The sequence below is a fragment of the Pseudomonas crudilactis genome, from assembly GCF_013433315.1.
Lineage (GTDB): Bacteria > Pseudomonadota > Gammaproteobacteria > Pseudomonadales > Pseudomonadaceae > Aquipseudomonas > Aquipseudomonas crudilactis.
Genome location: NZ_WXVV01000014.1, coordinates 56,166 through 113,836, shown reverse-complemented (window position 1 = coordinate 113,836; position 57,671 = coordinate 56,166). Strand labels below are relative to the sequence as shown.

At 61.8% G+C, this 57,671-nt stretch carries 22 protein-coding genes (2 of these 22 cut by a window edge); 10 read left to right on the top strand and 12 right to left on the bottom strand.

Annotated elements, in window-relative coordinates; translation table 11 throughout:
* From GTU76_RS16935 to GTU76_RS16915, 5 genes are all read right to left on the bottom strand, one after another.
* Positions 1-1,110: the 5' portion of a MacB family efflux pump subunit gene (locus GTU76_RS16935; protein ID WP_175554031.1), read on the bottom strand. It extends 849 nt beyond the left edge of the window; 1,110 of the gene's 1,959 nt are visible here — the first part of the coding sequence; it begins with the start codon at positions 1,108-1,110; the stop codon falls past the left edge of the window.
* 2 nt (positions 1,111-1,112) lie between these two features.
* A complete protein-coding gene (macA, locus tag GTU76_RS16930; RefSeq protein WP_180699133.1) occupies positions 1,113-2,261 on the bottom strand; it encodes a macrolide transporter subunit MacA in 1,149 nt (382 codons plus the stop codon).
* A gap of 66 nt (positions 2,262-2,327) precedes the next feature.
* Positions 2,328-20,174 carry a non-ribosomal peptide synthase/polyketide synthase gene (locus GTU76_RS16925; protein ID WP_180699132.1) on the bottom strand — a complete coding sequence of 5,949 codons (17,847 nt, stop codon included), beginning with the start codon at positions 20,172-20,174 and terminating at the stop codon, positions 2,328-2,330.
* Positions 20,171-33,181 carry a non-ribosomal peptide synthetase gene (locus GTU76_RS16920; RefSeq protein WP_180699131.1) on the bottom strand — a complete coding sequence of 4,337 codons (13,011 nt, stop codon included), beginning with the start codon at positions 33,179-33,181 and terminating at the stop codon, positions 20,171-20,173. The genes GTU76_RS16925 and GTU76_RS16920 overlap by 4 nt, the downstream gene beginning before the upstream one ends.
* A 260-nt stretch (positions 33,182-33,441) precedes the next feature.
* Entirely contained in the window at positions 33,442-39,852 is a 6,411-nt protein-coding gene (locus GTU76_RS16915) for a non-ribosomal peptide synthetase (protein WP_180699130.1), read from the bottom strand.
* 477 nt (positions 39,853-40,329) lie between these two features.
* Here GTU76_RS16915 and GTU76_RS16910 point away from each other — a divergent pair, with 477 nt between their 5' ends.
* The 8 genes from GTU76_RS16910 (at position 40,330) to GTU76_RS16875 (ending at position 45,760) form a co-directional block, all read left to right on the top strand.
* Positions 40,330-41,124, top strand: a complete 795-nt coding sequence (locus GTU76_RS16910; RefSeq protein WP_016985136.1) for a helix-turn-helix transcriptional regulator — start codon at positions 40,330-40,332, stop codon at positions 41,122-41,124.
* Between the two features lie 33 nt (positions 41,125-41,157).
* On the top strand, positions 41,158-42,552 hold the full coding sequence (locus tag GTU76_RS16905) for an efflux transporter outer membrane subunit (protein ID WP_180699129.1): 1,395 nt from the start codon (positions 41,158-41,160) through the stop codon (positions 42,550-42,552).
* Between the two features lie 157 nt (positions 42,553-42,709).
* The gene (locus GTU76_RS16900; protein WP_008079652.1) at positions 42,710-43,315 is read left to right on the top strand and encodes an SCO family protein; all 606 of its coding nucleotides are present in this window, start codon (positions 42,710-42,712) and stop codon (positions 43,313-43,315) included.
* Positions 43,315-43,794: a copper chaperone PCu(A)C gene (locus tag GTU76_RS16895; protein ID WP_016985134.1), complete on the top strand. Its 480-nt coding sequence runs from the start codon at positions 43,315-43,317 to the stop codon at positions 43,792-43,794. The genes GTU76_RS16900 and GTU76_RS16895 overlap by 1 nt, the downstream gene beginning before the upstream one ends.
* A 206-nt stretch (positions 43,795-44,000) precedes the next feature.
* A complete protein-coding gene (locus GTU76_RS16890; protein WP_175554026.1) occupies positions 44,001-44,453 on the top strand; it encodes an Ohr family peroxiredoxin in 453 nt (150 codons plus the stop codon).
* A gap of 183 nt (positions 44,454-44,636) precedes the next feature.
* Positions 44,637-45,092, top strand: coding sequence for a MarR family winged helix-turn-helix transcriptional regulator (locus GTU76_RS16885; RefSeq protein ID WP_180699128.1), 456 nt, complete (start codon positions 44,637-44,639; stop codon positions 45,090-45,092).
* A 90-nt stretch (positions 45,093-45,182) separates the two neighbouring features.
* Positions 45,183-45,557, top strand: a complete 375-nt coding sequence (locus GTU76_RS16880) for a hypothetical protein (protein WP_016985131.1) — start codon at positions 45,183-45,185, stop codon at positions 45,555-45,557.
* Positions 45,554-45,760 (top strand): helix-turn-helix transcriptional regulator, encoded by a 207-nt coding sequence (locus tag GTU76_RS16875; RefSeq protein ID WP_180699127.1) that lies wholly within the window; start codon positions 45,554-45,556, stop codon positions 45,758-45,760. The genes GTU76_RS16880 and GTU76_RS16875 overlap by 4 nt, the downstream gene beginning before the upstream one ends.
* 26 nt (positions 45,761-45,786) lie before the next feature.
* Here GTU76_RS16875 and GTU76_RS16870 read toward each other — a convergent pair whose 3' ends face one another.
* The gene (locus GTU76_RS16870) at positions 45,787-46,491 is read right to left on the bottom strand and encodes a hypothetical protein (protein WP_180699126.1); all 705 of its coding nucleotides are present in this window, start codon (positions 46,489-46,491) and stop codon (positions 45,787-45,789) included.
* Between the two features lie 116 nt (positions 46,492-46,607).
* Positions 46,608-47,624: an ABC transporter substrate-binding protein gene (locus GTU76_RS16865; RefSeq protein WP_180699125.1), complete on the bottom strand. Its 1,017-nt coding sequence runs from the start codon at positions 47,622-47,624 to the stop codon at positions 46,608-46,610.
* Between the two features lie 466 nt (positions 47,625-48,090).
* On the opposite strand from GTU76_RS16865, the gene GTU76_RS16860 reads away from it, so the two are divergent.
* A complete protein-coding gene (locus tag GTU76_RS16860; protein ID WP_180699124.1) occupies positions 48,091-50,301 on the top strand; it encodes a sulfatase-like hydrolase/transferase in 2,211 nt (736 codons plus the stop codon).
* Positions 50,302-50,452: 151 nt separating this feature from the next.
* On the top strand, positions 50,453-52,723 hold the full coding sequence (katG, locus tag GTU76_RS16855; RefSeq protein ID WP_180699123.1) for a catalase/peroxidase HPI: 2,271 nt from the start codon (positions 50,453-50,455) through the stop codon (positions 52,721-52,723).
* Between the two features lie 285 nt (positions 52,724-53,008).
* On the opposite strand, the gene pepN is transcribed toward katG, so the two are convergent.
* The 5 genes in view from pepN to GTU76_RS16830 are tightly spaced (at most 33 nt apart) and all read right to left on the bottom strand, a layout consistent with a single transcriptional unit that may run on beyond the window.
* A complete protein-coding gene (pepN, locus tag GTU76_RS16850; RefSeq protein ID WP_180699122.1) occupies positions 53,009-55,666 on the bottom strand; it encodes an aminopeptidase N in 2,658 nt (885 codons plus the stop codon).
* 10 nt (positions 55,667-55,676) lie between these two features.
* Positions 55,677-56,507, bottom strand: coding sequence for a DUF2797 domain-containing protein (locus tag GTU76_RS16845; protein WP_180699121.1), 831 nt, complete (start codon positions 56,505-56,507; stop codon positions 55,677-55,679).
* Positions 56,504-56,764 carry a YeaC family protein gene (locus GTU76_RS16840; RefSeq protein ID WP_007919229.1) on the bottom strand — a complete coding sequence of 87 codons (261 nt, stop codon included), beginning with the start codon at positions 56,762-56,764 and terminating at the stop codon, positions 56,504-56,506. The genes GTU76_RS16845 and GTU76_RS16840 overlap by 4 nt, the downstream gene beginning before the upstream one ends.
* A gap of 33 nt (positions 56,765-56,797) precedes the next feature.
* Complete coding sequence (locus GTU76_RS16835; RefSeq protein WP_134178147.1) at positions 56,798-57,667, bottom strand: rhomboid family intramembrane serine protease; 870 nt, start codon at positions 57,665-57,667, stop codon at positions 56,798-56,800.
* Positions 57,664-57,671, bottom strand: partial view of a metallophosphoesterase gene (locus GTU76_RS16830; protein WP_093430727.1) — the final stretch only. Its footprint extends 964 nt past the window's final position; the window shows 8 of its 972 coding nt (coding positions 965-972); the start codon falls outside the window, past its right edge; it ends in the stop codon at positions 57,664-57,666. Before GTU76_RS16830 ends, GTU76_RS16835 begins: the two co-directional genes overlap by 4 nt.

Below are 57,671 nucleotides of genomic sequence, written 5' to 3'. Positions count from 1 at the left end.
ATCCAGGTCAATATTGCGATAGCGCAGCAACAGACTGCGGCCGATCATCGGCGTGGCGCTGTCGACGTAATACAACTGATTCAGCGCGGTGACATCGGCAGGTGTCAGGGTTTCGATGGCCGCTGCACGTTTGTCGCCGTAACTGCTGCCGGGATAGACATCGATGGTGTTGCTGCCAATCGCGGCGATGTCCTTGAGCACATAGTTCTTCGCGCCCTCCCCAACCGCCGAAATAGACACCACCGAGGTGATGCCGATGACGATGCCGAGCATGGTCAGCAAGGTACGCATGCGGTGCGAGATCAATGCTACCCAGGCCATGGCGAACGCTTCTTTGAACAACCCGAGACTGGCGACCAAACGCCGCGACGCAGCCGCTTTCGGTGCCACCGGTTCTTCGCTGAGCAGGTGCGTGGTGTCGCGCTCGTTGGCGCGGTCGCTGAGAATTTCGCCGTCACTGACTTCGATGATGCGCTCGGCGTTGGCCGCGACTTTCGGGTCGTGAGTCACCAGAATCACCGTGTGCCCCGCCGCGTGCAGCTCCAGCAGGATGCGCATCACCTCCTTGCCGCTGGCGGTGTCGAGAGCGCCGGTCGGTTCGTCGGCGAGGATCACTTCGCCGCCGTTCATCAAGGCGCGGGCGATACTCACGCGCTGCTGCTGACCACCGGAGAGCTGGCTCGGCCGATGCGTCAGGTGCCCCTCCAGACCCAGCCGCGCCAACAATTCACGGGCGCGGGCATGGCGCTGAAGCTGCGGCGTGCCGGCATAGATCGCCGGCATCTCGACGTTGTGCATCGCGCTCAAATGCGGCAGCAAGTGGTAACGCTGGAAGATGAAACCGAAGTAGTCACGGCGCAGTTCGGCGAGTGCCTGATTGTCCAGATCACGGGTTTCCTGGCCGTTGATCTTGTAGCTGCCGGCGGTAGCGTAATCGAGGCAACCGAGGATGTTCATCAGCGTCGATTTACCGGAACCCGAGGCGCCAATGATCGCGACCATTTCCCCGGCGTTGATTGTCAGGTTGATGTTTTTCAGCGCGAGAAATTCGCGGTCGCCAGCGGTGAAACTGCGGGTGATGCCGGTCAGTTGGAGCAGTGGCTCAGTCATGCTCAGGCCCCCGCCACATTGGTCAGCGGATCACCAATGACCACGCGATCACCTTCCGCCAGACCATCATTGATCTGCACTTTGACGTTGTTGTTGATCCCGGTCTGCACATTGCGCGACTGCGCGTGGCCCTTGGCGTCCAGCACCCGTACCGGAAAACTGCCATCGGCATTGCGCGGCCCGAGCGCCGCCACCGGCACGGTCAGCACCGACTTGGCGGTGTCGAGGATAATGCGCACCTGCGCGGTCATCGAGATGCGCAAACGATGGTCGGGATTGGGCACCTCGAACAAGGCGTTGTAGAACACCGCGCTGCTTTGCTTCGGTGTACCGGCGGGCGGCGTTTCAAGAAAGTTCTGTGGTGCCGGATCGGTGCCGCGCAATTTCGCGTAGTAACGTTTGTCCTCGCCAAGAATGGTGAAATAGACCTCTTGCCCCGGTGCAATGTGGATCACATCGGCCTCGGACACCTGCGCCTTGACCGTCATAGTGTCCAGATCCGCCAGTTTCAGCAGGACCGGCGCCAGTTGGCTGGCGATCACCGTTTGCCCTTCCTGTGTCACCACGCCGACCACATCGCCATCGATCGGCGCGACGATGCGCGTATACGCCAGATTGACCTTGGCCGTGTCGATCTGGATGTGCGCGCTTTTGATCTGCGCATCCAGTGACATCAGGTTGGCCTGTTGTACCTGATAGTTCGACTCGGCGTTTTCGAAATCCTGGCGCGAAATCGACGCGTCGTCCTGCAAGTTCTTGTAGCGCTCGTAAATCGCTTTGGTCTGCCTCAGTTGAGCCTGGGTCGCACGTTTTTGCGCTTGCAGGTTTTCCTCATCGACCTGGGCCTGACGCAGGGTGTTCTGCAATACCAGCGGATCGATTTCCGCCAGCCACTGGCCCTTCTTCACCTTGTCGCCAACCTTGACCTTGAGCGACTTCAACTGCCCGGACACTTGCGCGCCGACGTCCACTTGTTTGATGCCTTCAAGCAACCCGGTGGCCAGCACCGCGTTTTCAATATCACTGCGTTCCACCGGCGCGGTCAGGTATTGCGGCGCCTCGGCCGGTGCCTGCACCGCGTAGAACGCCAATCCCGCCACCACAACCAACGCCAGACCCATACCGACTTTGCGCAACTTCGACTTTTCCATAAATAACCACAAGTCCGTTCAGGGGTGAGCCCGGCCAGCGGCCGGGCTCTGGTAGATAAACAACAATCAGGAAACCACTTGCCCGGCCGGCACTTTCAGGCCGTCATGCCACCACGCCGCGAGACTGAAGACGTTGGGCGCCTTGAGAATCGTGAAGTGGTTGCCCGGCCCGTACCACACCGCCAGATCCGCAACCTGGCGTTGCCAGCCTTCGACCATCGCCGCTTGCTCGCGCTGATTGCCCCACGCATCCAGCGTCGGGTCATCGACCAGCGCCAGCCGCACCGGCCCGGTGTAGGCCCGTTGCGGTTGATAGACCGTGCGCAAGGCCGTGGCGAAGGTGCGCACCGGGCCGTGCATCGCCTGCGCTGACGAACGCGCAGACAACATACCGGCACGCACCATGCCCTCGTGCAACAGGCGCATTTGCGTGGCGTCGTCAGCCTCGGCGAACGCCAGCGGATCGATGCCCAACGACTTGCCGCTGGACAGTTGCAGCGTCTCGATCAAGCGTTCCAGCGCGGCAGTCGTGGTGTACGGCTTGCCCGCCGTACCGTTGCCGCCGGGAGATTCACTGTCGATCAGCGTCAACGACGCCACCTCGCGCCCGATCGCCTGCAACTGCGCCGCCATGGCATGCGCGACCCAACCGCCGAACGAATGGCCGATCAGGTGCACCGGGCCTTGCGGATACAACTGCTCGACGGCTTGCAGATAACACGCGGCTGCCGCTTCTACCTGACTGTGCGGCACGCCGCTGCCATCCAGCCCGCGCGGTTGCAGGCCATAGATCGGCCATTCCGGGCCGAGCGCTTCGGTCAGGTGAATGAACCCGGTGACACTGTCGCCCGCCCCCGGCACACAGAAGATCGGCGCATGCCCGGCGTGCCCGCTCTGGATCGTCAACAGCGGTTGATAGGCCTGTGGCTCCGGGGCCTGCGCAGCGGCCATCGCCTGACTCAAGGCCTGGCCGAGCGCCTGGATATCCGGGTTTTTCATCATGCTGCGGTGATCCCCCGGCACATCGATGCAGTGCAGCCAGTCGCTGGCGACTTTCTGCTCCCAGCCACGGGTCGGACTCGGCTGTGCCTGCCCCGGTATCAATCCCTGCGCGCGGAACAAGTGCACCGGCTGGCTGGCCGGGCTGACCCGATAATGCGCCAGCGCCAGGCCATGAGCGGCCTCACGATCGAAGTAACTCCAGGCATCCGCCGCCGACAGTGCAGCCAGTTCCGGGTCAGGCAATTGCTCTTCGCAGCAGCGCTGAAACAGTTCGTCGAAGCCGATCAGCTCGACTTCAGCCTCAAGCCTTTCGACGTCAGTCAATGCTGGCAGCCCTTCTTCTCCACGCATCTGCGAACGCGCGCGGCAGTGCTCAAGCAATTGACGCTTGTCGCGATGCTCGCCGCTCCAGCGGGTTTTATCCTGGCTGGCCGGATGCGGCGCGTAGGTATCGAGCAGGCCGACAAACGCCACCGCCTCATCGAGACCGAGCAATTGCTGCGCGACTTCATACGCCAGCAAGCCGCCGAACGACCACCCGGCCAGACGATACGGCCCATGCGGTTGCACCGAGCGGATAATCCCGACCAGCCGCGCGGCCATGCACTCGAGGGTGCGCAGTTGCGGCTGCCCCAGTGGCACGCCGGGTAAACCGTAAATCGGAAATTTGCCCTCGATATGCAGGCCCAATGCCGGGAAATAGACGTCCCGGCCGCTGAACTCATGAATCAGGAATAGCGCATTGCCGCCCTCGCCCGGTCGCACCACGACCAGTCCTTCCGGATGTTCGGGCGCTTCGCTGCGCTGACTGAGCAACGCGGCCAGCGCTTCGATACTCGGACGCTGGAACAGCTCCGCCAGCGTCACCTGTTGCCCCGCACGTTGCAGCAGGTTGACCAGACGAATCGCCAGCAGCGAATGCCCGCCCAATTCGAAGAAGTTGTCATGGCGCCCGACCTGATCGACCTTGAGCACCTCGCCCCACACCTGCGCAAGCAAGGTTTCAATCTCGCCTTGCGGTGCTTCGTAGTGGCGGCTAAGCACCGCGTCCAAGCTCGGTGCCGGCAGCGCCTGACGGTCGATCTTGCCGTTGGGACTCAACGGCAAAACGTCGAGCGCGACAAACGCGCCCGGCACCATGTACTCGGGCAATTGTTCGAGGGTGAACGCGCGCAGCGTGTCGATAGTGGGCACTGCACTGCCGTCACGGACAGTGAAATACGCGACCAGACGCTCGTCGCGCATCAGCACCACCACCTCGCGCACCTGCGGGTGCTGGATCAACCGCGCTTCGATTTCACCGAGCTCCAGGCGCAAGCCATGCAGCTTGACCTGGAAGTCGTTGCGCCCGAGGAATTCGAGGTTGCCGTCGGCGCGGTAGCGCACCAGATCGCCGGTGCGGTACAAGCGATCACCGGCCACGAACGGACTGTCGATAAAGCGCTCGGCCTGCATCTGCGGCAGTCCCATATACCCTCGCGCCACGCCGATACCGCCGATGTGCAACTGGCCAATGACGCTCAGCGGCACCGGTTGGTCATGGGCATCGAGCACATACAGGCGGGTATTACAGATGGCTTTGCCGATCGGCAATTCAGTGGACGGCACGGGCATGTGCGGTTCCAGTGTCCATGCCGTGCTGTCGACCGTGGCTTCGGTCGGGCCATACACGTTATGCAGGCGCACCCACGGCAGGTGCTGGCGCACAGCAGCGGCCAGCGCCGCCGTCAGCTCGCCGCCACCGCAAAAAACATCGGTCAGGCTGGTGCATTCACTGACATCCTGCAGTTCTAGAAATTGCTGCAACAGCGCCGGCACAAACTTGACCACCGTAATCCGTTGCTGACGAATCACTTGCGCCAGATACGCCGGTTCCCGATGGCCACCGGGCCGTGCCAGCACCAGGCGCACACCGGCCGTCAGCGGCCAGAAGAACTCCCACACCGAGCCATCGAAACTGAACGGCGCTTTCTGCAACAACGCGCCTTCCGGGGTCGGCGGGCAGATCTGCGAGCCCCAATGCATCAGATTGCACAAGCCACGGTGTTCGAGCATCACGCCTTTCGGTGTACCGGTCGAACCCGAGGTGTAGATCATGTACGCCAGATTCAAAGGCGTCAGGCCAGACACCTGCGGATTGCTCGCCGATTGTTGGTGCCAGGTGCATTGGTCAAAATCGATCAGCGCCACTTCGCTCTCGACGAACAGCGATCGGGTGGCGGCGTGTACCAACACCGCCACCGGCGCGCAGTCGCGGAGCATGAAGTCGAGGCGCTCCGCCGGGTAAGCCGGATCCAGCGGCACATAGGCGCCACCGGCCTTGAGAATGCCGAGCAGCCCGACCACCAGATCGAGTCCACGCTCGACGCACAGCGCCACCCGCGCATCCGGCCCCACGCCTTGCTCACGCAGGTGATGCGCGAGGCGGTTGGCACGGGCATTCAGCTCGCGATAGGTCAGGCTGTGTTCGCCCGACTGCACGGCGATGGCGTCCGGCTGACGACGCACCTGTGCTTCAAACAGGCTCTGGACCGGTTGTTCGACCGGGCAATCGACTTGTGTCGCGTTGAAATCACCGAGCAAGCGCTGCTGTTCATCCGCCGCAAGCAGATTGACCTGCGCCAACACGGTCTGATCATCACTGACCAGCGCCGCCAGCAAGCGCTGCAAGTAACCGCTAAAACGCTGTACGGTCGCCTCATCGAACAACGCCGTGGCATAGCGCAGTGCGCCACGGATGCCTTGCGGGTTTTCCCCCAGGCTCAGCGACAGGTCGAACTTCACAAAGTGATTTTCCCCGGCCAGACCTTCCAGCGTCAGACCGCCCAACGCCAGGGCGGGCGCGACGCTGCTGTCCCAGCTCACCAGGGTCTGGAACAACGGGGAGTGGGAAAGGCTGCGCACCGGCCGGGTAATTTCCACCACGTGTTCGAACGGCAGATCCTGATGCGCCTGCGCCGCCAGCGTCTGCGCCTTGACCCGTGCCAGCAGCGCTGCACCGGTCAGATCGCCCGAGGTATCGATGCGCAACGCAAGGGTATTGACGAACATGCCGATCAACCCTTCGATTTCGGCGCGGGTACGGTTGGCCACCGGCGAGCCAATGACCACATCGGACTGCCCGGACAGGCGCGCGAGCAACATTGCCCAGGCGCTCATGAGCACCATGTACGGCGTCACGCCGTGGCGCTGACACAATGCCTTGAGACCGACGCTGGTCTGCGTGTCCAGCACGATCTCGACACTGCCGCCGTGGTGATCCTGTTGCGCCGGGCGCGGACGGTCGGTCGGCAGGCTCAACAAGGCCGGGGCACCGGCCAGGGTCTGCTGCCAATAGTCGCTCTGGCGCTGCAGCACCTCGCCGCTCAGCCAGCGCCGCTGCCACACCGCGTAGTCTGCGTATTGCAAGGCCAGCGCTGGCAGTGGATCTGCCTCGCCACGGCTGAACGCCTGATACAGCGCCATCAGTTCGCGGGTCAGCACGCCCATCGACCAGCCGTCGGAGATGATGTGGTGCATGGTCAGCAGCAGCACATGGTGATCATCGGCCAGACGCACCAGCCGCCCGCGAATCAATGCGTCATCCTGCAAGTTGAACGGCGCGCGCGCTTCTGTTTCGAGCAAGGTGCGCAAGGCCTCTTCGCTCTGCGGCTGTTGCCGCCAATCTTCCTCGATCAGCGGCAGGCCACTGTCGACCGGGGCAATCAGCACCTGTGCTTCGTCATTCAATTGGGTGAAACGACTGCGCAGGGTTTCGTGACGAGCGACGATCCGCGCCAATGCCCGTTGCAGGGCCACAGCGTCGAGTCGGCCGCGCAAATGCAGGCCCAAAGGAATGTTGTAGGCGGTATTGCCGCCGTCCATCTGCGCGAGGAACCACAAGCGTTGCTGGGCGAACGACAACGGCAGCACCTGATCGCGCGGCGCCGGCAGAATCTGCGGCAAACTGCTGCGTTCGGCCTGACTCAACACGTCGGCGACTGCCGCCAGTTCCGGGTTGGCAAACAGATCGGCCAGCGCCAGTTCCACACCCAATTGCTGGCGCACCTGGGAGAGCATGCGCATGGCCAGCAATGAATGGCCGCCGAGTTCGAAGAAGTTGTCATGGCGACCGACCTGTTCGACCTGCAACACCTCGGCCCAGACCTGCGCCAGGCTTGCTTCGAGTGGATTGGCCGGTGCCTCGTAGGCCCGACTGAGCAGCGCCTCCTGCGTCGGTGCCGGCAGCGCCTTGCGATCAACCTTGCCGTTGTTGTTCAACGGCAATACCTCGAGTTGCACCCACGCTGTCGGCAGCATGTATTCCGGCAGACGCGCGTGCAATTGGGCGTGCAGTTCAGCGCTGTCCAATTGCTCATCGTGCGCCGTGTAGTACGCCACCAGACGCGGGCTGTCCTGACCGTCACGGCGCGCCAGCACCACTGCTTCCTTGATCCCCGGGCAATTGAGCAGGCGATTTTCGATTTCCCCCAGTTCGATGCGGAAACCACGAATTTTCACCTGATCGTCGTTGCGGCCGATGCAGTCGAGTTGCCCCGGCGCCAGCCAGCGCGCAAGGTCGCCGGTGCGATAGAGCAACGCGCCTGGCGTCTCGCTGAACGGATCGCGGAGGAACTTCTCGGCAGTCAGATCCGGCCGGTTCAGGTAACCCAGCGCCACACCCTGCCCGCCGATGTACAACTCGCCGGTGACGCCCATCGGCACCGGTTGCTGCCAGGCATCGAGCACGTATACCTGCGTATTGCCGATCGGCCCGCCAATCGGCACGCTCTCGGCGTTTTCTGCCACTTCGCGCACTTCAAAGGTGGTGGCGTAGGTGGTGGTTTCGGTCGGGCCGTAGCAATGCACGATGCGCAACTCGGGTGCTTCGGCCAACAGACGACGGAACGCCGCCGGATCACCACGTTCACCGCCACACAAGAGGATGCGCAAGCCCTTGAGCGCCTGCGCAATCAATTGCACGTACTGGTTGAACAGCGCGGTGGTGACGAACAGGATCGTCGCGCCACTGGCACTCAGTTCGCGGCCGAAGGCATTCGGATCGAGCAGGGTTTGATGGTCAATGATCACCACGCGACCGCCATTGAGCAGCGGCCCCCAGATGTCCATGGTGCTCGCATCGAACGCCGGGTTCGAGGCGAAGACCACACGATCCTGAGCATTGAAATCGGCATAACCGTTGTTGAGCACCAAGCGGCCGATGCCCCGATGCGGCACCATCACCCCTTTCGGCGTGCCGGTGGAGCCGGAGGTGTACATGATGTACGCCAGCGACTCGGACGACTGCACAAGATTCGGGTTGTGCGTCGGCTGGCCGTTGAGGGTCAACATGTCCAGATCGATACGCGGTGCGGCGTAGTCGATGACTTCGCCGCTCAAGGTCAACAGCGCCACCGCTTGGCAATCATCGACCATGAACGCCTGGCGCTCGCTCGGTGCATTGATGTCCAGCGGCACATAGGCCGCCGCGCATTTGGCAACGGCCAGTTGCGCCACCAGCAACTCCAGCGAACGCGGCAGCAGGATCGCCACGTGGTCGCCCGGTTGCACGCCCTCTTCGACGATCAAATGATGGGCCAAACGGTTGGCCTGAGCGTTCAGCTCAAAGTAGCTCAGTGAATGTGCGCCATGTACCGCTGCCACAGCTTTGGGATGCGCCGCAGCCTGCTGTTGGAAAATTCCGTGCACGGTCAGTGTTTGCGGGTAGTCACGCGCGGTGGCATTGAAGTCGTACAGCAAGCGCTGGCGCTCGTCGTTTGCCAGCAATGGCACACGTTCCAGCACCGTTTGATCATCGGCAACCATCGCGTCGAGCAGACGTTCGAAGTAGCCGATGTAACGCTTGATCGTCAGCGCATCGAACAGCGCCGTGGCGTAGTTCAGCGTGCCACGAATCACCCCGTTGACCTCGCCCAGTGTCAGCGTCAGGTCAAACTTGGCGACCTCGCCCGGCCCGGCAACACCCTCCAGTGTCAGCTCGCCCAACGCCAGTTGCGGGCCGACGCTGCTGTCCCAGCTCAGCGTGGTCTGGAACAACGGGCTGTGCGCCAGACTGCGCACCGGTCGGGCGATTTCCACCACTTGTTCAAACGGCAAATCCTGATGCGCTTGCGCCTCCAGTGTCCGCGCCTTTACCCGCGCCAGCAGCGCTTCGACACTCGGGGCGCCCGAGGTGTCAATACGCAAGGCCAGCGTGTTGACGAACATGCCGATCAGGCCTTCGATTTCAGCGCGGCTGCGGTTGGCCACCGGCGCACCGATCACCACATCGGTTTGCCCGGACAGACGACTCATCAGCAGCGCCCAGGCGCTCGTCAAGGTCATGAACAGGGTCGCGCCGTGACGCTGGCTCAACGTTTTAAGGCCAGTGCTCAAGCGTTCGTCCAGCAACACCTCGACGTTGCCGCCGGTGTAATCCTGCTGCGCCGGTCGCGGGCGATCGGTGGGCAACGTCAACAAGGCCGGCGCGCCGTCGAGGGTCTGCTGCCAATAGTCGCTTTGCCGCTGCAGCACTTCACCGCTGAGCCACTGACGTTGCCACACGGCGTAGTCACCGTATTGCAAGGTCAGTGGCGGCAGCGGATCAGGCTGACCGTGGCTGAACGCTTGATACAACGCCATCAACTCGCGGGTCAGCACGCCCATCGACCAGCCGTCGGCGACGATGTGATGCACGGTCAACAGCAACACACAGTGATCGTCGGCCAGGCGCACCAACCGCCCGCGAATCAACGGATCGTTGTGCAGATCAAACGCTGTCGAGGCTTCCTGCGCCATCAATCCCTGCACGGAGTGCTCAGCTTGCAAGTCCTGGCGCAGATCTTCCACGCGCAAGAGCAAACCGCTGTCGACCGGGGCAATCGACACGTGGGCGCTGTCGTCGATGCGGATGAAACGGCTGCGCAGGGTTTCGTGGCGGGCAACGATTTGCGCCAGCGCCGCTTGCAGGGCATCGATGTCAAGTCGACCGCGCAGACGCAGGCCAATGGGGATGTTGTACGCCGAGTTGCCACCCGTCATCTGCGCCAGGAACCACAGACGTTGTTGGGCGAAGGACATCGGCAACGGTTGATCACGAGGTGCCGGCACAATGTCCGGTAGCGCACTGCGCCCGGCGCGATTCAATACTTCAGCGACTGCGCTCAATTGCGCGTCGGCAAACAGGTCACTCAGCGCCAGTTCGACGCCGAGGCGCTGACGGATCAGCGAGACCATGCGCATCGCCAACAGCGAATGACCGCCGAGTTCGAAGAAATGATCGTGACGACCGACCTGTTCGACTTGCAGCACTTCGGCCCAGATCTGTGCCAGTGCGGTTTCCAGCTCGCCTTGCGGCGCCACGTACTCGCGGGTCGGCAACGCGGCCAGATCCGGTTTCGGCAACGCCTTGCGGTCGACCTTGCCATTGGCGGTCAGCGGCAAAGCCTCGAGCCGGACAAACGCTGCCGGCACCATGTAATCCGGCAACTGCGTCAACAGCTGTGCGCGCAAGTCGCCCACTGCCAGTGGCTCGGCCCCGGTCTGTTCGGTGAAATACGCCACCAGTCGCGGCTGGCCGGGTTGGTCCTCGCGGGCCAGCAGCACCGCTTCGTTGATACCTGGGAGCTGATTGAGGCGGGTCTCGATTTCGCCCAATTCAATGCGCATGCCACGGATTTTCACCTGGTCGTCGTTACGCCCCAGGTAGTCGAGCGAGCCGTCTTCGCGCCAACGGGCAAGGTCACCGGTGCGGTACATGCGCGCATTCGGCAAGGGGCTGAACGGATCGTGCAGAAAGCGCTCGGCAGTCAGGTCGGCGCGGTTCAGATAACCCCGGGCCACGCCCGCGCCACCGACGTACAACTCGCCCATGACGCCCATGGGCACCGGACGTTGCTGCTCGTCGAGCAAGTAGACCGCCGCGTTCGCCACCGGTTGGCCGATGTGCAACGCCGCACCGACTTCAATACGTCCCGAAGTGGCGACCACAGTGGCCTCGGTCGGGCCGTAGTTGTTGATCACCGCGAAGCGCTGCTGACGGCTGAACTGACGCAAGCGATCGCCACCGATCAGTAGCGTATGCAAAGTCGGATGGTCGAAGTTCTGGCTGAACGCGTACTCAGCAATCGGCGTTGGCAGGAAGCTCACATCCAGTGGTTGCCCGCGCCACCAGTCGAGCAAGGCATCGACGTCTTCCGCGCCGTCGTGAGTAGGTGCCAGATGCACCGTCGCGCCCGCGCACAGGGCCGGCCAGACTTCCCACGCCATCGCATCGAAGCCAAATCCGGCAAGGCTTGAGGTGTGGCTGCCAGCGCGCAGATCAAACGCTTCACAGTGCCAGTCGACCAGGTTGGACAGCGTCTGATGTTCGACCATGACCCCTTTGGGCAGACCGGTCGAACCCGAGGTGTAGATCACGTACGCCAGATGCGCAGCGCTCAGGTCCGGCACCGCAGGGTTGTGTTGCGCCTGCGCTGGCCAGGCGCACAGGTCGACATCGATCACTGGCACCTTCAGTTGCGGCAGTTTCTCGTGCAGATCGCTTTGCGTGAGCACCGCGACCGGTGCGCTGTCGCTCAGCAAATAACTGATCCGCTCGGCGGGATGCGCCGGATCGATCGGCACATAGCCGGCACCAGCCTTGAGGATGGCGACCAGACCGACCAACGTATCCAGACCCCGACGGGCAACGATGGCCACGCGGTCATCGGCTTTCACCCCGATGGCGATCAAGTGATGCGCCAACGCATTGGCCTGACGATTGAGCTGCAAGTACGTCAGTGGCTGTCCGCCAAACAGCGCGGCCACGGCTTGCGGACGCGCGGCGACCTGCGCCTCGAAGCGCTGCGCAATCGTCAGCCCACTTGGGTAGTCAGCCCCGGTCGCGTTGAAGCCCGCCAGCAACTGTTCACGCTCGTGCACCGGCAGGATCGACAACCGATCAAAACCCACATGCGGCGTGTGCTCCAGCGCATCAATCAAGGTGCACAACGCACCCTGCATGTACCCGCAGATACGCTGTGCATCAATCCCCGCACCGGCCAATACCTTCAGGCGGAAGTCTTCGCCGAGATCATCAACGCTGAGGGTCAGGCGATAGTTGGTGTGCTCCTCGGCATCGAGCAATTGCATGCCGTGCCACGCCGCTTGCACCTCGGCCGATATCGGCCCGACCGGGGTGCTGTGACGATAGTTGAGCAACGTGCTGAACAGCGGCGTACCCGCCGGCATCGCGCTGCACTGTTGCACCTGCGCCAGTTGCGCGTGCTCATGAGCGAGCAACTGACTCAAGCGTTGATGGGTCGCCAGCGCCGCCCCTTTAACGCTGTGCGCATTGAGCTCGATGCACAGCGGCAAGGTGTTGATGAACACACCCAGCGCCCGCTCCGATCCTTCACCGCCCTGCAATCGCCCGAGCAACACCGTGCCGAACACCACGGCGTCGCGCCCGGACAATTGCCCCAACACCTGCGCCCAGGCGAGGTGCATCAGGCTGGCAGCGCTGACACCCAAGCGCCGTGCCTGTTGCCTTACGCTGTGGCTGAGTGTGTTTTCCAGCGTCAACTGCGCTTCTTGCGCGGAACCGTCATGGGCAAGATTTTGACCGTAAGGCAAGGTCGGTTCATCGATCGCGCCGAGCATTTCGCGGAAGAAGCTTTCGTGCTCTTGCTCACTCAGACCGGCCTGGGTGTGCGCCACGTAGTTGCGATACGGCACCGGTTCGCTCAAGTGCCCGGCGTTGTCGAGCAGAAACGCCTGCATCTCGTGCTGCAACACCTCGAGCGCCACGTGATCCATGACCAAATGATGGAACAGCAACAACGCCACCACCCGTTGATTGACGGCATCACGGCTGTACACCACGCGCATCAGCGGTGCCTCGGTGACGGGCATGCGGTAGTTATCGATGGTGAAGCGGTCACGCAACTGGCTCAGCGCATCGCCCGCTTCGGCATCGAGCTCGAAAGCCTCGCAGCTCAGCGAAGCCTGACGCCAGACCACTTGCACCGGCTCTTCAAGACCTTCCCAGAACAGCGAAGTGCGCAGAATGTCATGGCGTTCAATCACCCGTTGCAGGGCAGTGGTGAAGGCTTGCAAACGCTGTTCATCGGCGAAGGCAAACTGCGCCTGCAGCACATACGGATCACCCTGCGCAGCGGAAAGATGATGGAACAGGATACCGGTCTGCAACGGTGCCAGCGGGTAGATGTCCTGCACGTTGCACGCACCGCCGGGGACACTCGCAACGATGCGGTCAATCGTCGCTTGATCCAGCGCCACCAGTGGCAGCAGTTCGGGCGTGATGCGCGTGCAATCGGCCGGAACAAGATTGGCCGGCACCGCCGCATCGGGTTCGCCGCCAACCGCCGCAGCCAATGCAGCCAGCGTCGGTTGGTCGAACAGCACGCGAATATCCGCCGACAGCCCGGCCCGGCGCATGCGCGCGACCAGATTGACCGCCAGCAGCGAGTGGCCGCCCAGCTCGAAGAAATGATCAAAGCGCCCGACCCGCTCGACCTTCAGCAACTCGGCCCAGATACCGGCAATCACGGTTTCGACTTCACCGACCGGGGCTTCGTACGCGCGGGTCAGCCGTGCAGTCTGGTCAGGGGCCGGCAAGGCCTGGCGGTCCAGTTTGCCGTTGGGGCTCAGCGGCAAGGCCTGCAAATGCACAAACACCGCAGGCACCATGTAATCCGGCAAGTGCTTGAGCAGTTGGCTGCGCAACTGATCGATTTCCAGCGGCTCGCCGCTGTAGTACGCGACCAGACGCTGATCGCCCGGCACGTCTTCACGAGCGAGCACCACCGCTTCGCGCACGCCATCGATGTGCGCCAGATGCGCCTGAATCTCGCCCAATTCGATGCGCAGACCACGGATCTTGACCTGATCGTCGTTGCGCCCCAGGTACTCGATATTGCCATCGGCCAGATACCGTGCGACGTCGCCGGTGCGGTACAAACGCGCGCCAGCCTGATCGCAGAACGGATCGTCGAGAAAGCGTTCGGCCGTCAGCTCAGGTCGATGCAGATAACCCCGCGCCACCTGCACCCCGCCCAGATACATCTCGCCGACCACACCCAATGGCGTCGGTTGCCGATGAGCATCGAGGATGTACACGCGGGTGTTGCACAGCGGTTTGCCGATCGGCGGCGTGCCGTCCGGCACCGGCGAATCCGGTTCCAGCGTCCACACGGTGCTGTCGACGGTGGCTTCGGTCGGGCCATAAACGTTGTGCAGGCGTACCTGCGGCAGACGCTCGCGGACGCTGCGCACCAACGCGGCCGTCAGCTCACCGCCACCACAGAACACATCGCTCAGGCTGCGGCACTCGCCGACTTCTTCCACTTCAAGGAATTGCTGCAACAGCGCCGGTACGAACTGGGCGACATTGACCTGTTGCTCACGAATCAGTTGCACCAGCGCGGCCGGATCGCGGTGGTCATCCGGGCCGGCGAGGACCAGGCGCATGCCGCAGGACAACGGCCAGAACAGCTCCCACACCGAAGCGTCGAAGCTGAACGGGGTTTTCTGCAACAGCGCGGCGCCAGTCGGCAGCGGACACAGGCCGGTGCTCCAGTGCAGCAGATTGCCCAGATTGCGGTGCTCGACCATCACGCCTTTCGGCGTGCCGGTGGAGCCCGAGGTGTAAATCACATAAGCCAGGTTCGCGGCACTCAGGCCCGGTACCTGAGGGTTGCTTTGCGCAAGGTCTTGCCAGGTGCAATGGTCGAAATCGACCAACACGCCGGCCCACTCGCCGATCAGCGCGCGCGTCGGCGCATGCACCAACACGGCCACTGGCGCGCTGTCCTCAAGCATGTAGGCCAGACGCTCGGCGGGATAACCCGGGTCGAGCGGCACATAAGCGCCGCCGGCCTTGAGAATCGCCAGCAGACCGACCAGCAACTGCGGCCCGCGTTCGACGCAGATCGCCACCCGCGAATCGCTACCCACCCCGCACTGGCGCAGGTGATGGGCGAGTTGGTTGGCGCGGCGGTTCAGTTCGGTGTAACTCAAACGCTGCTCACCGGCGACCACGGCGTCAGCGTCGGGCGTGCGCAACACCTGCGCCTCGAAGCGACCATGAACGGTCGACTCGAGATCGTGGGTGACGGCGGTTGCGTTCAGATCGACCAGCAGGTGCTGACGCTCGTCATCCGCCAACAACGCCACCTGCTCCAGTACCGCTTGATCATTGCTGACCATCGCCTGCAACAGTCGCTGGAAGTAACCGACATAACGCTCAATGGTCGACTCGTCGAACAGGGCAACGGCGTACTCCAGCACACCGCGAATCCCGCCCGGCGCGTCTGCCAGCGTCAGCGACAAATCGAATTTGGCAAAGTGGCTCGGTTCGGCGACGCTTTCCAGCGTCAGCTCACCCAGACTCAGGCTCGCGCCATGGCCGCTGTCCCAACTGAACATCGCTTGAAACAACGGGCTGTGCGCCATGCTGCGCGCAGGCTTGGTGATTTCCACCACTTGCTCGAACGGCAGATCCTGATGCGCCTGCGCTTGCAGCGTGCGCGTCTTGACCCTTGCCAGCAGCGCTTCAGTGCTCAACTCGCCCGAGGTATCGATGCGCAAGGCCAGCGTGTTGACGAACATGCCGATCAAGCCTTCGATCTCGGCGCGGGTACGGTTGGCCACCGGCGAACCGATGACCACTTCGGCTTGCCCGGACAAACGACTCAACAGACTCGCCCAGGCACTGAGCAGGAGCATGTACATCGTCACGCCGTGACGCTGAGCCAAGGCCTTGAGTGCGGCGCTCAGGCGTTCGTCGAGCACCACGTCGACGGTGCTGCCGGCGTAATCCTGCTGCGCCGGGCGCACGCGGTCAGTCGGCAACGTCAACAGTGCCGGAGCGCCGGCCAGGGTCTGTTGCCAGTATTCGCTTTGACGCTGTAGCACCTCACCACTGAGCCAGCGTCGCTGCCACACCGCGTAATCGCTGTATTGCAGCGCCAGCGGTGGCAGGGGATCCAGCTGGCCATGGCTGAAGGCCTGATACAACGCCATCAGTTCGCGGGTCAGAACTCCCATCGACCAGCCATCGGAGATGATGTGGTGCAGAGTCAACAGCAGCACATGATGATCATCGGCGAGGCGCACCAAGCGACCACGAATCAGCGCATCGTCCTGTAAGTCGAACGGCCCCGAGGCTTCGCCCTGAATCAGCGCCTGCAAGGCTTCATCGGGTTGCGGGTGCTGGCGCAAATCTTCAACGCGCAGCAGCAGACCGCTGTCGACCGGGGCGATCAGCACTTGCGCCTCGTCATTGAACTGGGCAAAACGGCTGCGCAGGGTTTCATGCCGCGCGACGATGCGCGCCAAGGCTTGTTGCAGGGCCGGTTCATTCAGCTGCCCACGCAGGCGCAGGCCGATGGGAATGTTGTACGCGGTGTTGGCGCCTTCCATTTGTGCGAGAAACCACAAGCGTTGCTGAGCGAATGACAGCGGCAAGGCGCCGTCTCGGGCCACCGCGACAATCTCCGGTTGCGTGCTGCGCCCGGCCTGCGCCACCGCCTCGGCAACCGCTGCCAGTTCGGCGTTGGCAAACAGATCGCCCAGTGCCAGCTCCACGCCAAGGCGCTGGCGAACCTGGGACACCATGCGCATGGCCAACAACGAATGGCCGCCGAGCTCGAAGAAGTGATCCTGACGCCCTACTCGCTCGACGTGCAGCACCTGCGCCCAGATCTGCGCCAAGGCGCTTTCCAGTTCGTTGTGCGGTGCCTCGTATTCGCGGGTGAACAGCGCCGCACGCTCGGGTTTCGGCAGGGCCTTGCGGTCGACCTTGCCATTGGCGGTCAACGGCAGTGCGTCGAGTTTGACGAAGGCCACCGGCACCATGTACTCCGGCAACTGAGTCAACAGGTGCGTGCGCAACTCGGCTACGGCCAGCGGTTCAACCAGACTCTGCTCGGTAAAATACGCCACCAGGCGCGGCTGGCCGGGTTCATCTTCGCGGGCCAGCAACACGGCTTCCTGAATGCCAGGCAACTGATTGAGGCGAGTTTCGATTTCGCCGAGTTCGATGCGCACGCCGCGGATTTTCACCTGATCGTCGTTACGCCCCAGGTACTCGATCGTGCCGTCCGCACGCCAGCGTGCGAGATCGCCGGTGCGATACATGCGGGCATTCGGCACGGGGCTGAACGGGTCATGGAGGAAGCGCTCAGCGCTCAGGTCGGCGCGATTCAAATAGCCGCGAGCAACCCCGGCACCGCCAACGTACAACTCGCCCATGACGCCAATCGGCACCGGCCGCTGCTGTGCATCGAGCAGATACACCGTGGCATTGGTCACCGGTTTGCCGATGTGCAAGGCATCGCCTGCCTCGATGCGTCCAGAGGTCGCGACCACGGTGGCTTCGGTCGGACCGTAGTTGTTGATCACGTCGAATTGCTGGTTGCGGCTGAACTGGCGCAAGCGGTCGCCACCGATCAGCAATGTACGCAACGTCGGGTGTTCAAGGTTCTGGCTGAAGGCGTATTCGGCGACGGGCGTCGGCAGGAAACTCACGTCCAGTGGCTGCGCGCGCCACCACTCGAGCAACGCATCGATATCCTCGCTGCCTTCGTGAGTCGGTGCCAAGTGCAGGGTCGCGCCGGCACACAACGCCGGCCAGACTTCCCAGGCCATGGCGTCGAAACCGAACCCGGCAAGGCTTGAAGTGTGGCGACCGGCGCACAGATCAAACGCTGAGCAATGCCAGTCGACCAGATTCGACAAAGTGCGGTGTTCGACCATCACGCCTTTGGGCAGGCCGGTGGAACCGGAGGTGTAGATCACGTAGGCCAGATGTGCGGCGGTCAGGCCCGGCACCTGCGGGTCAAGGGTCTCGCTCAGCGGCCAGGTCAGCGGATCGAGATCGATCACCGGCACCTGCAGCGCCGGCAGGCGCTCCCGCAGATTATTCTGGGTGAGCACGGCGACGGGGGCGCTGTCGCTGAGCAAGTAGTGCAGACGCTCGGCCGGGTGCGCCGGGTCGACCGGCACATAACCGGCGCCGGCCTTGAGAATGGCGACCAGCCCGACAAGCGTATCGAGGCCACGGCGGGCGACAATGGCGACGCGATCGTCAGGTTTCACCCCGAGCGCGATCAGATGATGGGCCAAGGCGTTGGCATGCCGGTTGAGCTCGGCATAACTCAGTTGCTCACCGAGGTATTGCGCGGCCACGGCTTCGGGCCGCTGCGCCACTTGCGCCTCGAAACGCTGGGCGATGGTCAACATTGCCGGGAATTCGGCGTGGTTGTCATTGAACGCCAGCAGCAGCTGCTCGCGCTCTGCCGCCGGCAGAATCGGTAATTGGTTGAGCGCGCTGTCCGGCGCCAGCTCCAACGCCAACACCAGACTTTCCAGGGCGCAGTGCAAGTAATCGCAGATGCGCTGTGGATCGACCTCGGTGGTGGCCAGCAACGTGAGGCTGAAGGCATCGCCGAAATCGTCGATGCTCAGGGTCAGCGGATAGTTGGTGCGTTCTTCGGAACTGATCGTGCTGATGCCTTCCCACGCCGCCAGGGTCTCGGCACTTGCGGTCGCCGCCGTGTGGCTGTGGCGGTAATTGAGCAAGGCACTGAACAACGGCGTCGGCGCGACCACGCCACTGCAACGCTGGGCCAGTGCCAGCGGCGCGTGCTCGTGGCGCATCAGCGTGGTCAGGCGTTTGTGCGTCGCCTCCACCGCCGCACGCACGCCCTGCGCATCGACATCGACCCGCAGCGGCAAGGTGTTGATGAAAATCCCCAGCGCCCGCTCGGTGGCTTCGGCGCCTTGCATACGCCCCATCAGCACCGTACCGAATACTACGTTTTGTTTGCTGGTGAGCGTGGCCAATACCTGCGCCCAGCCCAGATGAAACAGGCTCGCGACACTCACGCCGAGCTGCCGCGCCTGCGCCCGCAGACGTTGCCCGAGCAGCGGGTTGATCGGCAGGCTCAGCTCGGCGATGCCGAGGCCGTCGCCCTGCACATCCTGCAAACCGTAGGGCAGCGTCGGCTCGGCAATGTCAGCGAGCATCTCGCGGAAAAACGCCTCGTGTTCGGTTTCGCTGATACCCAGCCGCGCCTGCGCTACGTAATTGCGAAACGGCACCGGGCGCCCGAGCGATTGATCCTGGCCGGTGAGGCAGGCGAGCAGTTCATGACGCACCACGTCGAGCGCCGAGTGATCCAGCGCCATGTGATGAAACAACAACGTCGCGACCACGCGCTGACCATCCTCGTCCCACGCGTAGGCCAGACGCATCATCGGCGCACACCGCACGTCCAGACGGAAATGCCGCGCATCGAAGCGCTCGTGCAATTGCTGCAGCGCAGCGCTTTCGCCGTCTGCCAGCACGACCTCTTCCATCGGCAACTGTGCCTGACGCCAGACCACTTGCAGCGGCACGTCCAGCCCCTCCCAATGCACCGCCGTGCGCAGGATATCGTGGCGATCGATGACCTTTTGCAAGGCTTGCGCGAAGTCCTGCAGACGCTCGCGGCTGCTGAACGCGAAGTACGATTGCATGACGTAGGGATCGCCCTGCTCGTTGCTCGCGTGGTGATAGAGAATGCCTTCCTGCAACGGCGCCAGTGGGTAGATGTCCTGCACATTGGCAGCGCCGCCCGGTACCTCGGCGAGCAAGCGGTCAAGGGTCGGCTGATCCACGTCAGCCAGGGTCACCATCGCCGGCGTGATGTGCGTGCTGCCGGGAAGAATTCCGTTGGCCGGTACATCAATCTGGCCGACGCGGGTGGCTGAATATTGGCCGGCCTTGATCAGCTCGATCAACGCCGGTTTGTGCTCGCGCAGCGCCGCCAGCAGCGCCGGATCGCTCAACGCCTGTTTGTTGCCGTTGACGCGCAATTGCTCATCGGTCACCGCCAACTGAATGTCTTTTGCCTTCAGGGTTGCCAATAGTTCGAGCACATTCACAGGACGATCTCCATTCTTTCGGTAATTGCGGCGTAGCCGGCCAGGGTCGGATGTTCGAACAGCGACCTGACATCGGCTTCCATGCCTTCCTGACGCAACCGGCCGATCAGACTGACCGCCAGTAATGAGTGACCACCCAGTTCAAAGAAATGGTCGTGACGCCCTACCCGTTCGACGTTGAGCAGCTCGGCCCAGAGCCGCGCGAGGGTGATTTCGACGTCGCCGACCGGGGCTTCGTATTCGCGGGTTTTCAGCGCTTGCCGGTCCGGCGCCGGCAGGGCCTTGCGGTCGAGTTTGCCGTTGGGGCTCAGCGGCAAAGCGTCGAGATGCACGAACACGGCAGGCACCATGTAATCCGGCAAGTGCTCAAGCAAATGACTGCGCAGCACGTCGATTTCCAGGCGTTCACCGGTGTAATACGCGACCAGACGTTTGTCGCCGGGCACCTCTTCTCGAGCGACCACCACGGCTTCCTGCACACCTTCGATCTGGGCAAGACGTGCCTGAATTTCGCCCAGTTCAATGCGCAGACCGCGAATCTTCACCTGATCATCGTTACGGCCCAGATATTCGATATTGCCGTCAGGCCGATAGCGCGCGACGTCGCCAGTTCGGTACATGCGCCCGTGCGGATGAAACGGATCCTCGAGGAAGCGTTCGGCCGTCAACTGCGGTCGGTTCAGATACCCGCGCGCCACCTGCACGCCGGCGATGTACAACTCGCCGATCACGCCTTGCGGCACCGGTTGCTGCTGCGCATCGAGGATGTACAGGCGGGTGTTGGCGATCGGTTTGCCGATCGGCGTGTTGTCCGGGGTCTGCTCGATGGATCCGGTGCAGTCCCATGCGGTGACATCGACGGCGGCTTCAGTCGGGCCGTAGAGGTTATGCAACTCGCTGCCCATTAACTGGAGTTTGAAACGCCGCACCAGACTGCCCGGCAACGCTTCACCGCTGCACATCACCCGACGCACGCCGTCGCAGCGTGTGGTGTCGCTGTTGGCGAGGAACACGTCGAGCATCGACGGCACAAAGTGCAGCGTGGTGATGTTTTCACGTTCGATCACTTCGCTCAGATATTGCGGATCCTTGTGCCCGTCGGGCCGCGTCATGACCAGTCGCGCGCCGGTCATCAACGGCCAGAAGAACTCCCACACCGATACGTCGAAGCTGAACGGGGTTTTCTGCAACACCGAATCGGCAGCCGTCAGGCGATAAGCGTCCTGCATCCACAACAAGCGGTTGACCACACCGGCATGCTCATTGACCACGCCTTTCGGTTGACCTGTGGAGCCGGAGGTGTAGATCACGTAGGCAGTGTGCTGTGGGGTCAGCGCCGGGATTTGCGGATTGTCGGCGGACAGGGATTGCCAGGTGTTCTGGTCAAGATCGACCGCCTTGATATCCCCCAGCAACTCGCGGGTCGCCCCGTGCACCAACACCACGGCCGGCGCGCTGTCTTGGAGCATGTAGGCAAGGCGCTCCGGTGGATAGGCCGGGTCGAGCGGCACATAACCGGCGCCGGCCTTGTTGATCGCCAGCAGACCGATGACCATTTCCAGGCTGCGTTCGACGCAGATCGCCACCCGCGAATCCACTTGCACACCGAGGCTGATCAAGTGCCGGGCCAAGCGATTGGCGCGCTCGTTCAGCTGCGTGTAGCTCAATGTCTGATCGTCGGCGCCTACTGCGACAGCTTGTGGCGTGCGCAGCACCTGCGCTTCGAACAAGCCGTGCAGCGTCTGCTGCAAGTCGTAATCGACGGCGGTGTCGTTGCGGCCGAACAGCAACGCCTGCCGCTCCTCGTCCGCCAACACCGTCAGGCGGTTCAACGGTTGCTGCGGTGTGTGCTCCAGCGCTTCAACCAGCGCGAACAGCGCGTTCTCCATGTACTGGCCAATACGTGCCGCACCGATGTGCGACGGGGTCATCACTGTCAGTTGGAAGCCGCTGCCCAGATCATCGACGTTGAGGGTCAACGGGTAATTGGTGCGTTCCTCACCGGCGAGGGATTCGATGCCCTGCCAGGCCTCACGTTTGGTATTTTGCCGAGCTTCGCTGTCGCTATGGCGGTAATTGAGCATCGCGCTGAACAGCGGCGACGGCGCCGCGACACCGCTGCAACGCTGGGCCAACGCCAGCGAGGCATGTTCGTGGGCCAACAGCGCACTGAGCCGCGCATGGGTCGCCTTGACCCCGGCGCGCACGTCGCTTTCGTCAACATCCACGCGCAATGGCAAGGTGTTGATGAACATGCCCAGCCCACGATCCGCGCCCGCCCCGCCCTGCATGCGGCCGAGCAACACCGTGCCGAAGACCACGCGCTCCTGAGCGGACGTTGCCGCCAGCACCCGCGCCCAGGCGAGATGGAACAGGCTGGCGACGCTGACGCCGAGCAATCGCGCCTGACTGCGCAAACGCTGCGCCACCACGGCAGGCAGTGGCTGGCAGACTTCCTCGATGTCATTGCCGTCGCCATGCACATCCTGCAAACCGAACGGCAGCGTCGGCTCGTCGATGTCGCCGAGCATCTCGCGGAAGAATATTTCGTGCTCTTGTTCACTGACACCAAGACGGGTCTGCGCGACATAATTGCGGTATGGCACAGCGGGCGCCGGCAATCGCTCATCGCCGCGCAAAATCGCCTGCATTTCTTCGCTGACCACCGCCAGCGCGGTGTGGTCCATGGCGATGTGATGGAACAACAGCATGGCGACGACGCGCTGATGGTCTGCGTCGAGGGCATATACCAGACGCAGCAGCGGAGCCTGATCAAGTTCCAGACGGCAATGCCGTGCATCGAAGCGCGCCCGCAACTGATCGATGGCTTCGCCCTGCGCCGGCTCCAGCGCCACGGCTTGGACCGGTAGCTCCGCATGCCGCCAGACCACTTGCACCGGCGCCGGCAGGCCTTGCCAGACTATCGAAGTACGCAGGATATCGTGGCGGGTCATGACTTGACGCAGCGCCGCCGCGAACGCTTGAACACGCTCGACGCTGTCGAACGCCAGACACGATTGCAGCAGGTACGGATCGCCTTTCACGGCGCTGAGGTGGTGATAAAGAATCCCTTCCTGCAACGGCGCCAGCGGATAAATGTCCTGCACGTTGGCAGCGCCACCCGGCACCGTGGCGACGATGCGCTCGAGGCTGGCCTGATCCAGTTGTACCAGCGTCAACATGTCCGGGTTGATCTGTGTGCAATCGGCGGGAATCAGATTGTCCGGCACTGCAACCTCGCGGCCGCTGCCCACCGCCGCCGCCAGCGCGGCCAGGGTCGGTTGGCTGAACAGCACGCGCACGTCGGTGCTCAGATCGACCTGGCGCATGCGCTCGATCAGCGTCACCGCCAGCAGGGAATGCCCGCCCAATTCAAAGAAGTTGTCGTGACGTCCGACCTGTTCGATGTTGAGAACTTCGGACCAGATCTGTGCCAGCACGATTTCCACCGAACCTTGCGGTGCGGCATATTCGCGGCTCAGCCACGCCGTCTGATCAGGCTCCGGCAACGCCTTGCGGTCGAGTTTGCCATTGGCGGTCAGCGGCAGAGCTTGCAGGCGCACGTAAGCAGCGGGCACCAGCGCTTGCGGCAACTGCGCTTGCAGATGACTGCGCAAGTCCTCGATGTCGACGTTCAGCCGTTCGGTAAACCACGCCAGCAACTGCCCGTCGCGCACTAGCACCACGCAATCCTGCACGGCTTCGTGACCGGTCAACGCCGCTTCGATTTCTCCCAGTTCGATGCGCACGCCGCGCAGTTTGACCTGATCATCGTTGCGCCCCAGGTATTCGACGCTGCCGTCAGCCAGCCAGCGTGCAAGGTCACCAGTGCGGTACATGCGCGCCTGCGGTTCGTCGCTGAACGGGTCGTCGAGGAAGCGTTCGGCCGTCAGCTCGGGACGATGCAGATAACCGCGCGCCACACCGGCACCGCCGACATACAACTCGCCGGCGACGCCGACCGGCACGGGGCGCTGCTGGTCGTCGAGCAGATAAATTTTCGCGTTGGCCATCGGTCGACCGATGTGCAGCACCTGCCCGGCCTCGACCGCGCCGGAGGTGGCAACCACCGTGGCTTCGGTCGGGCCGTAGTTATTGATCACCGCGAAGGTCTGCTGACGGGGGAACTGGCGCAGCTTGTCGCCACCGATCAACAGCGTGCGCAAGGTCGGGTGGCCGAGGTCGCGACTGAACGCATACTCGGCAACCGGCGTCGGCAGGAAACTCACCTGCAACGGCTGCGTACGCCACCATTGCAGTAACTCGTCGAGGTGCTCGTTGCTCACCGTTTGCGGCGGCAAGTGCAGGGTCGCGCCGACACACAGCGCCGGCCAGACCTCCCACGCCATGGCATCGAAACCGAAGCCGGCGACACTCGACGTGTGGCTGCCGGCGCGCAGGTCGAAGGCCTCGCAGTGCCAGTGCACGAGGTTTTCCAGCGTCGCGTGTTCGACCATCACGCCCTTCGGCTGGCCGGTGGAGCCGGAGGTGTAAATCACGTAGGCCAGATGCGCCGGGGTCAGCGTCGGCACTTGCGGATTGCTCGCGGACAGCTGTTGCCAGGTCGGATTGTCCAGATCAATCAGCGGCACTGCGCCGAGCAAATCAGCGGTCGAAGCCTGTGCCAGTACGGCCATCGGCGCGCTGTCCTGCAACAGATAGGCGATGCGTTCTGCCGGGTACGCCGGATCGACCGGCACATAACCGGCGCCGGCCTTGAGGATCGCCAGCAACGCGACGAGCATGTCCGGGCCACGGCGCAGGCACACGGCGATACGGTCATCGGGCTGCACGCCGAGGCCGAGCAAGTGATGGGCCAGGCGATTGGCACGCTGATTGAGTTGCGCGTAAGTCAGTTGCTGCACGCCTTGAACCACCGCCAGTGCATCCGGCTGCTGCTCGGCCTGCGCCTCGACCAAGCGCTGAATCGTCGCGCCACGCGGGTAGGCCGCGCCTTGTTGGTTGAAACCGACCAGCAAGTGTTCGTATTCCGCCACCGAAAGCACCGGCAAACGGTTGAGCGGGCGTTGCGGTGCCTCCTCCAGTGCCGTCACCAGATGTTCCAGTGCGGTGTGCATGTAACTGCAGATCCGTTGCGCACCAATCTCGGCGACTGCCAGCACGTCGAGGGCGAACCCTTCGCCCAGATCATCCACCGACAGGGTCAGCGGATAATTGCTGCGCTCCTCGCCACCGAGCATGCGCACGCCCTGCCAGATACCCTGGTTGTCGCGCGGCTGTTGTGCGGCGGCGCTGTGTCGATAGTTGAGCAAGGCGCTGAACAGCGGTGCAGAACCGGTCATGGCGCTGCAACGCTGGGCCAGCGCCAACGAAGCGTGCTCATGACCGAGCAGCGCCGTCAGCCGTGCATGGGTGGTTTTCACCCCGGCGCGCACGCCTTCAGCGAGATCGACGCGCAGCGGCAAGGTGTTGATGAACACCCCCAACGTGCGGTCGGCGCCCTCGCCGCCCTGCATCCGCCCCATCAACACCGTGCCAAAGACCACGTCGCGGCGGCCGGAGACCACGCCCAGCACCTGCGCCCAGGCCATGTGCATCAGGCTCGCCGGGCTGACGCCCAATTGCCGGGCCTGTTCACGCAGACGCAGATTGAGCGCGGCATCGACCGGCTGCAGCGCTTCTTCGATGCCGCGGCCGTCGCCCTGCACATCCTGCAGGCCGAAGGGCAAGCTCGGCTCATCGATATCGCCGAGCATCTCGCGGAAGAACGCTTCGTGCTCCTGCTCATCGGCCCCCAAACGTGCCTGCGCCACGTAGTTGCGGTAAGGCATCGGCGGCGTCAGCGTGTCGAGTTGATCGAACATCAACGCGTGCATTTCCCGGCCAATCACCTCCATCGCGGTGTGGTCAAGAATCGAGTGATGGAACAGCACGATGGCGACGACTTGCTGTTGCGCCGGATCTTCGGCGTAGACCATGCGGATCAGCGGTGCCTGATTGAGGTCGAGACGGAAATGTCGGGCATCGAAACGCGCGTGCAACTGCTCGAGAATGTCGCCGTCCTGCGCATCCAGCAGCACCTGCTGGACGACCATCTGCGCCTCGCGCCAGACCACTTGCTGCGGGCTTGGCAAGCCTTCCCAGACCACGCTGGTGCGCAGAATGTCGTGACGGGCGATGACCTGCTGCAAGTGGGCGGCGAAGGTGTGTAAACGTTCGAGGCTGTCGAAGGCCAGACGTGATTGCAGCAGATACGGATCGCCCTGCCCGGCACTCAAATGGTGATAGAGAATGCCTTCCTGCAACGGCGCCAGCGGATAGATATCCTGCACATTGGCAGCGCCGCCGGGCACCGTCGCGACGATGCGCTCGATGCTGGCCTGATCCAGCGTCGTCAGGGTGAGCATGTCGGGCGTGATGCGGGTGCAAGCGGCCGGAATCAGATTGGCCGGCACCTCGATTTCCCGTCCACTGCCCAAGGCCCGTGCCAGCGCAGCCAGGTTCGGCTGATTGAACAGCACGCGCACATCGGCGCTCAAACCGGCCTGACGCATGCGCTCGATCAGGCTAACCGCCAACAGCGAATGGCCGCCCAGTTCGAAGAAATTGTCGTGGCGGCCGATCTGCTCGATGTTCAGTACGTCGGCCCAGATCTGCGCGAGTGCCACTTCGACCGGGCCTTGCGGCGCTGCATATTCACGGCTGAGCCACGCGTCCTGATCCGGCTCGGGCAAGGCCTTGCGGTCGAGTTTGCCGTGGGCGGTCAGCGGCAGGCTGTCCAGGCGCACGTAAGCCGCCGGCACTAAAGTGTCAGGCAGTCGCGCTTGCAGATGCTGGTGCAAGGCGCTGATCTCGACCGACTCGATTTCAGTGAACCAGGCGAGCAATCGTCCGTCGCGCACCAGCACCACGCACTCGCGAACCGCATCGTGGGCACTCAGCACCGCCTCGATTTCACCCAGTTCAATCCGTACACCGCGCAGTTTCACCTGATCGTCATTGCGTCCCAGGTATTCGATGTTGCCATCGTCCAGCCAGCGCGCGAGGTCGCCAGTGCGGTACATCCGCGCGTGCGGTTCGTCGCTGAACGGATCGTCGAGGAACTGCGCTGCGGTCAGTTCCGGACGATTAAGATAGCCGCGCGCTACCCCGGCGCCACCGACATACAACTCGCCCTGCACACCGGTTGGCACGGGCTGTTGCTGACGGTCCAACAGATAGACTTTGGCATTGGCAATCGGCCGGCCAATGTGCAGAACCCGCCCGGGCTCGATGCGCCCGGAAGTCGCGACCACCGTGGCTTCGGTCGGGCCGTAGTTGTTGATTACGTCGAAGGTCTGATCACGCGGAAACTGGCGCAACTTGTCGCCACCGATCAGCAACGTGCGCAGGGTCGGATGACCCAGCCCGCGACTGAACGCGTATTCGGCCACCGGGGTCGGCAGAAAGCTCACTTGCAACGGCTGCGCGCGCCACCATTCGAGCAATTCATCGAGGTGTTCGTTGCCGATCGACACCGGCGGCAGATGCACCGTCGCGCCGACGCACAGCGCTGGCCAGACCTCCCACGCCATGGCATCGAAGCCGCAACCGGCGACGCTGGCAGTGTGGCTGCCGGCGTGCAGGTCGAAGGCTTCGGCGTGCCAGTGCACGAGGTTTTCCAGGGTACGGTGCTCGACCATCACGCCTTTCGGTTGCCCGGTAGAACCCGAGGTGTAGATCACGTAAGCCAGGTTTTCCGGAGTCAGCCCCGGCCGTTGCGGATTATCGTCAGGCAGGTGGCGCCAGTCGCTGGCGTGCAAATCAATCACCGGGACGGCGCCGAGCAGGTCGCGCGTCGAGGCCTGCGCCAGCACCGCGATCGGGTCGCTGTCCTGCAACAGGTAGGCGATGCGTTCAGCCGGGTAATCGGGGTCAATCGGCACGTAACCGGCGCCGGCCTTGAGAATCGCCAGCAGCGCAACGAGCATGTCCGGGCCGCGACGCAGGCACAGCGCAACACGGTCATCGACTTGCACGCCGAGGCCGATCAGGTGATGGGCGAGGCGATTGGCGCGCTGATTCAGTTCGCGGTAGCTGAACTGTTGCTCGCCCTGCACCACCGCCAGCGCCTCGGGGTGCGCCAGGACTTGCGCTTCAAAGAGACGCGGCACGGTCTGCGCGGGCGGGTATTCACGACCGCTGATGTTGAAGCCAACCAGCACCCGTTGCCGTTCGCTTGGCGACACGATCGTCAGTTGCTGCAACGGCGCCGTCGGCGTGTACTCAAGTGCCGTGACCAGACTGTGCAACGCGGTTTGCAAGTAATCGCAGACCCGCGCACCGTCCACCTGCGGCACCGCTTGCACGTTCAGGCGGAAACCTTCGCCGAGGTCGTCGACACTGACCACCAGTGGATAATTGCTGCGCTCGCGCGAGCTGAGAATCTGCACGCCTTGCCACGCTACAGCGGCCGACTCCGGCGCACTGTGGCGGTAGTTGAGCAAGGTGCTGAACAGCGTCTGCGCACCGCCGACACCGCTGCAACGCTGGGCCAGCGCCAATGACGCCTGCTCATGGCCGAGCAACTGCGCCAGACGCGCATGCGTCGCACGCACGCCGCTCTCCACCGAATCAGCCCCGACGCTGACGCGCAGCGGCAAGGTGTTGATGAACATGCCCAGCGCCCGATCTGCACCTTCTCCGCCCTGCATGCGCCCCAGTAATACAGTGCCGAACACCACGTCTTGCTGGCCGGAAACCTGCGCCAACACCTGAGCCCAGGCCTGATGCACCAGGCTGGCAACGCTGACACCCATCCGCCGCGCCTGCTCGCGCAGACGTTGGCCGAGGCCGGCGTCCAGCTCGGCATGACTGTCGAGGATGGCGCTGCCGTCGCCGTGCACGTCCTGCAAACCGAAGGCCACGGTCGGCTCGTCAATGTCGGCGAGCATCTCGCGAAAGAACGCTTCGTGGGCCCGATCATCGGCGCCGAGCCGCGCCTGTGCGACGAAGTGGCGGTACTGCACCGGCGGCGGCAGATCGACGCTACGGCCGAGCATTACATCGCTCATTTCCGCGACCAGCACTTCCAGTGCGGTGTGATCGAGGACGATATGGTGCATCAGGAGGATGCCGATCCAACGGTTGTGCGACTGATCTTCGGTGTAGACAAAGCGCATCAGCGGCGCTCGACTGAGGTCCAGACGATAGTGGCGTGGATCGAAACGCGCCTGCATCTGCTCCAGCACGTCGCCGTCGAGTTCATCGGCATCGACGCGCTCCAGCGCCAGTGGCGCCTCGCGCCAGACCACTTGCACCGCCTCTTCCAGTCCTTCCCAGACGATGCCGGTGCGCAGAATGTCATGACGTTTGATCACGCCGTTCAAGACTCGGACAAACTCTTTGATCTGCGCCAGACCGTCGAAGGCGAATTGCGTCTGCAACACATACGGATCGCCAGCACTGGTCGCCAGATGGTGATAGAGAATCCCCGCCTGCAACGGCGCCAACCCATAGATGTCCTGCACATTGGCGATGCCGCCCGGCACAGTTGCAACGACACGATCGATTGCGGTTTGATCGAGATTGGCCAGCGGCAGCATCGCCGGAGTAATGCGCGTGCAACCCGGTTCGATCTGGTTGTCGGGAACGACGACGACGCGTTCGCTGCTCAGAGTCGCCGCCAGCGCTGCCACGCTAGGCTGACCGAACAGCACGCGAACGTCACAGTGAAGATCCTGTTGTCGCATGCGTTCGATCAGCTTCACCGCCAGTAACGAATGACCACCGAGTTCGAAGAAATTGTCATGGCGGCCGACCTGCTCGACACCGAGCAATGTCTGCCAGAGCCCGGCGATCAGGTTTTCCACGGCGCCGACTGGCGCTTCAAAACCACGACGGGCGAAGGCTTCGCTGTCCGGCGCAGGCAGGGCTTTGCGGTCGAGCTTGCCGTTGGCGGTCAGCGGCAAAGCGTCGAGACGCACGAAGGCGCTCGGCACCATGTACTCAGCCAGCGAAGCCAGCAGTTGATCGCGCAATTGCGCCACATCCGGCGCGACGCCTTCGTCGGCCAGCCAGTACGCGACCAGACGCTGATCGCCGGGTCTGTCTTCGCGGGCGATCACCACGGCTTCGCGCACGCCTGCGCAGGCAGACAGGCGTGCTTCGATTTCGCCCAGTTCAATGCGGAAACCGCGAATTTTCACCTGATCGTCGTTGCGCCCCAGGTACTCGAGGTTGCCGTCAGCGGCCCAGCGCGCCAGGTCGCCGGTTTTGTACAAGCGCGCCTCGGCGTTTTCGCCGAACGGATCATTGATAAAGCGTTCGGCGGTCAGCGCTTCGCGATTCAGATAACCACGCGCCACGCCCGCGCCACCGACGTACAACTCGCCAATCACGCCGACCGGAACCGGTTCACGCCGCGCATCAAGGACATACAGTTGCAGGTCGGGAATGCGCACACCAATCGGGCTGACGCCGAGCAACTGCGCGTCGGCGGCTTGCAGCGGCCGATAGGTCACGTGCACCGTGGTTTCGGTGATGCCGTACATGTTCACCAGCCGTGTACCGGCATTGCCGACCCGCGCGTACCACGGTTTGAGCAGGCCCGGTTCCAGCGCTTCACCACCAAAAATCACATCCCGCAAGGAGTGCTGCAACTGACTGCGACCCTGCGCGGCGATCAGTTGGCGGAACGCACTCGGCGTCTGATTGAGCACGGTCACGCCGGATTCGCAGAGCAATGCATAGCAGTCGTCCGGCGAACGGCTGACAGCTTGCGGGACCAGCAGCAATTGCCCGCCGAAAGCCAATGCGCCCCAGATTTCCCACACCGAAAAGTCGAAGGCGAAGGAATGGAACAGCGCCCCGATGTCCTGCTGATTGAACTGGAACCAGTCCTGGGTGGCAGAAAACAGCCGTGCCACGTTGCGGTGCTCGACCATCACGCCTTTGGGCAGACCAGTGGAGCCGGAGGTGTAGATCACGTACGCCAGATGCGCCGGGGTCAGTTCGGGGATCTGCGGATTGCTGTCGAGTTCGGCCTTGAGGTGAGCGCTGTCGAGGTCAATCTGCGGCACCTCGAGAGCGGCCACGCGATCGCGCGTCGCGGACTGCATCAGCACCGCTGCCGGGGCGCTGTCTTGCATGGTGAAACTGATTCTGTCGAGCGGATAGGCCGGATCGATCGGCACATAACCGGCGCCCGCCTTGAGCACAGCGAGCAGGCCGATGAGCATTTGCGGGCCGCGTTCCACGCAGATTGCCACGCGGTCATCGGGACGAATGTTCAGGGCCAACAGATGATGCGCTACCTGGTTGGCGCGACGATTGAGTTCGCCATAGCAGAGCGTTTGCCCTTCAAAAATCAGCGCCGTGGCGTCTGGTCGGGCCTGCGCGTGAGCTTCGAACTGTTGGTGGATCAGTGGTGTTTCGGGGAACTGCGCCAACGGAGAGTTACCGCCGAGCAGCAGTTGTTCGCGTTCGCGGGCGGGTAGGATTTGCAGCGTGTGCATCGGGGCGTCGGGAGCGTCTTGCAAGGCTGCGGCCAGGCGTTCCAGCGCCGTATTCAGATAAGTCGTCATGCGCTCGGCACCGAGCACGGAATCTGCCAGCGCAGTGAGGCGCAAGTCTTCGCCGAGATCATCGATATTGATGGTCAGCGGATAGTTGGTGCGCCCGCGCACGCCCACCATTTGCACACCGGGGGCAATGTCGACGACGTCAGCGACGGCTTCGACGCTGTTGTGCCGGTAATTGAGGATCGCACTGAACAGCGGCGTCGGCACTGCCACTGCGCTGCAGCGTTGCGCCAGCGCCAGCGAGGCTTGCTCATGGGCCAACAACGCGGTCAGGCGCCGATGGGTCGCCAGCACGCCAGCACGCACGCTTTGCTCGCCAACATCGACCCGCAGCGGCAACGTGTTGATGAACATCCCCAACGCCTGTTCACCCCCCTCGCCTGCGTCCATCCGCCCCAAAAGCACTGTGCCGAACACTACCGAAGTGCGCCCGGACAATTGCCCCAGCACCCGCGCCAGTGCCAAGTGCGTCAGGCTTGCAACACTTACGCCCAACTGCCGGGCCTGCTCGCGCAACCGCCGGATCAAGCGACCGTCGAGCATCAACGAGGCTTGCTCGATGGTGTGGCCGTCGCCCTGTACATCCTGCAAACCGCACGGCAGCGTTGGCTCGTCGATGTCGGCGAGCATCTCGCGGAAAAACCCTTCCTGCGCCTGCTCGTTGCCAGCATTGCGTGCCCTGGCCAAATGATCGCGATATGGCACCGCCGCAGACACATGCGCGGTCTGCCCGAGCAGATATGCCTGAATTTCCCGGCGCATCACATCGAGCGCCACGTGATCAATGATCATGTGATGAAACAGCAACAGCGCGACCACGCGGCCCTCGGCGGGATCCTGCGCATAGACGATGCGCAGCAGCGGCGCTTGCTGCAGGTCGAGACAGAAGTTCTGTGGCTCATGACGTTCGAGCAGTTGCGCCAAAACGTCGGTGCCGCTGTTCACGGTGATTTCCTGACACACCAGCGGCGCCTCGCGCCAGACCACTTGCACGGCCTCGTCGAGGTATTCCCATACGAACGAGGTGCGCAGGATGTCGTGACGTTTGACCACCCAACGCAGCGCCTGCGCGAACGCATCAAGCCGTTCCTGGCTGGCGAATACGAAAAGCGCCTGAGAGCTGTAGGGGTCACCGGCAACCGCCGAGAGATGGTGATAAAGCATGCCTTCCTGCAACGCGGACAACGGATAAATGTCCTGTACGTTGGCGGCGCCACCCGGCACCGTGGCGACGATGCGGTCGAGGGCATCCTGCTGCAGATTCACCAGCGGCAGCATGTCCGGGGTGATGCGAAAGGCCGGGCTCAGCCAATCACCGCCGTGTTCGGCGACCAGCTCCAGCAGTTGCGCCTTGTGCGCCGCGAGGCTGTCCCACAACGCGTCATCCAGCGCGTCGTCACTGCCCAGAATGACCAGGTCTTCATCTTCCTGTTGAAGGCGGATCGCATGGGTGGAAATGGCAGCCATCAGTTCGCTGAAATGCATGAGGTAACCTGCTGTAAATACGGAAAAAAGGAGCGCGCAGCAGCGAGTCCGTGCAGACGGCGCGCAGCTTGGAAAAACTAAAACATCGGGGCGTGGGTGTCTGACATGGGAAGCGGGGACAAGCCATATCGGATATGGGCCACACAACCGGCCCCTGTAGCAGTGAGCCTGCTCGCGATGGCGTCAGGTCAGGCGATATGTTCGTGACTGACCCACCGCAATCGCGAGCAGGCTCACTCCTACAGGTTTTGTGTGCGCCGTCAGAGACGGCGTTTGCGGTTGAGGTTGGGGATGGTGGTCTGGGCGATCTCGACGTGCTTCGCTTGCCGTGAGGTCTGTGCCGCCAGCGCCGCCAGTGTCGGCTGGCTGAACAGCGTCCGCGCGTCGACATGCAGGCCGGCCAGACGCATGCGCGCGACCAGACTCACCGCCAGCAACGAATGCCCGCCCAGTTCGAAGAAGTTGTCGTCGCGCCCCACCTGCTCGACCTTGAGCACCTGCGCCCAGATCTGCGCCAAGGCAATTTCCACGTCGCCTTCAGGTGGCGCATAAGGCCGACTGAGCAGCGCTTCCGCCCCCGGTTCCGGCAATGCCTTGCGGTCAATTTTGTCGTTGGGCGTCAGGGGCAACGCCGCCAGCATCACGTAGGCGCCGGGCACCATGAACTCCGGCAACTGCGCCAACACATGTGTACGCAACGCCTCCAGCGTCGGTTCAGGCGACTCGGCCCGTACGCTGTAATACGCCACCAGCCGCTCATCGCGCACCAGCACCACCGCCTCGCGGATGGCCGGGTGTTCAAGCAGCCGCGCTTCAATCTCGCCCAGCTCAAGGCGCACCCCGCGCAGCTTGACCTGAAAGTCGTTGCGGCCGAGGAATTCGAGGTTGCCATCGGCGCCGTAACGCACCAGATCACCGGTGCGGTACAAGCGGTCACCGACCACAAACGGGCTGTCGATAAAGCGCTCAGCCTGCAATTGCGGCAATCCCAAATAGCCGCGCGCCACGCCCACCCCGCCAATGTGCAAATGCCCGCTGACGCCAAACGGCACCGGTTGATCGCCGTCATCGAGCACATACAGTCGCATGTTGCTCAGCGCCTTGCCGATCGGCACCAGTGTCGGCGGTACCGGCTCGCAGGGCTCCAGGGTCCAGCCGCTGCTGTCGACCGTGGTTTCGGTCGGCCCATAGACGTTGTGCAAACGCACCCACGGCAGGCGCTCGCGCACTTGCCGGGCCAGGGCGACGGTCAACTCGCCGCCACCGTTGAGCACATCGGTCAGGCTGGTGCACTGGCTGACATCGTCCTGCTCGATAAACTGCTGCAACAACGCCGGCACGAACTTGACCACGGTAATGTTCTGCTCGCGGATCACTTGCGCGACATACGCCGAGTCGCGGTTGCCATCGGCACGCGCCAGCACCAGGCGCATGCCCGAACACAGCGGCCAGAAAATCTCCCACACCGAACTGTCGAAACTGTACGGTGCTTTTTGCAGCAACGCCCCGTGTTCAGTCGGCGGCGACAACTGCGAGCCCCAGTGCACCATGTTGCAGGCGCTGCGGTGCTCGATCATCACGCCTTTTGGCGTGCCGGTGGAGCCGGAGGTGTAGATCATGTAGGCCAGATTCGTCGCGCCGAGATCCGGCACCTGCGGATTGTCGTAGGGATGGTTCTGCCAGACGCCGAGGTCGAGGTCGATCAGCGGCACGCCGGTTTCGCCAAGCAGATCGCGCGTCGCCTCATGCACCAGCAGCGCAACCGGCGTGCTGTCCTGCAACATGTAGTTCAGGCGTTGCAGCGGATAATCGGGATCGAGCGGCACGTAAGCACCGCCGGCCTTGAGAATGCCCAGCAGACCGATCACCAGCTCAGGCCCGCGCTCGACGCAGATCGCTACTCGCGAATCCGGTTTTACGCCGAGCCCGCGCAGATGATGGGCCAGGCGGTTGGCCTGTTCGTTCAGCTCGCGATAGGTCAGGCGTTGCTCGGCGAACTGCACGGCGATGGCATCCGGCTTGCGCTGCACCTGTTGTTCGAACAGCGTCTGCAACGGCTGGTCCATCGGGCAATCGACCGCCGTATCGTTGAACTCGATCAGCAGCCGTTGCAGCTCTTCCTGCGGTAACAACGGCAGGCTGTTCAGCGGCCGCTGCGGCGTGTTTTCCAGCGCCTCGACCAAGCCTTTCAGCGCTGACTGCACGTATGCGCAAATCCGCTGCGCGCCAATGCTCGACAAGGTTCTGGTGGTCAGACGCAAGCCTGTACCGAGGTCATCAACACTCAGGGTAAACGGGTAATTGGTGCGTTCCTCGTTGGCCAGGGTCTCGATGCCCTCCCAGGTTTGCCGGGAGTTCTTTTGCTCGACGTCATCGCTGTGCCGATAGTTGAGCAAGGCGCTGAACAGCGGCGCCGGCGCAGCGACGCCACTGCAACGCTGGGCGAGCGCCAAAGAGGCGTGTTCATGGGCGAGCAACGCTGTCAGCCGGGCATGCGTGGACTTCACCGCCGCGCGCGCGCCTTCACCGACATCGACGCGCAGCGGCAAGGTGTTGATGAACACCCCCAAAGCCCGGTCCGCACCCGCGCCGCCCTGCATACGCCCCATCAGCACCGTCCCGAACACCACGCTTGGCTGGCCGGATGTCGCCGCCAATACTTGCGCCCAGGCGAGGTGGATCAGGCTGGCGACGCTGACGCCGGCCAGACGCGCCTGCTGCTGCAGACGTTGATACAGATCGCTCGTCAGGGTTTGCTCGGCCTCCTCGATGTTGCTGCCGTCACCTTGTACGTTCTGCAAAGCGAACGGCAAGGTCGGCTCGTCGATGTCGGCGAGCATCTGGCGGAAAAACGCTTCATGCTCCTGTTCACTGACACCCAATCGCGTCTGCGCCACATAGTTGCGGTATGGCACCGGCGCCGCCAGCGGTTCAGCGCTCCCGGACAGGCAGGCGTGGATTTCTTCGCGCATGGCCTCCAGCGCGATGTGATCCATCGCTAAATGATGGAACAACAAGATCCCGACCACTCGGTTGTGCGCGGGGTCACGGGCATACATCAGGCGCAGCAGCGGCGCTTGACTGACATCCAGACGATAGCGCCGTGCATCGAAGCGCGCGTGCAATTGATCGAGGACCGCGCCATGGGCAGGATCCAGTTCAACCTCGTGCACCGGCAAAATGGCCTCGCGCCAGACCACTTGCACCGGTGACGTCAGCCCCTCCCAGACCACTGCCGTACGCAGGATGTCGTGGCGCGCCATGACCTGACGCAGCGCAGCGGCGAAGGCCTCGACCCGTTCGAGACTGTCGAACGCCAGCAGTGATTGCAGCAGATACGGATCGCCCTGCGCAGCAGTGATGTGGTGATAGAGAATGCCTTCCTGCAATGGTGCCAACGGGTAGATGTCCTGCACATTGGCGGCACCACCCGGCACTGTTGCAACGATACGCTCGATCATCGGCTGATCCAGTTGCACCAGCGGCAGCAGCTCAGGGGTGATGTGCGTGCAATCGGCAGGAATGCGGTTGGCCGGCACTTCGACTTCGCGGCCACTGCCCTCCGCCGCTGCCAGCGCGGCCAGTGTCGGCTGACTGAACAGCACCCGCACATCGCTGCTCATGCCAATCTGGCGCATACGTTCGATCAGGCCGACAGCCAACAACGAGTGGCCGCCCAGCTCGAAGAAATGGTCGTGACGCCCTACTCGTTCGACCTGCAGGATTTCGGCCCAGATCTTTGCCAAAGCGATTTCGACGTCACCCTGTGGCGCCTCGTATTGACGACGGATCAGCGCTTCCGGACCCGGCGCCGGCAAGGCCTGACGGTCAAGTTTGCCGTTGGCCGTCAGTGGCAACGTTGCCAAGCGCACGTAAGCCGCCGGCAACAGGGCGGACGGCAAGCGCGAGGTCAGGTGCGCGTGCAGTTGCAGGATATCCAGCGCCTCATGCTCGGTAAACCATGCCAACAGCTGACCGTCGCGCACCAGCACCACGGCTTCCTGTACCGCGTCATGACTGCTGAGCGCCGCTTCGATTTCGCCCAGCTCGACACGCACACCGCGGACTTTCACCTGATCATCGTTACGACCGATGTACTCAAGGTTGCCGTCGAAACGCCAACGGGCGAGATCGCCGGTGCGGTACATGCGCGCATCCGGCTGCACACTGAACGGGTCGTCGAGGAAGCGTTCGGCAGTCAGATCCGGACGATTCAGATAACCCCGGGCGACCCCGGCGCCGCCGACATACAACTCACCGATGATGCCGATCGGCACCGGGCGCTGCTGATCATCGAGCAGGTAAGTCGTGGCATTGCTGACGGGTTTGCCAATGTGCAAGGCCTGCCCCGGTGCGATCAGTCCTGAAGTAGCGACCACCGTGGCTTCGGTCGGGCCATAGTTGTTGACCACCGCAAACGACTGCGCACGGTTGAACTGGCGCAGACGATCGCCGCCGATCAGCAAGGTGCGCAAGGTCGGGTGATCGAGTTGCTTGCTGAAGGCGTATTCGGCAATCGGCGTTGGCAGGAAGCTCACGTCCAGCGGCTGCGCACGCCACCAGTCGAGCAGCGCGTCGATGTCTTCGTTGCCTTCGCTTGCGGGCGACAAGTGCAGCGTCGCCCCGGCACATAACGCCGGCCAGACCTCCCACGCCATCGCGTCGAAACCGAAGCCGGCAAGGCTCGAGGTGTGCTGTCCGGTGCCGAGGCCGAACGCCGCGCAGTGCCAGTCGACCAGATTGCCGAGTGTGCGGTGCTCGACCATCACGCCTTTGGGTAGCCCGGTTGAACCGGAGGTGTAAATCACATAAGCGAGGTTGTTCGTGGTCAACTCCGGCAGGTCGGGATCGGTCAAGTTGTCGAGCGACCACTCGCGCCGATCAAGTTCGATCACCGGCAGCGCTGTGGCGGGCAGACGATCACGCAGACCGCTTTGCGTCAGCAGCGCCACTGGAGCACTGTCGCTGAGCAGATAATTCAGGCGCTCGGGCGGATGCGCCGGGTCAATCGGCACATAAGCGGCACCCGCCTTGAGAATCGCCAGTAGCCCGATCAAGGTCTCCAGGCCCCTGCGCGCGACGATTGCCACCCGGTCATCCGGCCGTACACCGAGGCCCAGCAGATGATGGGCCAAGGCATTGGCTTGCTGATTCAGTTCGCTATAGGTCAGCGTGCGGTCTTGATAAGTCGCGACCACCGCGTCCGGCTGTTCGGCTACCCGCGACGCGAATCGCTGATGAATCAGTTGACCTTGCGGATAACTGACGCGGGTGTCGTTCCACTCATCGAGCAGCGCCAGCTCTGCCGGGCTATTGAGATTGAAATCGGCGATCGCCAGCGCTGGGCATTCCAGACCTTGCTGCAGAATCAGCAACAAGCGCTCGGTCAACGACGCAATCTCGTCAGCCGTGAAATAGGCCGGCGAGTACACCAGGTGCAACCAGGCTTTGTCGTTGAAACGGTTGCTGCGCAGGTGAAGGGCCAGCGGTGTTGTTTCATGCTGGTTGGACACCTTGACCGAGTGTCCCGACGCCTCACCGTAGCAATATTCGTGGTCGTCCTGCTCGTAGGACACCGACAGTTCGAACAGTTGCGCTCGGTCTTCACGCAACAGACCCAGCGCGCGGTTCATCTCGCTCAGCGGGTAGCGTTGATGGCGAAAATCCTGCTTCAGGCTATTGCCGATTGCCTTGATCAACTCAGCGAATGACAACGTTCGGCCAAAGCCCATGCGCATTGCACTGACCTGGGTGAACAAGCCCAAAGTGCGCTTGAAGCGGGCACCGGAGCGATTGAGAATCGGCAAACCGACCACCCACTCGTCACGCTGAGCGGTGCGACTGAAATACACATGCAGCGCCGCCAGCAAGACATGAAATGCCGAGCTACCGAATTGTCGCGCGCAGTCTTTCATGCGCTCGTGCAGCACGGCTGGAAAAACCTCGACGTGGATGCGACTGGGCGCTGCTTCAGCGTCGGGGGATTCGCGATGGCGGGGCGTCAACAAGGGCTCGGGAAGGCTACGGTACTTGTCCAGCCAGTAACGTTGATCGCGCTCATAGCGAGGTGACTGATGGTAGCGCGCATCATCTTCGATAAAACCGACATAGGACGGTGCCGCAATACGCGGGCGCTCGCCACGGCACAACGCGCCGTAGATCTCGCCGACCGCCTTGAACAGCAGCGCGAACGCCCAGCCATCGATAATCAAGTGGTGGGCCTGGGCTGCCAGCCAGTGGCGATGGTGGTCGAGGCGAATCAGACTGAAGCGGAACAACGCTTGCCCGCTATACACAAAGACCTGCGCCATCTGCGCTTCGACCAGCGCCCGGGCTGCCGACTGCGGATCGGGTTGCCCGCTGACATCATGCACCGGCATGGCCACCGGCAGCGTCTGCGCAAATCCTTGCAACGGCAGCCCGTCGTGACCAACGTCCGATAACAGAACAATCCGCAAGGCATCGTGCGTTTCCACCAGAGACTCAAGTGCCGATTGCAGCAATGCCGGATCCAGCGGCCCGCTCAGTTCGACGTAACCGCCAATGTTATACAGCGGCGAATCTCCGCGGCTCAGTTGGTCCAGCCAGATATCCCGTTGGGCAGCGGTCAGCGCGAATGTCTCGACAGGCACGGACAGATCGCCCGCCACGTTGGCAGAAGTAGGCTGCATAAGATCCTTCTCATGAAATTTTGCCGGTATTCAAGCATCGGCCCCGCCACCGACATGACACCTGAAACCCGGACAACCACCACCCTGATAAGCGCGATGAGCGTGCTTATCGCAGGCAAGGTCTAAAAATTCGGAGAGGAAATACTGAAAAGCTTGTAGGAAAAAAGCCACATACCAGCGCCGCCATTTGCCCGAGCGCCACCGATCAGCAATCAGCATCTACCGGTTTTCGCGGCCTGCGGCGTGACTGATCAGTCACTGACGACAACACTCCTGATCTCCTCACCGTCAGAACCCCGGCGCCAACAATCAGAAATGATGGCATTTTGTGTCCCTGTTTTCCCCTACAGACGTAGGACAAATCCATAGGCTTAAATCCCGCTCCAGATCGTGCTCAAGGAGAAATGACGGCGTGGGCGGTTTTTGCAGAGACGGCAGACGATTCAGTGAGGGTTCTGAACCAGGGATGACAAGGATATGAATCTGACCGGCAGTATTCGCAATATGGAAAACCCGCACTTCTACTGGCAACTGGGGGAACTGATCGCAAGCACCGGCGATGATCACTTCGCCACGAACATGTTTCAGTTGGTGGACACGTTGGTGCCGGTCAATCGGGTCGACCTCAGTGAATGGACGCTCGATGAGCGTCAGGCCAGCGTGGTTGAAATCAAGCCGTTGGGCAGTGCCGGCTTACCGCAGACTTTCCCCCCGCCCGATCCGCTGGAGAGACCGGACGATCATCCGTTGTTGCAGAAAATAATCGAAATGAATGACTCGTTGCTGATCCAGTTGAAAGCTTCACTGCTACCCCGTCATCCGCAGCACAGCGTGCATCAGTGCAACCTGGTGTCGCGCACTTCAAACCGCCGCTGCGTCATCTCGTTTTACCGTCCGCACACCCAGCGAGTTTTTTCTCTGCCGGAGCTGTCGTTTCTCAAGCGTCTGTCCGACACCCTGCTGCCGCTGATCGAACGACATGCGCAAATCAGTCGACAATCCCTCGCCAGACAACCACGCCAGCCCTTGGCCGAGCTGGATCAGGCACCACTGGCGCAGGTATTCGACGAGCGTCTGGCGATCAGCGATATCGCGCTCTCGGCGCGCGAAAAAGAAGTCTGCCTCGGCCTGTTGACCGGCGGCACCGTACCGCAAATGGCGGAACAACTGCGGGTCAAAAACAGCTCGATCGAGACGTACCTGAAACGTGCCACGGCCAAACTCGGCGTCAGTGGCCGCCATGGTCTGGCGAAATGGATGGCCGGGGCCTGAGCACAACGCTCTTTATATGCATGAGGCAGTTCGATGTTGACGTTGCGACTTTCCCTGCTGTCCATGGCAATGCTGATGGGCGGTTGTTCATTGATTCCCGAGTATCAGCGGCCCGTTTCACCCAGTGCCGCGCAATATCCAGCAGCGACGCAGGCTGCAACGAGCAGCGAGGACTGGCGCACGCTGTTCACCGACCCGGCGCTGCAACAGCTGATTGAAAGCGCGCTGGTCAACAACCGCGACCTGCGCGTAGCGGCTCTCAACGTCGAAGCCTTTCAGGCGCAATACCGCATTCAGCGTGCCGACCTGCTGCCGGCGGTGTCGGCCAATGCCAATGAACTGCGCCAGCGCATGCCGCCGAGCGTGACCCAAGGCAAAGCGCTGATCAATTCGACGTACTCGGTCAACCTCGGTATCAGCGCCTATGAACTGGATTTCTTCGGTCGCGTGCGCAGCCTCAGCGAGGAGGCCTTGCAGACCTGGCTGGCCACCGAACAGGCGCGGCGCAGTGCGCAGTTGAGCCTGGTGGCCAACGTCGCCAATGCCTACCTGACCTGGCGCGCCGATCAAGAGCTGCTGATTCTCACTCGCGAGACCCTTGCTGCCGATGAACAGAGCCTGCATCTGACCACGCGCAACCGCGAGGCCGGCAAGTCTTCGGCGCTGGAGCAGGCGCAGGCCAGGACCAGCGTCGACAGTTCACGGGCCAATCTGGCGCGTTATCAGCGCCAGGTCGCTCAAGACTTGAACAGCCTGACCTTGCTGGTTGGCGCGCCGGTGCCCGAGGCCCTGCCCGCCCGACCACTGGCCAGCGATCTGGTGCAACAACTGCCGGCCGGGCTGCCATCGGATCTGCTGCAACGGCGTCCGGACATTCTTCAAGCGGAGTACAAACTGAAAGCGGCCAACGCCAATATCGGCGCAGCGCGCGCGGCGTTTTTCCCCAGCGTCAGCCTGACGGCGAATGCTGGCACCTCCAGTCGAGACCTTTCCGGTTTGTTCGGCGCCGGTTCCGGGGCATGGACCTTTCAGCCGCAGATCAGCCTGCCGATCTTCAATGCCGGCAGCCTGCGCGCCAGTCTGGATTATTCGAAGTTGCAGAAAGAAGTGGCAGTGGCCGAATACGAAAAATCGATCCAAACCGCGTTTCAGGAAGTCGCCGACGGCCTCGCCGCACGCAGCACGTATCAGCAGCAATTGCAGGCGCAGCGTGATCTGGTCCAAGCCACGCAGACCTATTACAACCTGGCGCAGAACCGCTATCAGAATGGTGTCGACAGCAGCCTGACGTTCCTCGATGCGCAGCGTTCACTGTTCAGTTCGCAGCAAGGTCTGATCACCGATCGCCTCGCGCAACTGGTCGCCGAGGTCAATCTGTACACCGCGCTGGGCGGCGGTTGGAGCGTTGAGGATTCGCGGGTGCAGTGAGTCCGTCGTCACTTTTTCTTACACCTTTTGTCGCTCGATCCTGTGCCGCGCGGCGATCCGTGGCCGGCGTCTGCCCTCAGTTTGGTATCATGCGCCGTTTTTACGGTTAACCCCCCGCCAGTCCTGCTGACTGACGGGCTGCAAAAGGCGGTATTAGATGACGGCTTTGTTGACTCGCCGCAAGGTGCTTGCGGGAATGGGCGTGCTCGGGCTAGGCCTGCTCGCCGGCTGCGACACCCGCGGCCAACTGTCGTACAAGTACGGCAAGGATCTGAGTAACAAGATCATGGGGCGCACCTTCAAACTGAAGAACACCGATGGCGAAACCATGACGCTGTCGAGCTTTCGCGGCATGATGCCGATGGTGTTCTTCGGGTTCACCCAGTGCCCGGCAGTCTGCCCGACCACCCTCGCCCGCGCGGCGAAAATCAAGAAACTGATGGGCGCCGATGGCGATCGTTTGCAGGTGATCTTCATCAGCCTCGATCCCGAGCGCGACACCCCGGAAATCCTCGACGCCTACATGAAAGCCTTCGACCCGACGTTCGTTGCGCTGTACGGCACGCTCGAGGAAACCGCAGCCACGGCCAAGGAATTCGACGTGTTCTACGAGAAAGTCCCGGCCGGCGACACGTACACCATCTCGCATACCGCCACCAGTTACGTTTACGACTCCAACGGCGGCTTGCGCCTGGGTCTGTCCACCTCGCTTTCGGCAGAACAATGCACGGAAGATTTGCTTACTGTTATGGAGGTTTGCTGATGCAACCTGTTCTGAACCACATCAAACGCGCTGTCATCGGTTTTTCTCTGCTGGGTCTGGCATTCCAGGCGACCGCAGCGACCAAAGTCGACGATGCCTGGGTCCGTGCCACCGTGCCGACCCAGTCCGCCAGCGGCGCGTTCATGACCCTCACCGCCGACAGCGACAGCAAGTTGCTCAGCGTCGCGACGCCAGCGGCCCGAGACGTGCAGATCCACGAAATGACCATGAAGAACGACGTCATGAGCATGGGCCCGGTGAAGTTCGTCGAACTGCCGGCCGGCAAAGCCGTCAAGCTTGATCCGAACGGCTACCACGTGATGCTGATGGGCCTGACCGCGCAGTTGAAGGAAGGCGAAAGCGTGCCGCTGACCCTGACCGTGGAAAACGCCAAGGGCGAGAAAGAGACCATCGAAGTCAAAGCGCCGGTGCGCGCGCTGACCAACATGGAAGGTCACGATCACAGCAAAATGCACTGATCGCTGACTGCAAGACCCGCGGGGCGGCCTGATCGATGATCAGGCCGCCCCGTTTTTTTTGCGCACACACAAGGATTACCGCTGGTCGACAGAGCGCATTCGGTGGATTGACAGGGAAAGGCTGTGAGAGGATATTTATTACATCGCATGCGATCTAACCGCATGCGATAACAAATCCAACCATTATGTCTCTGAGGATTAATCCCATGCACACGATCGAAAAAGTACTCGCCACCGGCAAAACCCACACCACCGCTGCCAGTGCCGGCATCACCTCCCGCGGGCACAACGGTAATCTCGACATTCAACTGTCCTCCCCGGGCAGTGCCAAACCGGCGCACGTATTTGCCAACGCCTTGCCGCATCCAACCGCTGAGCAACTGTTTGCCGGTGCCTGGTCAGCTTGCTACACCGCCGCCGTCGGCCTGGTTGCCAACGACCTGAATGTGGTGCTGCCAGCCGACATGTCGGTGGACATCGAAGTCGACCTCGGCCAGACCGGCCCGGCCTACTTCCTTCAGGCTCGCCTGACCCTGCGGGTACCGGGCATTGCCGAAGACGTCGCGAAAAACCTGGCGCACACCGCCGACCAGATCTGCCCGTACTCGAAAGCCACGCGCGGCAACATCAACGTGGCATTGAACGTCATTACCGAATAATTTTATTCAGTCAAATACATCGCATGCGATATAGGCGCATAAGATAAAGATGCAATCGGCTCGCCCTGCTCTCTTGGGCGAACCGATTGGCTTGATCAAATACTCAACACTCCCGATAAAATCGCATCCGACGTATAGTTCGCTCCATACGGTTGAACGGTCACCCGACCCATGAGGATGAACATGAAGAACAGCAACGCTCCCACCGATCTCAAGCTCAGCGACTTTCTGTGCTTTGCCGTCTATTCGACAAACCTCGCCTTCGGCAAAGCCTACAAGCCGATCCTCGAACGGCTCGGCCTGACTTACACTCAATACATCACCGTGGTGGCGCTCTGGGAACAGGACGATCAGACCGTCGGCAGCCTCGGCGAAAAGCTGTTTTTGGAATCCAATACCCTCACCCCGATCCTGAAAAAACTCGAAGCCATGGGTTACCTGCAACGCCAGCGCGACCCGGCGGATGAACGCCAGGTGCGAATCAGCTTGACCCAGAGCGGTCGCGACTTGCGCGAAGTGTCGTCGGGCAGCACCCTGTTCGACGCCACCGGACTGACCCCGGACGAGTTCACCCAGATGCAGCAATCGATCGTCAAGTTGCGCAACAACCTGATCAAATCGGTGAATGGCGCCGATTGATCGGCCGTTGCGGCCATGATGGAAAGCGTGCTTTACATCGAATAAATCTTCGACGACCATGTAAAGGGTCTTTTACATAGGAAGTGAAGAATGAACCGCTACTACCTCGAACTGGGCGCCGCAACGATCCTCTACATGCTGGTGCTGACGATTTCACTGATCGCCAGCCAGTACCTGCTGGATGCCAACATTATTCTGCGATCCGTTGTCGCACTGACCCCGATCCTTCCAGCAGGCCTGATGTGCTGGGCCATCGTACGCAACATGCGGCGCATGGATGAAATGCATCTGCGCATCCAGTTCGAAGCTTTGGGTTTTGCCTTTGCCGCCTCGGCACTCCTGACGTTCAGTTATGGCTTTCTGGAAAACGTCGGCGCTCCGCACATTCCGTGGACGTGCGTGTGGCCGGTGATGGGTCTGATGTGGATTGTCGGCCTGCAAATTGCGCGACGCCGCTACCAATGAAAAACCGACTCAAGGCACTGCGCGCCGAGCGCAAATGGTCGCAGGTCGATCTGGCGCAACGCTTGAACGTGTCACGCCAGACAATCAACGCGATTGAAAACGAACGCTACGACCCGAGTCTACCATTGGCTTTTCAGATTGCCCGGGCGTTCGAAATGCCGATTGAAAGCATTTTTGATGATGGCGAACCTGCGCGCGACTGACCGTCGCACGTGGCTCGACGACGTGCTCAGCCGTTGCGTGACAACGCCTTGCGCACATTGATGCTGGTCACGGCTGCGGGCTGGGTCGGTGCCTGCACCTCGGGCTGATCGGGCGCTTGTGCCTGGGCAGGTTGCGGTGCGTGATATTGGCTTTCGACCCGCTGATTCAATTGGGCAAGAAAGCTATCCAGTGCCGTGATCAGCAGCTTCTTGCGCTTGGAACCTTTGACGCACTGATAAATGTAGTAGCCCGCCCCCACCAGAAAACCCAGTACGCCTGAAACGAAACCGATGCCAACCCACAAGACAAAAGCAATCAGCAAAGGCTTCCAGCGAAACGGTGACAGTTCGAGTTCGGTGTTCAGCGCCTTGCCATCGCGAATCTGATATGTCTTGGCTGAGGTCTGGTTTTGCAGGTGAGTGTGCAAAACGGTCTTGCCATCGTTGCTGACGGCGCTGATCAGCGAAATGTCCTGCCCGCTGCGCAGAGGAATATCGAGACCGCGCAATTGGATATCGTGTTCGATGCCGTCGGCCGTTTTGATCCAGAACTCATGATTGACGACCAACATAGTGTTGATCTGAAGTGCGACAGGTTGGCCAAGGCTGTTGACTTGTCCGTTACCACCGGTGGAGGTGATGTGGGTTTCGCTCATTTTTTCGCTGCCCACCACTTCACCGCTCAACACAGTGAAGTCAACGGTTACATCGCCATGGGTGAACTTGTGCATTGGGGGTCCTTGATGCGTCGGTCGACGTTCGGGATAGAAATCCATAGGCCGCGAATGCTACTAAGTGGCCATCTCCCTGTCCAGAACGCCACGCCCCCTCGTTATCAATCGCCCACTTAGCTCCCCGCGCCACCATGCGCCTCTTCAAAGAAGTAATCCTTCCAGCTGTCGGCCTTGTTCTTCAGCACACCCAGCTCCTGCAATTTCTCCGCGTAAATGAATGTGCGCTGCGGCACCACGGTGAAATCGATTTCCGGGTCCTTGACGATTTGCTCGACCAGCGCAAGCGGCAACTTCGACTGTTCGACACGAATGTACGCCTGAGCCGCCGCCGGTTTGTCGGCCTTGATGATCTTCTCGGCCTCGGCCAGTGCGTCGTAGAACGCCTTGTAGGTTTTCGGGTTTTCGTCGTGGAATTTTTCTGTGGTGTACAACACGTTGAACGTCGCTTGACCGCCGAGCACGTCATAGGAACTCAGCACTTTGTGCACGTTGGGATTCTGCAACGCCTGATACTGGAACGGCGGGCTGGAGAAGTGCGAGTTGATTTCCGAGCCGCCGGCAATCAGGGCCGCCGTTGCATCGGGGTGCGGCAGGCTGACCGAGATGTCGTCGAATTTCTTGTATTGGGCATCACCGAATTCCTTGGCGGTTTCGATCTGCAAGGTGCGCGACTGGAAGCCTACACCGGCGGCAGGCACGGCAATCCGGTCCTTGTCGGTGAAGTCCTTGAGGGTCTTGATGTTCGGGTTATTGGTCAACAAATAGTTGGGCATCGAGCCCAGTGCGGCGATGGCTTTGACGTTCTGTTTGCCTTTGGTGCGATCCCACACGGTGAGCATCGGCGGGACACCAGCAGACACCACGTCGAGCGAGCCGGTGAGCAGCGCTTCGTTCATCGCCGTGGCACCGGAAATGCTGTTCCAGTCGACCTTGATGTCGAGGCCCTGTTCTTTACCGTGTTTTTCGATGAGGTTCTGGTCGCGCACCACATCGAGGATCAGATAACCGATACCGAATTGCTGGGCGATGCTGATCTTGCCTTCGGCCTGAGCGCCGGTGCTGAGCAACGCACTCGCCGCCAGAGAAGTGGCCAGCAGAGTCAGTGCAGAACGTTTGAACGGTGTGGCCATGACAACCTCGCAGCAGGGGATGGTGTGCTGAAAGGTCTGACTTTATCGCTATAAAAAATAGAAATTAAATACCTTTATCGCATATCGATAGTACGCGAACGTCTTCCCGGCAGAACACGCCGTGCGGTTGCCACGAAGGCGTGACGATCAAGCTGTACAAGTGAGATAGCACTCGCTCCGGGGTTGAAGTGGTGACATGCAAGGTGCCGAACATCCGGTCCCACGCTGACTGTTTGTGGGGGCTGTTAAACAGCCTGAAACAATAAATCCGTCGAGACTCTGCGGCATCAATAGCCGCCATTGTCGCGCAACACGTACGAGCATCAGGGCTGCAGACATTCCAGTCCCGGCAGTCGGTGCTTGGCCAGCGGGTCAGCTGTGCGTTTAAAAAGGCGATCAGACAGCCGACCCTTGATATCATCGCGCACACTTTTTTGACGTTTTGATGACTGGAAGGTCTTTTTTTGTGAGCGCTCTTTTTCACCGGTTGCGACAGTCGCACGCCCGCCTCTTTTCACTGATAGTTCTGGTGCTGATCGTACCGGTGTGCCTGCGCGCGGCACTCGGCTGGTCGACCCTGCCGGGGTACTTGTCGGATCTGGCGATTGGCAGTCTGCTGGTGATGTTATTGCATCGCCGGGCGTGGTGGCTGGCCCTGCCGGTGCTGCTGTTCTGGGGGCTGCTGGCGGTGGCCACGGCGGAACTGGTCAGCGCGGTGGGCCGCCTGCCGACGCCTTCCGATATTCATTACCTGATCGATCCGCAGTTCGTGGAAAACTCCACTGGCGGTGGTCTGGCGCATCCGGCATTAGCCGTCACCTTGCTGCTGGCCTTGTTGTTCTGGCTGCTCACGCAATTTGCCGGACGCGACGTCTCCCGCCCGGCCCTGCCCCGCCCGGTCTGGGCCGCACCGCTGGTGCTGTTCGCCGCGCATTGGGGTGCGCAACACCTGTGGCCGAGCGAAGCTGATCCCTGGCGCGTTTACAACCTGCCGCATCAATTGCTCGCGAGCGAGGTCGCTGACCTGCAGATCCAGGCCGAGGAATGGCTGGACGGCGATGTTGAAGAAGCCGCACCGGCCATGGCCGGGCTGACCGATGTCGACCTCAGCGGGCACAAATTGCTGGGGACACCGGGACAAGCGCGCAACGTGCTGATCATTGCTCTGGAAGGCATTCCCGGGGCTTACATCCGCGCCAACCGCGAGGCCATCGGCAGCCACTACCAGCAAGACCTGATGCCCAACCTCAGCCGCTGGGCCGAGCGCGGCATGAACACCCCCGATTACGTGCTGCACACGCACCAGACCATTCGAGGTCTGTACGCGATGCTTTGCGGCGATTACGACAAACTCAACAACGGCACGCCCAAAGGCGTGGAGATGCTCACCCAGCGAGAGCGCAATCAGGCCTGTCTGCCGGCGCAGCTGCGCCAGAACGGCTTCAGCACGCATTATCTGCAAGGCGCCGGTCTGCGCTTCATGGCCAAAGACAAGATCATGCCGCACATCGGTTTCGATGCGACCCATGGTCTGGAATGGTTCAGCAACAGCAATTATCTGGAATTCCCGTGGGGCAAGGATGACAAGGCGTTTTTCGAAGGTGCTCTGGATTATGTCGGCCAACTGAAAAAGCAGAAGCAGCCGTGGATGCTGACGCTGCTGACCGTGGGCACCCATCAGCCCTACTCCGCGCCGGATGACTATCTGGAGCGCTACGAGACACCGAAGCAGGCCGCGGTCGGCTATCTCGATGATGCGCTGGATCAGTTCCTCACCAGCCTGGAGCGTCAAGGTGTGCTCAAAGACACGTTGGTGGTCATCACCTCGGATGAATCCCACGGCATCGATGGCGTACGTCTGGCCTCGGCGTGGGGATTCAATCTGACCCTGACGCCGGAGCATGAACAACTGCCGCGCCTGAATGCCGGGGTTTACGGCCACGTCGATCTGAGCGCCTCGATCCTCGACTATTTCGACTTGCCGGTGCCCACCGCACTGAGCGGCCGCTCACTGTTTCGCGACTACGACACCGGCCGCGAAATCATGTCGTTCACCAACGGCAAGCTGCGCTATCACAACGGTCAGGGGATCTTCTCCGAATGCGACATGCCGCGCCGCTGCCGCTATTACGAAAGCGCCGGTTTCATCGCCGAAAGCGCCAAATACAAGGGCAACTACAGCGGCCAACCGGCCCGGCAAATTGCCGCCCGCGCCAACGCGCTGGACCTGTCGCTGCTGCGCACACCGCTCAATCACCGCTATCAATTCGGCAGCACCAACGTCATCCCGCTGCAAGCGCAGATCAACGATGACTGGGCCGACAACCTGATCGGCGCGCAGTACCTGGAAATGCCCAAAGGCTCGCACACTCGCGTGCGCCTGACCGTGCGCTCGGTCGATCCGCAGCAGGCGGCGTACATTCAGCTCAAGGCCAAGGAGTTTGAACAGGACGTGCAGATCGGTTTGCCACAGGAGATGGTTGCAACCGCCGAGCAACCACTGGAAATGAACTTCAGCTTCGACAACCCGCAAGAACGCAAAGCGTTTTCTTTCCATTTGCTGGGTTATGGCTTGGGCGCGGTTGAGGTGACGGATTTCAGTGTGATTACCGAGTTGCCGGGGCAAGAGGACATCCTTGACGACGTGCCGGAGGACGACACGGCTCAATCCACCTGACCAGGATTCTATAAGGGCGAGCGCGCAGTAAAAGGTTCTGACTATCAATGTCCAATAGTCGGCCTATTAGCTGACTTCCCCAGTCGGGTCTAGCCTTACTAGTCCGAAGTCGGCACGAGCCGGCCGTAGCAGACCTGATAAGGACCCGAACATGGCAAACGAATCGAAATGCCCGTTCAACCACGCCGCCGGTGGTGGTACGACGAACCGTGACTGGTGGCCGAATCAACTCAACCTGAAAATCCTCAGTCAGCATTCGCCAAAGTCCGATCCGTTCGGCAAGGATTTCGACTACGCCAAAGCTTTCAAAAGCCTCGACTTTCAAGCCCTGAAACAAGATCTCAATGCGCTGATGACCGACTCTCAGGACTGGTGGCCGGCCGACTTCGGCCACTACGGCCCCCTCTTCATCCGCATGGCCTGGCACAGCGCTGGCACTTATCGCACCGCCGATGGCCGTGGTGGCGCCGGCTCCGGGCAACAACGCTTTGCACCACTGAACAGCTGGCCAGACAACGTCAGCCTCGACAAGGCCCGCCGCCTGCTGTGGCCGATCAAACAGAAATATGGCCGCAATATTTCCTGGGCCGACCTGATCGTTCTCACCGGTAACGTCGCGCTGGAATCCATGGGTTTCAAAACCTTTGGTTTCTCCGGGGGCCGTCCTGATGTGTGGGAGCCGGACGAAGACGTCTACTGGGGTTCGGAACACGAATGGCTCGGTGGCGACAGCCGTTACGGCAAGGACAAGTCCGCCATGCAGGAACCCGGTGACGGCACGTTGGTCGCCGAGCCGGATTTGCATGGCAGAGAAGAGAGCCGCACCGATCAGGGCGAACGCAACCTGGAAAATCCGCTTGCCGCAGTGCAAATGGGCCTGATCTACGTGAACCCCGAAGGTCCGGAAGGCAATCCTGACCCGGTTGCTTCAGCCCACGACATCCGCGAAACCTTTGGCCGCATGGCCATGAACGATGAAGAAACCGTCGCCTTGATCGCCGGCGGTCACGCCTTCGGGAAAACCCACGGCGCCGGTCCGGCCGATAATGTCGGCGCCGAACCGGAGGCCGCCGGGCTTGAAGAGCAAGGTCTGGGCTGGCGCAACGCTTTTGGTACCGGCAAGGGGGCGGACACCATCACCAGCGGCCTCGAAGTGACCTGGACCACCACACCGACACAGTGGAGCAACAACTACCTGGAACACCTGTTCGGCTTCGAGTGGGAATTGAGCAAAAGCCCGGCAGGTGCGCATCAGTGGATTCCGAAAAACGGCGCCGGTGCCGGCACCGTTCCCCACGCCCATGATCCGAACAAGAAGCTCTCGCCAACCATGCTCACCTCTGACCTGGCGCTGCGTTTCGACCCTGCCTACGAGCAGATCTCCCGGCGCTTCCTCGCCAACCCGGATCAGTTGGCCGATGCTTTCGCTCGCGCTTGGTACAAGCTCATCCACCGTGACATGGGCCCGCTGTCGCGCTACCTCGGCCCGGAACTGCCGAACGAAGAACTGCTGTGGCAGGATCCGATTCCCGCCGTCACTCACCCACTGATCGACGACAACGATGCCGCAGCGCTGAAAAGCAAAGTACTCGCCTCAGGCCTGTCGGTGTCGCAACTGGTCTCCACCGCCTGGGCGGCACTCTCGACGTTCCGCGGTTCAGACAAGCGTGGCGGCGCCAACGGCGGCCGTCTGCGTCTGGCGCCGCAGAAGTTCTGGCAGGCCAACCAGCCTGAGCAACTGGCCAAAGTGCTGCAAACCCTTGAGGGCATTCAGGGCGAGTTCAATGGCGGCGCCGCCGGCAAGAAAGTCTCGTTGGCAGACCTGATCGTGTTGGCAGGGAATGCCGGGATTGAGCAAGCAGCGAAAAACGCCGGACACTCCGTCTCAGTGCCGTTCAATCCAGGGCGTACGGACGCCAGCCAAGAGCAAACCGACGTCGACTCGTTCGGCTTCCTTGAACCGATTGCCGATGGTTTCCGCAACTACAGCAAGGGCAAATACAGCGTTTCGGCTGAGGCGCTGCTGATCGACAAGGCACAACTGCTGACCCTCACCGCGCCGGAAATGACTGTGCTGCTGGGTGGCTTGCGGGTGTTGAACACCAACGTCGGGCAAACCCGGCATGGCGTGTTCACCTCGCAAACCGAGGCGCTGACCAACGACTTCTTCACCAACCTGTTGGACATGGGGGTGGAGTGGAAGCCGACTTCAAGGGATGCGGATGAGTTTGAAGGACGCGACCGTAAAACCGGTAGCGTGAAGTGGACGGCGACACGGGTTGATCTGGTGTTTGGTTCCAATGCGCAACTGCGCGCGCTGGCGGAGGTGTATGCCAGTTCGGATGCGAAAGAGCAGTTTGTTAAGGACTTTGTTGCGGCCTGGACGAAGGTGACGAATCTGGATCGGTTTGATTTGAAGTGATTTTTCGGAAAATGAAAACGCCGCATTGTTTCAATGCGGCGTTTTTTGTGTGTACGGCTTGGGTTTTATGGTGATGCGTAAGCCCTACCCCCTCACCCCAGCCCTCTCCCCCAGGGGGGGCGAGGGGGAGAGGGAGCCGATCTTCGTGTTGTTCAAAACCTGAGTTCGACTCGGTCGTTCAGGTCGGTGTATAGCGCAAAGACACCTCGGTCAGTCCCCTCTCCCACTGGGAGAGGGTTAGGGTGAGGGCCGGTCCACAGCTGGAACACCGGCTCCAACACACCATCAAGCCAGACTCTTGCTCACCACTTCAAACACGTCACTCGACAACTGCCCCGACGCCCGAATCCGCTCCAGCTCGCCTTTCATCAACGCCTGACGCGCATCGTCATATTTGCGCCAGCGCGTCAGCGGCGCCAGTTGGCGCGAAGCGATCTGCGGATTGAAGCCGTTCAGCTCGATCACCAGATCCGCGAGGAAGCGATAACCCGAGCCATCCGCCGCGTGGAAGTTGATCAGGTTCTGCCCGGCAAACGCGCCGACCAGCGCACGCACCTTGTTCGGGTTCTTGATGTTGAACGCCGGATGCTGCATCAACGCTTTCACCCGCTCCAGCCCGCCCGGCAAAGTGCTCCCGGCCTGCACGCTGAACCACTGATCCATCACCAGCGGGTTGTCCTTGAAGTGCTCGGCGAAACTGGCCAGCGCCAAGGCTTTCTGCTCCTCGAACGGCGAATTGACCAACACCGCCAGCGCGGTCAGGCGCTCGGTCATATTGTCGGCTGTTTCGAACTGTTCCAGCGCCGCCGCGAGTACTTCCGGCTTGCCGCTGAGCATCAGGTACGACAGCGCAATGTTCTGCAGCGCGCGACGGGCGAAGTGCTCGGCTTCGGCCACGTACGGGGTTTTCTTCGACAGATCACGGTTGGCCTGATAACGCAGCCACAGCGCTTCGAACAGACCTTCCGCCAGTTGCTGACGAGCGAACTCACGGGCGATATGGATCGCGTCGACATCCGCCACTTCGCTGATTTCAGTGAGGTACGCCTCACCCGGCAACGAGAGCATTTCGGCGACCATGGCCTGATCCAGCGACTCATCCGACAGCACCGTACGCAGCGCCGAGACCAGGCGCGGATCAAGCTTCAGGCTCTCGCCCTTCTGCTGCTGGCCAATCAGTTCTTGCAGCACTTGCACCGACAGTTGCTGACCGGCATCCCAGCGGTTGAAGCCGTCGCTGTCGTGCTGCATCAGGAACATCAGCTGATCGCGGTTGTACGGGAAGCTCAGTTTCACCGGCGCGGAGAAGCCGCGCAGCAGCGAGGGCAGCGGCTGTTCAGCGATATCAACGAAGGTGAAAGTCTGCTCGGCTTCGGTGACCGAGATCACGCGGGTGGTGCCTTGCGCCGATGCTTCGCCGCTCAGACGCAGAGCAATCTCGTTACCTTGGCTGTCGAGCAGGCCGAGTTCGACCGGAATCACGAACGGCAGTTTTTCAACTTTGTCCGGGGTTTCCGGGCAGCTCTGGCGGAAGGTCAGGCTGTAGGTTTTCGCGGCGGCGTCGTACGACTCGCTCACCGCCAGACGCGGCGTGCCGGCCTGGCTGTACCAGCGCTTGAACTGGGTCAGATCGACGCCGTTGGCGTCTTCCATCGCTTTGATGAAGTCGTCGCAGGTTACCGCTTGGCCGTCATGGCGTTCAAAGTACAGATCGCTGCCCTTACGGAAGCCTTCGGCACCGAGCAAGGTGTGGATCATGCCGACCACTTCCGAACCCTTTTCGTACACGGTCAGGGTGTAGAAGTTGGAGATTTCGATGAAGCTGTCCGGGCGCACGGCGTGAGCCATCGGGCCGGCATCTTCGGCGAACTGATGGGTGCGCAGATAAGCCACGTCCTGAATGCGCTTGACCGTGGCCGAGTTCATGTCAGCAGAGAAGCCGGAATCACGGAACACCGTGAAGCCTTCCTTCAGCGACAACTGGAACCAGTCGCGGCAGGTCACGCGGTTGCCCGACCAGTTGTGGAAGTATTCGTGAGCAACGATCGCTTCAACGCGCTGGTGGGCGGCATCGGTAGCGGTTTCGGCGCGGGCCAGCACGGCGCTGGAGTTGAAGATGTTGAGGCCCTTGTTCTCCATCGCGCCCATGTTGAAGTCGTTGACGGCGACGATCATGAAGATGTCCAGATCGTACTCGCGACCGTAAACCTCTTCGTCCCAGCGCATCGACTTCTTCAGGCTGTTCATCGCGTGCTGGCACTTGTCGATGTTTTCCGGCTCGACATAAATGCGCAGCGCGACGTTGCGGTCGGTCATGGTGGTAAAGGTGTCTTCGACGCACCACAAGTCACCGGCCACCAGCGCAAACAGGTACGCCGGTTTCATGAACGGGTCTTCCCACGTCGCCCAGTGCCGGCCGTCTTCGCCCGGGCCCGAGGCGATCGGGTTGCCGTTGGAAAGCAGCACCGGGTAGCTGTGCTGTTCGGCGACCACGGTGGTGGTGAACTTGCTCATCACGTCCGGGCGGTCGAGGTAATAAGTGATCTTGCGGAAACCTTCAGCTTCGCACTGGGTGCAGAACATCGTGCCGGACTTGTACAAGCCTTCCAGCGCGGTGTTGGTTTCCGGGTGGATCCTGACGCTGGTGTCGACCGTGAAGATTTCGCTGGCCGGTTGCAGGGTCAGATGATTCTCGGACAATTGATAGTCAGCAGCGCCAAGCTCTTTATCGGCCAGGGTCACCGACAGCAGCTCCAGCTGCTGGCCATCGAGCACCAGCGGCGGCAGGCCCGGGCCACGCGCCGGGTTGCGACGCATCACCAGTTGCGCATGCACCAGGCTGTGATCCTCGAACAACTCGAAGGTCAGGTGTGTTTCGTCGATCAGGTACTCGGGCGCCTGATAGTCCTTGAGGTAAATCATCTTCGGTTGTTCGGTGCGCATGCTGGAGTCCTTATTGATGCACGGCGAGCTGATAAGCCGTGTACTTGCGAATATTGATCACGCCGGTATCGAAGATCAGGTACTGGCCCTTGATCCCCAACAACGTGCCTTCGGCAATCGGGTTCTTGTCCAGGTTGAAGCTGACGATTTTGGCCGGGTATTGCTCGACCGGGTAGCGGATTTCCAGCGGTTCGACATCGGCAATGGTCTGAATCGCCTGTAGGCCGAATCGCTCTTGCAGGCCTTGCAAACCTTCAGCGCAACTCTCGAACAGTTGATCGCGCACTTGTGCCAGATCGACCGCAACCGCATCGCCCTTGAGCAACGCGCGCCAGTTGGTCTTGTCGGCTACCTGACCGCGAAACAGATCCTCGACGAAGCCCGACTGCTGCCGCGTCGAAACGCGCATGATCGGCAACGCCTGACACGCTCCCTGATCGATCCAGCGAGTCGGCAGTTGCGTAGCACGAGTAATGCCAACCTTGATGCCCGACGAATTGGACAGGTAAACCACGTGATCGGTCATGCAGAACTGCTCGCCCCACGCAGGATCGCGGCACGTGCCGGCGTCATAGTGGCAACGCTCCGGGCTCATGATGCACAGGTCGCACTGTGCCAGTTTGGTCATGCACGGGTAGCAATAACCCTGACTGAAACTGGTTTTGGTCTTGCGCCCGCAATGGGTGCAGTGGATCGCCCCCAGGTATTCCAGACGCACCGTGCTGCCGATCAACGGGTTGACCGGCACTTCGACGTCATCCAGACGAAACGCGTATTGCACGTTCGGCCCGTCCAGGCGCGCCGACATTTTGCTGATTGCACCGCGGCCAATCTCGATCAATGGATGGCATCCGACTTGAACAGGATGTTCGGCACTTCGATCGACTTCGATGCACATTCCTGCGGGCCCATGTAACCGGTGCGCTGGTCTTCAGGCAGGTTCTGGATTTCCCAGGCGATCATCGCCTGCAACGACAGCTCGCGCTGTTCGGCGGTGAGTTTGCCACCGTCCGACCACTTGCCAATTTCCACGGCCAGTTTCAGGCTCTCGTAGATGTCTGGGGTAATGTTGTTGATCATGTCGTTAAAAGAGGACATCAGGGTCTCCGTGCTCTTTATTCACTGAAAATTTTAGGCGGCCAGTTTACGGCGGTTATACAAACCGCCCAACAAACCGGTGAAGCATCCGATGAGTAACCCGCCGACGTGGGCGGCGTTGGCGATTTCGCCGAAACCGATCATCGAGATCAGCCCGGACATGCACACCAGCAACCACACCAGCATCATCACCAGCACGCCACGCGGCAGGCGATAGGCCGGGTTCGGCGCCAGCAGCTGGAAGATCCAGCAATGCCCGAGCAAACCGTAAAGTACGCCGGACAGCCCGCCAAACAAGGTCGCGCCGCTCCAGACAAACTGTGCGTAGTTGGAAACGAGGCTGAACAACAGCGTCAAGCCGATCAGGTTGATGCTGCCCTGGCGGGACTCGATACGCCGGCCCAGCTCCCAGTACCACATGCCGTTCATGGCCAGATGGAGAATGCCGAAGTGGATCAGCATCGGCGTGACCAGACGCCACCACTGCCCCGCCGCCAGACTGTCGGCCAGCGGTGTGAAATGGATGTACTCGCCGACTACCTGAAAATCGAGGAAGGTCAGCCAGCGCAGGGTTTGCAGGTTCTCACCGAGATACGTCAGCCCGCCAACGATCAGGCACAACAACAGGATGAACCCGGTGGCCTTGGCGTATTTCAGTTGCTCGGCAAAGCTCGGCCGCTTGAAGGTCTGCGCAACGGGGATGTCCAGTGTTTGCTCGGGATCACCCGCCGGGAAGCGTTCGTACAACGAGCGCACGTCTTCGCTGATTTCCGCCGGTGCCCACAGCACTTGTTCGCCGGCCTCTTCGCTGACGCGATGTGGCACTTGCATGCGTTGCAGCAGCTTGACGAAACCACTCAGGTCCACCGCCAACGGCAGACGCAATACCGCTACCGCACTCATTGCA

What these genes read in the sequence shown, in the direction of transcription:
- GTU76_RS16890 (WP_175554026.1), top strand. Translation starts at nt 44,001, where the DNA reads ATGCACACGATCGAAAAAGTACTCGCCACCGGCAAAACCCACACCACC.
- GTU76_RS16835 (WP_134178147.1), bottom strand. Translation starts at nt 57,667, where the DNA reads ATGAGTGCGGTAGCGGTATTGCGTCTGCCGTTGGCGGTGGACCTGAGT.
- macA (WP_180699133.1), bottom strand. Translation starts at nt 2,261, where the DNA reads ATGGAAAAGTCGAAGTTGCGCAAAGTCGGTATGGGTCTGGCGTTGGTT.
- GTU76_RS16920 (WP_180699131.1), bottom strand. Translation starts at nt 33,181, where the DNA reads ATGCATTTCAGCGAACTGATGGCTGCCATTTCCACCCATGCGATCCGC.
- pepN (WP_180699122.1), bottom strand. Translation starts at nt 55,666, where the DNA reads ATGCGCACCGAACAACCGAAGATGATTTACCTCAAGGACTATCAGGCG.
- katG (WP_180699123.1), top strand. Translation starts at nt 50,453, where the DNA reads ATGGCAAACGAATCGAAATGCCCGTTCAACCACGCCGCCGGTGGTGGT.
- GTU76_RS16865 (WP_180699125.1), bottom strand. Translation starts at nt 47,624, where the DNA reads ATGGCCACACCGTTCAAACGTTCTGCACTGACTCTGCTGGCCACTTCT.
- GTU76_RS16910 (WP_016985136.1), top strand. Translation starts at nt 40,330, where the DNA reads ATGAATCTGACCGGCAGTATTCGCAATATGGAAAACCCGCACTTCTAC.
- GTU76_RS16880 (WP_016985131.1), top strand. Translation starts at nt 45,183, where the DNA reads ATGAACCGCTACTACCTCGAACTGGGCGCCGCAACGATCCTCTACATG.
- GTU76_RS16840 (WP_007919229.1), bottom strand. Translation starts at nt 56,764, where the DNA reads ATGTCCTCTTTTAACGACATGATCAACAACATTACCCCAGACATCTAC.
- GTU76_RS16895 (WP_016985134.1), top strand. Translation starts at nt 43,315, where the DNA reads ATGCAACCTGTTCTGAACCACATCAAACGCGCTGTCATCGGTTTTTCT.
- GTU76_RS16900 (WP_008079652.1), top strand. Translation starts at nt 42,710, where the DNA reads ATGACGGCTTTGTTGACTCGCCGCAAGGTGCTTGCGGGAATGGGCGTG.
- GTU76_RS16870 (WP_180699126.1), bottom strand. Translation starts at nt 46,491, where the DNA reads ATGCACAAGTTCACCCATGGCGATGTAACCGTTGACTTCACTGTGTTG.
- GTU76_RS16885 (WP_180699128.1), top strand. Translation starts at nt 44,637, where the DNA reads ATGAAGAACAGCAACGCTCCCACCGATCTCAAGCTCAGCGACTTTCTG.
- GTU76_RS16875 (WP_180699127.1), top strand. Translation starts at nt 45,554, where the DNA reads ATGAAAAACCGACTCAAGGCACTGCGCGCCGAGCGCAAATGGTCGCAG.
- GTU76_RS16915 (WP_180699130.1), bottom strand. Translation starts at nt 39,852, where the DNA reads ATGCAGCCTACTTCTGCCAACGTGGCGGGCGATCTGTCCGTGCCTGTC.
- GTU76_RS16905 (WP_180699129.1), top strand. Translation starts at nt 41,158, where the DNA reads ATGTTGACGTTGCGACTTTCCCTGCTGTCCATGGCAATGCTGATGGGC.